This window comes from Streptomyces akebiae (genome assembly GCF_019599145.1).
In the GTDB taxonomy this organism is placed as follows: Bacteria; Actinomycetota; Actinomycetes; order Streptomycetales; family Streptomycetaceae; genus Streptomyces; species Streptomyces akebiae.
This window is the reverse complement of record NZ_CP080647.1, coordinates 1,315,866-1,373,536: the sequence shown is the minus strand read 5'-3', so window position 1 is coordinate 1,373,536 and position 57,671 is coordinate 1,315,866. Positions and strand designations below refer to the sequence as shown.

Annotated in this window: 48 protein-coding genes; 16 read left to right on the top strand and 32 right to left on the bottom strand. The window is 66.2% G+C overall.

Annotation, left to right across the window (positions count from 1 at the left end):
• The first annotated feature begins 262 nt into the window (after positions 1–262).
• Genes K1J60_RS06100 through K1J60_RS06090 form a run of 3 tightly spaced genes read left to right on the top strand, consistent with a single transcriptional unit; the run spans position 263 to position 3,206 of the window.
• Positions 263–703: a hypothetical protein gene (locus tag K1J60_RS06100; RefSeq protein WP_220645271.1), complete on the top strand. Its 441-nt coding sequence runs from the start codon at positions 263–265 to the stop codon at positions 701–703.
• Positions 700–1,908 carry a hypothetical protein gene (locus K1J60_RS06095; protein ID WP_220645270.1) on the top strand — a complete coding sequence of 403 codons (1,209 nt, stop codon included), beginning with the start codon at positions 700–702 and terminating at the stop codon, positions 1,906–1,908. The genes K1J60_RS06100 and K1J60_RS06095 overlap by 4 nt, the downstream gene beginning before the upstream one ends.
• Positions 1,905–3,206, top strand: a complete 1,302-nt coding sequence (locus tag K1J60_RS06090; RefSeq protein ID WP_220645269.1) for a DUF1173 family protein — start codon at positions 1,905–1,907, stop codon at positions 3,204–3,206. Before K1J60_RS06095 ends, K1J60_RS06090 begins: the two co-directional genes overlap by 4 nt.
• Before the next feature lie 78 nt (positions 3,207–3,284).
• On the opposite strand, the gene K1J60_RS06085 is transcribed toward K1J60_RS06090, so the two are convergent.
• From K1J60_RS06085 to K1J60_RS06075, 3 genes are all read right to left on the bottom strand, one after another.
• Entirely contained in the window at positions 3,285–4,943 is a 1,659-nt protein-coding gene (locus K1J60_RS06085) for a UvrD-helicase domain-containing protein (RefSeq protein WP_220645268.1), read from the bottom strand.
• On the bottom strand, positions 4,940–6,829 hold the full coding sequence (locus tag K1J60_RS06080; RefSeq protein ID WP_220645267.1) for a Rossmann-fold NAD(P)-binding domain-containing protein: 1,890 nt from the start codon (positions 6,827–6,829) through the stop codon (positions 4,940–4,942). Before K1J60_RS06080 ends, K1J60_RS06085 begins: the two co-directional genes overlap by 4 nt.
• A 112-nt stretch (positions 6,830–6,941) precedes the next feature.
• A complete protein-coding gene (locus tag K1J60_RS06075; RefSeq protein ID WP_259407572.1) occupies positions 6,942–8,111 on the bottom strand; it encodes a hypothetical protein in 1,170 nt (389 codons plus the stop codon).
• Between the two features lie 533 nt (positions 8,112–8,644).
• Here K1J60_RS06075 and K1J60_RS06070 point away from each other — a divergent pair.
• The 3 genes from K1J60_RS06070 to K1J60_RS06060 are packed head-to-tail and all read left to right on the top strand — an operon-like array spanning position 8,645 to position 14,997.
• Positions 8,645–10,624: a type I restriction-modification system subunit M gene (locus K1J60_RS06070; RefSeq protein ID WP_220645266.1), complete on the top strand. Its 1,980-nt coding sequence runs from the start codon at positions 8,645–8,647 to the stop codon at positions 10,622–10,624.
• Positions 10,621–11,892: a restriction endonuclease subunit S gene (locus K1J60_RS06065; RefSeq protein WP_220645265.1), complete on the top strand. Its 1,272-nt coding sequence runs from the start codon at positions 10,621–10,623 to the stop codon at positions 11,890–11,892. Before K1J60_RS06070 ends, K1J60_RS06065 begins: the two co-directional genes overlap by 4 nt.
• Before the next feature lie 3 nt (positions 11,893–11,895).
• Positions 11,896–14,997, top strand: coding sequence for a type I restriction endonuclease subunit R (locus K1J60_RS06060; protein WP_259407571.1), 3,102 nt, complete (start codon positions 11,896–11,898; stop codon positions 14,995–14,997).
• Between the two features lie 253 nt (positions 14,998–15,250).
• Here K1J60_RS06060 and K1J60_RS06055 read toward each other — a convergent pair whose 3' ends face one another.
• Positions 15,251–15,805 (bottom strand): hypothetical protein, encoded by a 555-nt coding sequence (locus K1J60_RS06055; protein WP_220645264.1) that lies wholly within the window; start codon positions 15,803–15,805, stop codon positions 15,251–15,253.
• Positions 15,806–16,346: 541 nt separating this feature from the next.
• Here K1J60_RS06055 and K1J60_RS06050 point away from each other — a divergent pair.
• Both K1J60_RS06050 and K1J60_RS06045 read left to right on the top strand, forming a co-directional pair.
• Entirely contained in the window at positions 16,347–18,329 is a 1,983-nt protein-coding gene (locus K1J60_RS06050; protein WP_220645263.1) for an ATP-dependent nuclease, read from the top strand.
• A 5-nt stretch (positions 18,330–18,334) separates the two neighbouring features.
• The gene (locus tag K1J60_RS06045; protein ID WP_220645262.1) at positions 18,335–20,095 is read left to right on the top strand and encodes an ATP-dependent helicase; all 1,761 of its coding nucleotides are present in this window, start codon (positions 18,335–18,337) and stop codon (positions 20,093–20,095) included.
• Between the two features lie 338 nt (positions 20,096–20,433).
• Here K1J60_RS06045 and K1J60_RS06040 read toward each other — a convergent pair whose 3' ends face one another.
• Entirely contained in the window at positions 20,434–21,915 is a 1,482-nt protein-coding gene (locus K1J60_RS06040) for a restriction endonuclease (RefSeq protein ID WP_220645261.1), read from the bottom strand.
• A 300-nt stretch (positions 21,916–22,215) separates the two neighbouring features.
• On the opposite strand from K1J60_RS06040, the gene K1J60_RS47080 reads away from it, so the two are divergent.
• The 5 genes from K1J60_RS47080 to K1J60_RS06020 all read left to right on the top strand — a co-directional run bounded on the left by K1J60_RS47080 (position 22,216) and on the right by K1J60_RS06020 (position 28,322).
• Positions 22,216–22,980, top strand: a complete 765-nt coding sequence (locus tag K1J60_RS47080; RefSeq protein ID WP_398683129.1) for a tyrosine-type recombinase/integrase — start codon at positions 22,216–22,218, stop codon at positions 22,978–22,980.
• A 12-nt stretch (positions 22,981–22,992) separates the two neighbouring features.
• A complete protein-coding gene (locus K1J60_RS47075) occupies positions 22,993–23,307 on the top strand; it encodes a tyrosine-type recombinase/integrase (protein WP_398684225.1) in 315 nt (104 codons plus the stop codon).
• Positions 23,304–23,783, top strand: coding sequence for a hypothetical protein (locus tag K1J60_RS06030; RefSeq protein WP_220645260.1), 480 nt, complete (start codon positions 23,304–23,306; stop codon positions 23,781–23,783). Before K1J60_RS47075 ends, K1J60_RS06030 begins: the two co-directional genes overlap by 4 nt.
• Positions 23,784–24,446: 663 nt before the next feature.
• Positions 24,447–27,629 carry a CHAT domain-containing protein gene (locus K1J60_RS06025; protein ID WP_220645259.1) on the top strand — a complete coding sequence of 1,061 codons (3,183 nt, stop codon included), beginning with the start codon at positions 24,447–24,449 and terminating at the stop codon, positions 27,627–27,629.
• Positions 27,630–27,635: 6 nt separating this feature from the next.
• Complete coding sequence (locus K1J60_RS06020) at positions 27,636–28,322, top strand: hypothetical protein (RefSeq protein ID WP_220645258.1); 687 nt, start codon at positions 27,636–27,638, stop codon at positions 28,320–28,322.
• Between the two features lie 329 nt (positions 28,323–28,651).
• On the opposite strand, the gene K1J60_RS06015 is transcribed toward K1J60_RS06020, so the two are convergent.
• The 5 genes from K1J60_RS06015 to mobF form a co-directional block, all read right to left on the bottom strand.
• Positions 28,652–29,230: a peptide deformylase gene (locus tag K1J60_RS06015; RefSeq protein ID WP_220645257.1), complete on the bottom strand. Its 579-nt coding sequence runs from the start codon at positions 29,228–29,230 to the stop codon at positions 28,652–28,654.
• The gene (locus tag K1J60_RS06010) at positions 29,227–29,877 is read right to left on the bottom strand and encodes a peptide deformylase (RefSeq protein WP_220645256.1); all 651 of its coding nucleotides are present in this window, start codon (positions 29,875–29,877) and stop codon (positions 29,227–29,229) included. The genes K1J60_RS06015 and K1J60_RS06010 overlap by 4 nt, the downstream gene beginning before the upstream one ends.
• 496 nt (positions 29,878–30,373) lie before the next feature.
• Positions 30,374–30,883 (bottom strand): hypothetical protein, encoded by a 510-nt coding sequence (locus K1J60_RS06005; RefSeq protein ID WP_220645255.1) that lies wholly within the window; start codon positions 30,881–30,883, stop codon positions 30,374–30,376.
• 138 nt (positions 30,884–31,021) lie between these two features.
• The gene (locus K1J60_RS06000; RefSeq protein WP_220645254.1) at positions 31,022–31,312 is read right to left on the bottom strand and encodes a hypothetical protein; all 291 of its coding nucleotides are present in this window, start codon (positions 31,310–31,312) and stop codon (positions 31,022–31,024) included.
• Between the two features lie 16 nt (positions 31,313–31,328).
• Positions 31,329–36,152, bottom strand: coding sequence for a MobF family relaxase (gene mobF / locus K1J60_RS05995; RefSeq protein WP_220645253.1), 4,824 nt, complete (start codon positions 36,150–36,152; stop codon positions 31,329–31,331).
• Positions 36,153–36,503: 351 nt separating this feature from the next.
• Here mobF and K1J60_RS05990 point away from each other — a divergent pair, with 351 nt between their 5' ends.
• Both K1J60_RS05990 and K1J60_RS05985 read left to right on the top strand, forming a co-directional pair.
• Positions 36,504–37,025 (top strand): hypothetical protein, encoded by a 522-nt coding sequence (locus tag K1J60_RS05990; RefSeq protein ID WP_220645252.1) that lies wholly within the window; start codon positions 36,504–36,506, stop codon positions 37,023–37,025.
• Between the two features lie 11 nt (positions 37,026–37,036).
• A complete protein-coding gene (locus K1J60_RS05985; protein ID WP_220645251.1) occupies positions 37,037–37,432 on the top strand; it encodes a hypothetical protein in 396 nt (131 codons plus the stop codon).
• A gap of 164 nt (positions 37,433–37,596) precedes the next feature.
• On the opposite strand, the gene K1J60_RS05980 is transcribed toward K1J60_RS05985, so the two are convergent.
• From K1J60_RS05980 to K1J60_RS05885, 20 genes are all read right to left on the bottom strand, one after another.
• Positions 37,597–38,094, bottom strand: a complete 498-nt coding sequence (locus K1J60_RS05980) for a hypothetical protein (RefSeq protein ID WP_220645250.1) — start codon at positions 38,092–38,094, stop codon at positions 37,597–37,599.
• 108 nt (positions 38,095–38,202) lie between these two features.
• Positions 38,203–38,793 (bottom strand): hypothetical protein, encoded by a 591-nt coding sequence (locus K1J60_RS05975; protein ID WP_220645249.1) that lies wholly within the window; start codon positions 38,791–38,793, stop codon positions 38,203–38,205.
• A 99-nt stretch (positions 38,794–38,892) separates the two neighbouring features.
• Complete coding sequence (locus tag K1J60_RS05970) at positions 38,893–39,543, bottom strand: hypothetical protein (protein ID WP_220645248.1); 651 nt, start codon at positions 39,541–39,543, stop codon at positions 38,893–38,895.
• A gap of 112 nt (positions 39,544–39,655) precedes the next feature.
• On the bottom strand, positions 39,656–40,405 hold the full coding sequence (locus K1J60_RS05965; protein ID WP_220645247.1) for a hypothetical protein: 750 nt from the start codon (positions 40,403–40,405) through the stop codon (positions 39,656–39,658).
• A 94-nt stretch (positions 40,406–40,499) separates the two neighbouring features.
• Complete coding sequence (locus K1J60_RS05960; RefSeq protein ID WP_220645246.1) at positions 40,500–40,928, bottom strand: hypothetical protein; 429 nt, start codon at positions 40,926–40,928, stop codon at positions 40,500–40,502.
• Between the two features lie 99 nt (positions 40,929–41,027).
• On the bottom strand, positions 41,028–41,645 hold the full coding sequence (locus K1J60_RS05955; RefSeq protein WP_220645245.1) for a hypothetical protein: 618 nt from the start codon (positions 41,643–41,645) through the stop codon (positions 41,028–41,030).
• 222 nt (positions 41,646–41,867) lie between these two features.
• Positions 41,868–42,128: a hypothetical protein gene (locus K1J60_RS05950; RefSeq protein ID WP_220645244.1), complete on the bottom strand. Its 261-nt coding sequence runs from the start codon at positions 42,126–42,128 to the stop codon at positions 41,868–41,870.
• A gap of 403 nt (positions 42,129–42,531) precedes the next feature.
• On the bottom strand, positions 42,532–43,422 hold the full coding sequence (locus tag K1J60_RS05945; protein ID WP_220645243.1) for a hypothetical protein: 891 nt from the start codon (positions 43,420–43,422) through the stop codon (positions 42,532–42,534).
• Positions 43,423–43,529: 107 nt separating this feature from the next.
• Entirely contained in the window at positions 43,530–44,036 is a 507-nt protein-coding gene (locus tag K1J60_RS05940) for a hypothetical protein (RefSeq protein ID WP_220645242.1), read from the bottom strand.
• 363 nt (positions 44,037–44,399) lie between these two features.
• Positions 44,400–45,155 (bottom strand): hypothetical protein, encoded by a 756-nt coding sequence (locus K1J60_RS05935; protein ID WP_220645241.1) that lies wholly within the window; start codon positions 45,153–45,155, stop codon positions 44,400–44,402.
• Between the two features lie 117 nt (positions 45,156–45,272).
• The gene (locus K1J60_RS05930; RefSeq protein WP_220645240.1) at positions 45,273–46,220 is read right to left on the bottom strand and encodes a hypothetical protein; all 948 of its coding nucleotides are present in this window, start codon (positions 46,218–46,220) and stop codon (positions 45,273–45,275) included.
• Between the two features lie 84 nt (positions 46,221–46,304).
• On the bottom strand, positions 46,305–46,688 hold the full coding sequence (locus tag K1J60_RS05925) for a hypothetical protein (protein WP_220645239.1): 384 nt from the start codon (positions 46,686–46,688) through the stop codon (positions 46,305–46,307).
• A 290-nt stretch (positions 46,689–46,978) separates the two neighbouring features.
• Entirely contained in the window at positions 46,979–47,839 is an 861-nt protein-coding gene (locus K1J60_RS05920; RefSeq protein WP_220645238.1) for an adenine nucleotide alpha hydrolase family protein, read from the bottom strand.
• A gap of 115 nt (positions 47,840–47,954) precedes the next feature.
• The gene (locus tag K1J60_RS05915; RefSeq protein ID WP_220645237.1) at positions 47,955–48,563 is read right to left on the bottom strand and encodes a hypothetical protein; all 609 of its coding nucleotides are present in this window, start codon (positions 48,561–48,563) and stop codon (positions 47,955–47,957) included.
• A gap of 100 nt (positions 48,564–48,663) precedes the next feature.
• A complete protein-coding gene (locus tag K1J60_RS05910) occupies positions 48,664–50,088 on the bottom strand; it encodes a DNA cytosine methyltransferase (RefSeq protein ID WP_220645236.1) in 1,425 nt (474 codons plus the stop codon).
• Between the two features lie 86 nt (positions 50,089–50,174).
• A complete protein-coding gene (locus K1J60_RS05905) occupies positions 50,175–50,516 on the bottom strand; it encodes a hypothetical protein (RefSeq protein ID WP_220645235.1) in 342 nt (113 codons plus the stop codon).
• Between the two features lie 81 nt (positions 50,517–50,597).
• Entirely contained in the window at positions 50,598–51,434 is an 837-nt protein-coding gene (locus tag K1J60_RS05900; RefSeq protein WP_220645234.1) for a hypothetical protein, read from the bottom strand.
• Between the two features lie 561 nt (positions 51,435–51,995).
• The gene (locus tag K1J60_RS05895; RefSeq protein WP_220645233.1) at positions 51,996–53,402 is read right to left on the bottom strand and encodes a hypothetical protein; all 1,407 of its coding nucleotides are present in this window, start codon (positions 53,400–53,402) and stop codon (positions 51,996–51,998) included.
• Positions 53,403–53,685: 283 nt separating this feature from the next.
• Complete coding sequence (locus K1J60_RS05890; protein ID WP_220645232.1) at positions 53,686–54,438, bottom strand: hypothetical protein; 753 nt, start codon at positions 54,436–54,438, stop codon at positions 53,686–53,688.
• Positions 54,439–54,586: 148 nt separating this feature from the next.
• Complete coding sequence (locus tag K1J60_RS05885; RefSeq protein WP_051851178.1) at positions 54,587–54,916, bottom strand: hypothetical protein; 330 nt, start codon at positions 54,914–54,916, stop codon at positions 54,587–54,589.
• A gap of 527 nt (positions 54,917–55,443) precedes the next feature.
• On the opposite strand from K1J60_RS05885, the gene K1J60_RS05880 reads away from it, so the two are divergent.
• Complete coding sequence (locus K1J60_RS05880; protein ID WP_220645231.1) at positions 55,444–56,499, top strand: hypothetical protein; 1,056 nt, start codon at positions 55,444–55,446, stop codon at positions 56,497–56,499.
• Between the two features lie 60 nt (positions 56,500–56,559).
• On the opposite strand, the gene K1J60_RS05875 is transcribed toward K1J60_RS05880, so the two are convergent.
• Positions 56,560–57,090, bottom strand: a complete 531-nt coding sequence (locus K1J60_RS05875) for a hypothetical protein (RefSeq protein WP_220645230.1) — start codon at positions 57,088–57,090, stop codon at positions 56,560–56,562.
• On the bottom strand, positions 57,071–57,418 hold the full coding sequence (locus tag K1J60_RS05870; protein WP_220645229.1) for a hypothetical protein: 348 nt from the start codon (positions 57,416–57,418) through the stop codon (positions 57,071–57,073). Before K1J60_RS05870 ends, K1J60_RS05875 begins: the two co-directional genes overlap by 20 nt.
• Positions 57,419–57,671: the final 253 nt, after the last annotated feature.

Sequence of the window (57,671 nt, the reverse complement as noted above, 5' to 3'; positions counted from 1 at the left end):
GGCACGGGTATGGAGCAGTCAGTCATCAAGTCCTCCGTTCTGGATGTGCATCGCAGCCGGTTGAAGCCACACTCTCACACCCTTTCATACCCCTAGGGGGTATTTTGTGATGGGGTTGGCGCGACAGTCGGATGACTTCTGCACAAGGGGAAGCCGCCGTTCGGCGACGTTAGAGGTGAATGGATACGGATGACGGGTGACTTCGCCGCAACTAGTCAATCAGTGCATGTACTTGACGCATCACCGAAGGAGAGCGGATCACATGGCCAGCACCCCCCGGCCCGATTTCGCGCGCGTGGCACGCCTGCGGGGCGCCGAGCAGGGAGTGATCGACGAAGCGGCCCGCCAGGGACTCATACCTGCAGACATCGCTCACGCGCTCACGTCGCCTGGCGCAGGTGACCAACTTCTGTTCCAGGGGTTTGAGGTGGTAGCGGACCTCGACTCCCTCTCGGGCCCCAGCTCGGGCTTCGTGGACGTTCCCCGTCACCTGGTCGACGGCGACCTGCCCGAGCTCGTGGACGTGGCGGACCCGGTGCAGCGCGCCGTGCTGTATCGCAGACTCCTCGCACGAGGGACCGCGACAGAGCAGGCAGAACTGATCAACCGCGACGTTCTGCTCCGCCTGTGGCCCCAACGGCTTGCCCCGCACGCCGTCGTGCAGGTGTGGGAGCGGCGGTTCCCGGAGCTGACCGCGCCATGAACACCGAGGGAATGCTCGCGGTCGCCCGTATCGTGCTGACCGCATGCGGCCCGAACGGCTACCACCTGTCCGGCTCGCTGGCACTCCATGCCCTCGGCGTCGCCGGGGCCAGGCCGGCACACGACATCGACGTGTTCACAGACGAGGTCCAGGACACCCCGGCGGTGCGGGCGGCCGTCGTCGGCGCGCTGGCCGCCCACGGGTACCGAGTTGAGGAGGTCCGGACCTGGGCCTTCCATCCGCTCGCGCAATGCGACCAGAACAGCGACCTGCTCGTCACGCACGCCGAGTACGGCTCGGTCACCGTTCAAATGGCCCGCATGCCACGCTACTTTTTCTCCCACACCATCGCGGGCGTGCCGGTCGCGGCCATAGGCGACCTCCTCTACGCCAAGCTGGAGGCTCCTGAACACCACCTGGCCCCCAAAGACTTCGTCGATCTGGCCGTGCTGAGTCGACATCTGGGACAAGGAGACGTCGACTCCTACCTCGCCGACTACGTGAGCGGTATCGCAGGGCTCCGCCAGCTCCCCGAGACGCAGGTGCGCGAAGACCTCTACGTCCGGCTGGCCCAGGTCGCCGACATCCCGGACACGGCATTCGCCGGCTACGCGCTGGACCCGCAGGCCGTGCCCCTCCTGCGCGCCGACCTGCTGGCATGGGCGGACCGGATCACACCAGCCGAGCTCAATCAGAGCCGCCTGGAACCAGGCGTGGGCGCCGGTCTGCAGGGCATGGGACAGGCAGACGTGCTGGCCGCCCTGGCCAGACTGGCGCGCGCGGACTCCCTCGCGTTGCTGACCCCGCCCGAGCTGAGCAGCCGACGCGGCCAGGTCATGGACCGGGCGCTGACCGCCTCTTACGGGCTCCGGCAGATGACCGAGCAACTCTCCGAAGGCGTACTTGGCCCCCCGGACGCAGCTGAGGCGATGCACCGTATCGAGGAACTCATCGAAGAGGTGCAGCGCATCACGTTGGAGATCCAACGTCGCTCCAGGCTCACTGCACGCCAGCGGGCGGAGGAGGCTGCTGTACGGCGTGCCCTGGCCGAGCAGCTGGATGCCGCCGAGACCCCAGACCCTCACCAAGCGGCGGCTCAACTCATGCTGCAGGTCAGCCGACGGCGTCGACACGCCGAGGCAGAGGAAGAACTTCAGCACCATCGGCCAACGACCGGTCCCGGTTACGGAGGAGTGGGGAGATGACCGCGTCGAAAGCCGCCATCCTGCAAGACCAACCCGGCCACCCCCGACCAGCCGACGCGGACAGGTCCCGAAGCGACGGCACCACCCGCGGTGACCGGTCCGACCGCGTACGGCTGGCAGACAAGTCGCTTCCGCTGTTCGTGCTGCGCGAGCACGCCACCGACTACGCGGCACTCTTCGCCCGGGCGCGAGCCGAGGTGGGCCACGGCCAATGTCTCTGCCGGACACCGGCCCTCCGGCTGGTTATCCGCTGTAGCCGGGCCGGCCGCTATCACTTGGCTGGATGGCCAGGGGAAGGCGAACTCCACGATCCCAGCTGCAGTTTCCACAAGCTCGCCTCGGAGCTGTCCGGCCGCGATGCCTACAGCACGGAAGCCATCCACGAGTCTGACGACGGCGTCGCGATCCGCTTCTCGACCGCACTTGCCCGCAAGCTCAGCGCCCCGGAGCCCGCCAGAGCCCCTACTGAACAGCGTGAGGGCCGCACCCGCCGTACTGTCGGTCTGCTCGGCCTTCTCCACTGGTTGTGGGAGGGCGCCCAGCTCACTGCGTGGCATCCGCGATGGCGGCGACGCACCTGGTGGGTCTGTCACGCGCGTCTGAGCGAGCAGATCGCCGGATGCTCCATCAACCACGAGGAGTTGACCGAGGCCCTGTATGTCGTGCCCCCATTCCGGGAGGAGTTTGCCCGCCGCAATGCCGCCGCTTTCGAGACCTTCCGCGTTGCCCGACTGAAACGTCGCGGAGACACCCAGCGCCGGGGTCTCATCCTCGGCGAGATCAGGGATGTCAGAGAGACCCGGTATGGAGTCCGGTATGCGCTGGCGCACCACCGCGGCGCCCTGTTCGCCACCGCTGCGCTCGACGAACGGCTACGCCGCTCCTACCGCCCCGCCTTTTCCGAAGCCGCCGCCGAACACGGAGCCCGACGGATCGGCCTGTTCCTGGTCGAACTCAGCCCCAAGGACAACGTCCGGGTAGTCGACATGGCGGCCATGCTGGTCAGCAAGCTCTACATACCCGCCGACTCCAGCCACGAAGTCGTCATGGCCAACGCCCTCGCCGACGCCGGCCGTGCCTATGTCAAGCCGGTCCGGTACGACGGCAGCGATCTCGTTTTCCCGGACTTCGTCCTCACCGACACCTGCCCTCACTCCTATGTGGAGGTCTACGGCATTCAGGGCAGAGAGGCCTACGACGAGCGCAAGCGTGTGAAGCAGGCTCACTACCAAAACCAGGGTTCCAGCTTGATCGAGTGGGACGTGACCGAACCGATTCCTGACTTGCGTAGACGCTAGAGATCCTTATCTGCTGGGTGGCGGAACCGTCGCCTGCCGCACGGTGCTGGGATCGAGCGCCGACGGCGCGGAAGGGCCCTACCGCAGGGCGGCGACGAGAGGTTCCCAGAGCCCGTGCACCAGATTGGGCACAACGAGGTGCGCGTTGTGTCGGGCGCGGGTCATTACCACGTACAACAGTTTGGAGCCGGTCGGGTAGGGCTCTCCTTCGGAGCCGTGGAACTCGTTGCTTCCGAGGAGCAAGATCGTGGTGTCGGCTTCCCTGCCCTTGGTCTGGTGGAGGTTCATGACCTGGATCGGGGCTCGGCGCGCTGTCCCTGCCCCGACCAGGGCTTCGTCGCGTGCCCGGAGCAACTCCTGCTCGACCGCGACAGCGTCGAAGCAGTCCTCGCCGAAGCGACGTAGCGCGATGCGCGCCTGACGGGCCGCCTGAAGCCAGGTCTCCTGGCCACGGGCGGCGCCGACCGTGTTGTAGGCGTTCGTGACCACCTCGGCGAGTCTGGCAACATCAGGCTGGCCACCCTCGCCGACCGAGGCTCGCAGGTCGCGTGCCAGTCGCTTCAGTGCGTTGCGGAGGGCCGGGTTAGTCGTCGGGTTGAGCATCTGTTGGGCGAGCGGCACCATCCTGTTCCCCTTGCGCTCCGTGGCCTGGACGTATACGGCCAGCGCACGGAGCACTCCGGAGTCGGGGATCTTCAGGGCGTACTTCACCAGTGCGAGTTGTGCGGTGAGGGCCTCACCGTATGCCTCGCTTAGGCCGACCTGCTCGTGCACGAGTCCGTCGGCGAGGAGGGCGTCGGAGAGGCTGGAGGTCGCCACGTTCGTGTGGGTGAAGATACTGACGGTGTGGCCGTCCTTTCGGGCACGGCGTGCGAGGTCGATGACCTCGGCGTGTCCGTGGCCGTCGTCATAGTCGGTGACCGAGATGCGCCCCGCGGCGGCGGCTGTGCGGATAGCGTCGTGGGTGAAGTCGCGTCGCATGGCGGCTTCGGCTGCGGCCGGAAGGGTTCCGCTCGGGTCGCGGTAGCTGAGCGGTGGCAACGTGATCTTGTCGGCACCCGGCAATCGCACTGCCGCGGCGATCCGAGTGTCGGCGTTGATGTGTTTGAAGCCCGCGTAGATGCACTGGTTGGTGTCGCCCAGCAGGATGCGGCGCGCGGTCGGGGCGATCTGCTGGAGAAACTGCCATTCCTGGTCGTCGGTGTCCTGGAACTCGTCGCAGATGACAAGGCCGTACCGGCTGCTGTAGTGGCTGCGCACCTTGTCCAGGCCGAGCAACCCCATGGCCGTCGGGACCAGTTGGCTGTAGGTGAGCCCGGGCCCGGCTCCGCCGACGAGGCGCTGCGCTTCACTCAGGACGGCGAGGGGCAGGGGGTATCCGTGGTGCGGGCCGAAGCTGTTGATGATGCGCCAGGCGAAGCCGTGGAAGGTGGCCACTTCGAGGCGGGGGGCTAGCGGACCGATCACGTCGGATGAGCGGTCGATGATCTGCGCCACTGCGGTGCGGGAGAAGGAGAGGAAAAGGACCCGCTCCGGGGCGGGCAGCCGCGTCCTTCGGCCAGCCTGGTGGGCCGCTCGGCGTCGGAGCGCCAGCCGTTCGTCGGCGTCTTCGAGGTGGCGGCGGGCGGCTGCGACGGCGGTGGTGGTCTTGCCCGTGCCAGCACCCCCGAGTACGACGAGAACCGGCGCGGTGCTCTCGACGACGTCCTGCTGCTCACCCTTGGCCTCGTACGTCACGCTGCGTCCTCGTCAGGGCGGCCGACACTTTCAAGGGCAACCATCGTGGGGCCGCTGTAGCTGGAGCTGGCTGCCGTGGCGATGGCGTCCAGAATGGCCGCCAAGAGTGGCGGGTGGACCACGGAAACGTCCTCCTCCAGCTCCTTCCCATGGTGCTCTTCAGCGTCCGCAGGTTCCGGCTGAAGCTCGCGGTAGAGAGCGTCGAGGAAGGGCTCGTGCAAGCCCTTCTTGTGGAGTGTCACGCAGAGGTTCGTGACGGTCTGCTCTGTGGCTTCGACGCCCAGGGGATCCGGTTGGCCGAAGACGGTAAGGACCGAGCTGGCCGCGGCGAGCTGAGCCAGCCGTACGCCGGCGGTTATCGCGCGTTCGATCGCGGTCTTCTCCGGCAGCTGGATGACGACGTCGCACGACTTCTTTACCTTGTCGAGCTGATCAGCCGACTGCTGCGAGGGCTTGTCGGCGTCCACGACGCCGATCACACGGAAGCCGAGTTGCTTGGCGAGATCGGCGATCTGAGGGACCTGGTCGATGCCGCCGTCGGACCCCGTCCCGGCAGCGACGAGCCGGACACCGTAGGCGGATAGGGGCAACCTGTGGGGAGGGTAGCGCCGGTTGGCCATGCCGAGGACCGCGACGTCGTGCGGCCCCTCGGTGACCGCAACGACGGGTGCGGTGAGCGCAGGCAGCAGCTGTGTATGGAGCTGGCGGTGGGCGACGAGCTGCTTACGGTCTCTGACCTGCGGAAGCTGGTGGTAGGTCCGTTGGCCGCCGTGCCGCACAAGGCGGACCACCTCGCCGGGTTCGAATGCGCGGGCCACTTCGGGCCGGCGGGTCGACAGCCAGGCCTGTCCGGACCGGTTGCGGATCAGCGAGGCCAGATACTCGGCGGTGGCGGCGTCGAGCTGGTCTCCGAAGTCATCGGCGAGTACGACCGCGCCGGGGACGTCCGCGAGCAGCATGGCCTCGGCCATGGAGAGGACGGCGGTCACGGTGCTGCCGTGGGTCGTCAGGGCCAGCGGTCCGGCGGTGTCGAGCCTTAGGGCGGCCCGCAGCGTACGCAGAAGTGCGCTGACGGATCCGTCCTCAGCGAGAAAACCGACGTCCCCGGCGGTGATCGGGCTGTCCCCGAGGCGTTTCCCGGTGCCGCCCACGGCGAGCACGGCGTCCACGGCCTCGGTGATGGCCGGGTCCTGGGACAGAGCGGTCACGGCCTCGCCGACGGCGTCGCGCAGGACTTCGAAGGCGGCGACGGCAGCCTTGGGGTCGCGCTCCTCGATGTACCGTCGCAGGCTGCCGCCCGCTCGAAGCTGCAGGGGGACTCCCGCGTTGAGGGTGATCACCGGAAGCGCGCGGCGCACGGCAGCTGGCACCCGTAGAAGATGGTTGGTTTCCGGATTGCTGCGCGCGGGATAGTAGACGACGGACTCCAGTGCCTCGGTCTCGTGGTCGTAGCTGAGGCGATAGGTGAGACGAACACACTGGGGAGCGGACGGGTCCGCCTCGTCGTCCTCGGAAGCCATCCCCGTTGCGTCGAGCGGCTGGAGGTAGCCATCGACCAGTTGCTCGATCTCCGGGTCGAGATCAGACAGCGTGACCTCCACCTCTGCCGTGGACGCCCGGACTGGCGCCGCCGACTCAGGCGATGCCGCCTCCGAGCCTGCTTCGAACTGGGAAGTCTGGTCCTCGCCATCTCCCTCCACAGGCGCCGTCTGGTGGAGATCCGACAGGGAGGGGCCGTGTGCAGCTTCCGGGTCGAGTACGCGCGCCAGTGCCTCGATGACATCGCTACGGCCGGCGCGGGGCACGCCGGCCACGACCGCGTGATCGCGGGGGCGCAGGTCGAGGGACTTCCAGCCCCGGAAGTCCGTGATCAGCAGTCGGGTCACTCGCACCCCACCATCATCGCGGACAACCCCCGCGGAAAGCGCGGCATTTGCCGCAAGACGACTAAAGGGGGTGTGTGACGTAGATCAGAGCCGCAGCCGATCTGTGACCCGTCTACTCCAGCAGCTCTGATCGGATGCGGTCCCAGCTCGGCCGCGGGCTGTCGACCGGGTGCACGAGGGTCAGGAGGCGGCCTTCGAGGAACACATCGAGCCGGTCGGTCTGCGAGGCCAGTCGGCGGCGCTTGGCCCGGTGGTCCACCGGCACTCGCTCGCCCAGGACGCCCAGCAGGACCTCGTGGTGTGCCTGTCCGACAGCGTCGCCGCGGATCCATCGGCCACGGACCTCTACGCCGGAGAGCGTGCCAAGCGTGTCCTCGCGTGCGAAGGACCGCTTCATCGCCTTCTCGACCACTACTGCGGCTCGGCTGATCGCCGTTCCGGCGGAGGCCCCGGTTGCATCGGCAGAGCCCTCGCCGCCGGACTCGGGCGCGGAGTCTGCCCCGGCCGCGAGAGGGTCCTGCTCCAGGTCCGTGCGCCGGCGGGGATCCCGGGGAACACGGAACCGCCAGGGTTGTGCGCTGCCTGGTGCATCGATCCACCCGGTCTTGAGTCCGGCCGTGGCCGGGGAGTCGTCGGGCAGGAAGATGTCGACATAGACGCCGCCCGAACCGAGCCAGACCCAGCTCATGAAGTAGGCATGCTCGTTGTGGTCGACGGACCACTGCGCGAGTTTCTCCAAGCGTGCCTTTTGCGGCTGGGTGCCTTGGCCAGCTGGGAGCATCTGCTTGTGGTCGCGGCGTCGGCCCCGTGCCTCTCCGGCGAGCGGACCGGCGGCCAAGTCGTACAGAAGGTCGGGCCGTACGCCCTTTTTCGCGTAGGTTCCGACGAGCTTTCCAGGTAAGACGTCGAAGCTGCTAAGGCCGTTGGCCCCGGGCTTCCAGTCGAAGAGTGCCTCACTGGCGGCGCTCATCACCCCGAGCCCGGTGCACTCGCTGACGAAGCGTCGGATGTGGCCGGAGCTGGAGTCGAGCGCGGAACAGTCGACCCCAAGCGCACCGCCCGAGCTGCTGGTGATGTAGCTGAGGAGGAGGCTGATCTCGTGGTCACGCACACGCTGGTCAACCGTCTTGCGCAGGTCGCACGCGAGGGCGTTGATGTTGACCAAGGCGGCCAAGGACACAGGCAGGGGGCCCTGCCCGATCTCGACGGCCTGGACGGCTTCCGCGCCCGCGCTTCCCTTCTCAACCGTGAAGCGCCACACCCGGGCGCGCACCGAACTCATAGGGGAAGCCTACGGCCCGTCCCCAACAGCACGACCGACCGGATCACTCCACCTCTGCGGGGCATGCCCACCGACGTCCACGGCCTGGTCGTATCGGCGCCTCGTGTGTCCTCGTCTACGGCCTGATCCCCGAGGTCAACCACGGAGCAACAGCCACGCCCCCGCTACCCACGGCGCCCCCCAGCCAGCCCCTTCGGGCGGGCGGTCCGGCGACCGGGCCGCCCACCCGAATACGGCAGGAGGATCGGCATACAGGGCATGGCGCCATAGGCACCGCCGACGGCTCGGCACTCCCTCGGCTTGCTACCCCTGGTTGCCATGCCGCTCTAAAGGCAGAGAGGCGCTGCCCGCTCGGTTATCCGGCGGACAACGGACGGCACGAATGGGACTTCTAACTCAAAACGGGCGTCGCTTCTGGAATGGCGTCGGTCCTGTCAGTGGCACCATCTACATTTTCGTGTGTGGACCAGTGCCGTCACTGGTCAACCTCTCAGCGGGTGCCCCCTGCGTCCGTGCTAGGAAGGACAACTCAAGTGGTCGACCTGAAGAAGGACGTCTGGGCCATCGCGGACACCCTGCGCGGTGTCTATGCCCGCAACAAGGCGGGCGACGTCATCCTGCCCATGACGATCCTGCGCCGCCTGGAGTGCGTCATGGCACCCCACCGCGCCCAGGTTGCCGCGATCATCGCCCAGCAGCCGAACGAGACGCTGCGCGTGAAGCTGATCAAGTCCTTCACTGGCGGTGTGAAGTTCTACAACACGACGAAGCACACCCTGGCCTCGGTGTACGACTCCGGCGACGACATGGCCGACAACCTGCTGGAGTATGTGCGCGGGTTCAGCAGCGACATCGACGTCTTCGCGAACTTCCACCTGCCCCAGCACATCGAACGGATGAGGAAGGGCGGCATCCTCGCCACGATCGTCCGCCAGTTCCGCGATCTCGACCTGTCGCCCAGGGCCGTGCCGAACTCCAAGATGGGTGAGCTGTTCGAGCACCTCATCTATATGGACTTTGAGTCGTCCAACGCTGAGTCCGGTGACCACTACACTCCGCGCGACGCGATCAACCTGCTTGTCGACTTGCTGTTCGCCGAGGACGACAACGCGCTGTCCGGCGACGCCATCCGCAGCATTTACGACCCCACCGTCGGCACCGGTGGCATGCTCAGCGTGGCAGAGGAGCACCTGCACCGCATGAACCCGGACGCCGAGCTCCTCCTGTACGGGCAGGAGCTGCGTTCCGAGTCCTACGCCATGTGCCGCTCCGACATGCTCGCCAAGGGCCAGAACCCCCAGAACATCGTGCTGGGCAATACCCTGACCAAGGACCTGTTCCCAGACGACAGGTTCAACTACATCCTCTCCAACCCGCCCTACGGCGTGGACTGGAAGAACATCGCCGAGGATGTGGAGAAGGAGCACAAGAGGGGCTTCAGTGGTCGCTTCGGGGCTGGCCTGCCCCCGACGTCCGACGGCGCCCTACTGTTCGTCCAACACGCCATCGCCAAGATGAACCCCGCTGACAGCCAGGACGGCGGCGCCCGCGCCGGCATCGTCCTGAACGGCTCCCCGCTGTTCTCCGGCGGTGCCGGGAGCGGCTCCAGCAACATCCGAGGGTGGCTGCTGGAGAACGACTTGATCGAAGCCATCGTCGCGCTGCCGAACGACATGTTCTACAACACCGGCATTCCCACGTACCTGTGGATCTTCGACAACAAAAAGCGCCCCGAGCGCAAGGGCAAGGTGCAGCTCATCGACGCCACCGCCCTGGGCGCCAAGATGGACAAATCCCTGGGCTCCAAGCGCGTCAAGATCAACGACGCCGCCCGTGAGCGCGTGCTCCAGCAGTACACGGACATGGAGTCCTCGGACACCTCTAAGATCTTCGACAACCTCGACTTCGCCTTCTGGCAGATCACCGTCGAGCGGCCTATGCGGCGGAACTTCGAGACCACACCTGAACGGGTCACCCTCGTCGCTGAGCACAAGACCCTCGGCAGCATCGACGGCCTCATCGACGCCCTGAACTGCTTCAACGGGGGCCAGTACCTCAACCGGGAGGACTTCCTCAACGACCTGGGCAAGCACCTCGGTTCCCGCAGCATCAGCCTGACGTCCGCGCAGCGCAAAGCCCTGTGGCAGACCCTCGGCGAGCGCGACGAGAACGCCGACATCTGCCGCTTCCAGTCCGGCAAGAACAAGGGGGAGCCGGAGCCCGACGTTCCACTCCGCGATACCGAGATCGTCCCCTTCGGCTGGAATGGGCACCCCAAGAGGCACGACGCCAAGGACGCCACCATCAAGGCGTACTTCAACGCAGAGGTTAAACCGCACATCGAGGACGCCTGGATCGACCACACCAAGACCAAGGTGGGCTACGAGATCCCCTTCACCCTCCACTTCTACAAGTACGTGCCCCCGCGCACCCTCGCTGAGATCGACGCCGACCTCGACGAGTCCCTGCAGGAGATCCTCGGCCTGCTGCACAAGGTGGAGGCAAGCAAGTGAGCACTCCACTTCCCTGGGGAGACACCCAGCTGCCGTGGACGATCGGTAAGGTCAAGCACCTGGGGAGCGTCACTCTCGGCAAGATGCTCCAGGCAAAAGACACAGGCCAAGACGTCCTTGCTCCGTACATGAGGGCGGCCAACGTCCAGCCTGACGGCGTCCTTGCTCTGGACGACGTGAAGGAAATGTGGTTCTCACCCTCTGAGCTGGACGACCTCACCCTTCGGCAGGGTGACGTGGTCGTGGTCGAGGGCGGGCAGGGGGGCTTCGGACGTGCCGCGTACGTCGGTGAAGACCTCGACGGCTGGGGGTTCCAGAACTCGATCAACCGTGTCCGGTCGAAAACTGGTAATGATGGGCGATTCCTTGCGTACTACCTGATCGCCCTGCGCGCCACCGGGTTCCTCCGAAGGTACTGCAACGTCGTTTCCATGCCGCACCTGACGGCCGAGAAGCTGGCCGCCATTCCCCTCCCGCTTCCCTCCGGTCCTGAGCAACGCGCCATCGCTGATTACCTGGATCGCGAGACCGCAGAGATCGACAGGCTCATTGCCGCGCTGGAGCGGTTCATTGGACAGCTGCAGGAACGACGTCAAGCTGTCGTGGAGCATGAGCTTGCGGAGGTCGTGCCGGCGGCGCCCGGTACACGGCTGAAGCACCTGGTGCGGTCCGTTCGACAGGGGTGGAGCCCGCAGTGCTTTCCTTGGCCTGCAGATGGAGTCCAGAGCTGGGCAGTCCTGAAAGCCGGGGCGGCCAACCGTGGGGTCTTCCGCCCGGAAGAGAACAAAGAGCTCCCCGAAGACCTGGAGCCGCGTCCGTCGACCGTGGTGCGGCGCGGCGATCTCTTGGTCTCCCGAGCTAACACCCGTGACCTTGTCGGTAGCGCGGCAGTGGTGTCCGGAGATTACCCGCGGCTCATGCTGAGCGACAAGCTCTACGCTCTCGCGCTCGACGAGTCCAAGGCTTTGCCCCGGTATGTCGCCCACCTGATGGCCAGCCGCCGAGTCAGGGATTTGATCGAGATGGCCGCGTCTGGCGCGAGCTCTTCGATGCTGAACATCAGCAGGGACGACATCGTGAACCTTCCGATGAATGTTCCTGAGCCTGCTGAACAGCGTCGCATCCTCAAGCACCTGGACGAGGAAACAGCGGAGATCGACACTCTGATCACGAAGACGCAGCGGCATATCGAGCTCGTCAGGGCGCGCCGTAGCGCGCTCATCACTGCGGCCGTGACCGGCCAGATCGACATCCCCGAGGAGGCCTGAGCCGTGGTGGACCTGACCTACGAGTCGGAGTTCGAGCAGCGCATCTGCGAATACCTGGCCGCCCACGGATGGGAGTACTCCTCGAACGGGGAGGGGTACGACGCCGAACGTGCCCTGTTCCCAGAGGACGTGTTCGATTGGTTCAAGGACCTGGACCCGCAGGCATGGAAGCGCAGCATCGGTTCCGGCCCGCGGGCAGACTCCGCTAAGGAGGCTCTGCTCGACCTGATCGTGCAGCTACGGTCCACCCCGCTGGACAACAGGGGTGGTGGCCCTGGCGGGACCCTGCAGTTGCTGCGCTCGAACGTCCCCGTGGGGCTGCGCGACGAGATGAAGATGGTCCAGTGGCGCCCGGCGGACCCGACGAACGCCACCCGCATGGCCGCCTACGGCAAGGTGCGCCTGCGGATCATGCGGCAGGTGTACTACTCGCGGCAAAAGCCTCACGACAGCATCGATCTGGTCGCCTTTATCAACGGCATCCCGGTGGCCACGTTCGAACTGAAGACGAACTTCAAGCAGTCCATCGACGCTGCGGTGAAGCAGTACGCCCAGGACCGCAACCCCAAGGGAGAGCCGCTGCTGGCGTTCGGTACCGGGGCGCTGGTGCACTTCGTGGTCACCGAGTCCGAGGTCGGCATGACCACTCATCTCGACGGTGAGAACACCTACTTCCTGCCGTTCAACCAGGGCAACAACGGCGGCGCGGGCAACCCGGTCAACGAGCACGGGCCGGCCACCGCGTACCTGTGGGAGCAGGTCATGGCCCGCGACACGTGGCTGGACATCTTCGGGTCCATGCTGTTCGTGGACGTCACGACCAGCGCGAACGTGATCACGCGTGAGCGCAAGACCTCGACCAACGTGATATTCCCGCGCTTCCACCAGTGGCAGGCCGTCTCGCGGATGGTCGAGCAGGTCAAGGCTGAGAGCGTAGGGGGACGGTTCTTGATCCAGCACTCAGCCGGGTCGGGCAAGACGAACACGATCGGATGGACTGCACACCGCCTGTCCAACCTGCATGACCCCACCGGTCGCAAGGTCTTCGACACGGTAATGGTGATCACTGACCGCACTGTGCTCGACGACCAGATGCAGCGGGCGGTCCTGCAGATCGAGGGCAAGCCGGATTACGTCTACAACGTGGACAGGAGGGCCCGCACTGACGAGGGCTCCAAGTCCCGTGCGCTGCTCAAGGCCCTGCAGGACCGTCGCCGCATCGTGGTGGTGACCATCCAGACCTTCCCGGCCGTGCTCAAGCTCCTGTCGCAGGACGACTCGCTTGCCGGGCACCGGTTCGCGGTCATCGCGGATGAGGCGCACTCCTCGCAGGCCGGCGCCACGGCTAAGAAGGTGCGCCAGGTACTGCGCGTCGGCGGGCAGGAAGTCGACGAGGGTGCGGAGGTCGACGCCGAGGACACGATCAACGCGTTTGCGGACGTCCCGACCCCGAACGTGTCGTTCTTCGCATTCACCGCCACCCCGAAGCCCAAGACGATCGAGTTGTTCGGGCGCCGCAAGACGCCCGATGCCAAGCCGTCCGCGTTCGACGTGTATTCCATGAAGCAGGCCATCCAGGAGGGGTTCATCCTGGACGTCCTGCCTCGCTACCAGAGCTACGGGACCGTTTACCAGATCGCGGAGGCGATCAAGAAGAACGGTGTCAACGTTTCCGCCGACGACGAGGACAACCTGGTCGAAAAGACCGCGGCGGCCAAGGCACTGAAGCGGTTCGTGCGCCTTCACCCGACGAACATCTCCCAGAAGGTCGAGATCATCGTCGAGCACTTCCGTGCCAATGTGGCCGGCCTACTGGGTGGCCACGCAAAGGCCATGATCGTGACATCGGAGCGCAAGCACGCGCTGCGTTACAAGCTGGCGGTCGACAAGTACATCAAGGCCAAGGGGTACGACCTGGGTACCTTGGTTGCGTTCTCCGGCACCCTGGACGACCCGGAGTCCGGCATTCATGACGAGGTCTCCGAGGCCAAGATGAACCCGGGTGCTGGACCGGACTTGGCTGAAGCGTTCGCCGAGCCGAACTATCGCGTGATGATAGCCGCGGACAAGTTCCAGACGGGGTTCGATCAGCCACTACTGTGCGCGATGTATGTCGACAAGCGCCTGGACGGCATCCAGGCAGTGCAGACGCTCTCGCGTCTGAACCGCACCTTCCGGTCAGGCAACCTGGTCAAGGACCGGGTATTCATCCTGGACTTCGTCAACGAGCCCACAGACATCCAGGCGGCCTTCGCGGAGTACTACGAAGAAGCCGAGATCGAGACCGAGACCAACCCCAACCAACTGCACGTGCTGGCGATGGGGTTGCGCACCTTCGGCATCTTCGACACCCAGGACGTAGCCCAATTCGTCCAAGGCGCCCAGGACGGTGACCGCAATGCGATCACCGCAGCGATGAGCCGGGCCCAGGACCGATTCGCCCAGGCATGGGACCACGCGCAAGCCGACGAAAACACTCAGGCCGTGGAGCGGCTGGAGCAGTTCCGGAAGAACGTCTCCTCGTTCGTGCGGCTGTACGACTTCCTGTCTCAGGTGTACGACTACTCCGGCTCCCCGCTGGAGGACCTGTGCGCGTTCTGCCGTGAACTCGCTCAGTGGATCAAGGCCGAGCGGACGCACGACGAAATCGACATCTCAAGCGCACGGCTGGTCGCCATCGAGCAGAAGGACAAGGGCGTCACGAACGCCTCGGTCACGGAGAAGGGCGACAAGCTGACCGGGCCGAGCGCGCTGGGCACGGCCAAGGTGAAGGACCCTGAGATGGTCCCGCTTCTGGAGGTCATCGACACCCTCAACACCTTGTTCGACGACCTGTCGGAGTCTGCCGTCGCCGGACTGATGGCGCTTGTTATCCAGGCGGCGAAGTCAGATGAGGTGCTGAGGTCGCGGGCGCTGGAGAACAGCCTGGAGAACTTCCTGAAGTCCGAGAAGGTCCGTGACCGGATCCTCGATACCCTGCTTGCCGCCCCCGGGGAGTTGGGGAAGGTGGTGGCCGAGGTCGTCGGCGATGGCAAGGGCCTGGACAGCATCATCGCCGGAGCCTTCCACGGGGTGCGTCTGGACGCAGGGCAGGAGGACAGCTGATGGAACGGCCGAGGTGCTCTGCGCCTGGACCGGCCGACGAGCGAGTCGATCTGCCACGCCCGCTACGGTCTTGAAGGGGGGCTGCCGGGCCCTAGCCTTTAGGGGCGCGGTGGCCCGTCATCCCTTCCGGGGCGGAGGAAACGTCGGAGCGGATTGTCGTCTCCGAGCCGCTTGATCACTTCAACAGCCGTCGTGACGATGAGATTCAGCATGCCCGCCGCTGCGATGATATACGTCAGCACCCATTCGGTTCTCACTGCTGCACCCCGACTTCCTTCACGCAGAGCCACGTGCTAACGCCGGAGGTGACCAGCACGGTAACAAACATCATCAGGGACTGCTGACCGACCACAGCCTCGATCTTCTTGTCGGAGTCGGCACCTGGTGCCAGGTAAGCGGCGATCAGCATGATGAGCATGTTGGTGATCGTTACCAAAATCAGCCGGAAGGACTGGTTCGACTTCCACAAATGCATCAGCGCCTCGCCAACAGCGGCCACTGCCAGGCCCATGGAGACCAGGTAGAGCTGTGCCCGACTGACCCACTCCCAGAAGCCCGGCTGGTGGAACCCCTCGGTCTGCCGGCCGTTCAGGTACTGCCCTCCTGTAGGCAGCAGCGCGAAGACGACGGAGAGAAAGAACCACAGGAACATACGAACCCAGACTTCCTTCTTCTTCCGCGCGACTACCTGAGCCTGGGCACTCGTCAGCGTGTGCGATTGAGACTGTGCGGGCACAGTCTCTCCCGAAGCCCCAGCTCCGGAGGAGGCATCTTCACCGCCAGGTGATGACACCGAGGTCGTTGCCATTCATTGCTCCCGCTCTACGGGCACGCTCGGTCAACTACCTATCTACCTCATCTCACTGACAGCCACCCCGACGATCTGGACTGCCAGCCGCGAACGGCCGCTTCCTCGCTCTGTCCTCCGCCCGGCTGGATGCGGGCGCGTTCGTGTCGTCCATGCCGACTGGCGAGTTGATGCTCCGGCCCACTGGGGCTCTGGTCGGACGAGGCCGGAGGGGAGAATTCCTCCCCACGAGGCCCGGGGCGTGGTCAAAGCCCGTAGCCCATACGGCCATTGACCAGGCGCGTGACCGCCTGGCCTACCGGCCATGCGAGTCACTGGGTGGCTAGGGAGGCAGTCCAACTCGTCCTGGTCCCAGGCGAGTCGAGCAGGCCAGCCAACTACCGCAACTCAAAGTGTCGAAGCTCACGCTCTGTTACCGGTCAGTTCGGCTGCACCTTCTGGGGGTCGCGTGCCAAAGTGCGCATGGGCTGCCCTATGTGATGCTTGGTGCAGTCGACTCTTTTGCGTAAATGGCAGGCCTGAAGTCGACGGGGACGAGTTGGTGAGCCAAAGCCAAGAAGAGCCGCAAGCAGGGATGTACTTGTCCAGGCTCGGCATCAAGAACTTCCGCTCCTGCTACGAAGTGGAAGTCGAGTTGCAGCCGAACATTACGCTCCTCGTCGGCGAGAACAACTCCGGTAAGTCAAACGTCATCGAAGCGCTCAGGCTGGCCACCACACCCTTGAATCGTCGATCCACGCGGTGGTTCGACGAATCCGACCTGTCGCATGGTCGAGAAGCGGAAGAGGCTCAGTTCCGCGCGTCGTACGACGGTCTGACGTCAGCCCAACGCGCCCACTACATCGCCTCGCTCGATGTGGAGACCAATCAGGCTGCCTACACGACGACGTACAAGCGGGATGAGTCCCGGCAACAGATGCGCCCGAGCGTGACAGCCGGACCTGTGGATGGACCCGACGCCGAGCCAGAGAAGCGGGACCAGATCGCGCACGTCTACCTGGCGCCTCTTCGGGATGCGCAGCGGGAGTTGGACTCGTCGGACGGCAACCGCCTGCTGCGGATCATCCGCTACCTCACCGATGAAGACGAACAGGAAGCGTTCCGCGCGCAGGCCAACGACTCGTTCACCAAGCTCAAGGAACACCCGGTCCTGACCTCTACGACCAAAGAGATCCAGGGTCACCTGGGAGAACTGACCGACTCGGTTCGGGGGCAGACCGTCGAGGTCGCTTTCGCCGAGTACGAGCTGCACCGACTGGCCCGGAGCCTGCGGGTCAAGATGGCCGAGGCTGGCATCCCGCCAGCGGACCTCACCGAGTCGGGCCTTGGCTACGCCAACCTCCTCTTCATCGCCACCGTCATCCTGGAGCTGCGCAACGCCCAGCACATGGAACTGACGCTCTTCCTTGTCGAGGAGCCGGAGGCCCATCTCCACCCACAGCTCCAAGCGGTGCTGCTGGACTACCTGTGGGAACAGGCCGAAGCCTCGCTCAAGGACGATTCGCACGGCCCCGCCGGCCGTATCCAGGTCATCGCGAGCACGCATTCGCCCAATCTGGCTAGCAGCGTCGGTATCGAGAACGTCGTGGCGCTGCGCACGCGAGTGGACAAGGAGAGGGTCCGGGACGACGACGGCCAGGAGAAGGAGGTGCTACGCCGGAAGACGCAAGCGCTCCCTCTGGCCAAGCTCGCCCTCACCGACGACGAACGGCGAAAGATCAATCAGTACCTCGATGCCACCCGCGCCGGCCTGCTCTTTGCCCGTCGCGTCATCCTGGTGGAAGGCATTGCTGAAGCGGTCCTGCTGCCGGTCATCGCCCGGCACTGCGTCTTCAAAGGCGAGGACCAGGCGAAACAGCGTCGGGACTTCCACGGCGTCACGATCATCAACGTCGGCAGCGTCGACTTTGCGCCGTACATCACGCTGCTGCTCTCGGCGGTCAACGGGTGTCGGCTGCTGGACAAGCTGACCGTCATCACCGACGGCGACCCGGACATCCCCAAGGAACAGAAGACCGACGATGGGGAGGCCGAAGGCGACCAGAGCGATGCTCAGACCTCAACGGCTGCCGCTCCAGTCGAGGGCGGCCCCGGCACGGACGCCGACGGTGATGAGGACGAACCGGAAGACGATGACGACGCCGCCGTGAACAACCGTAAGGACCGGCTGACCGCTCACGCCGAGTCGATCGGCGCCTCAGACCACCTGATCGTCGCGGAAGCGCCGCACACGCTTGAGGCCGACCTCCTCGACCCCGAGGTCAACGAGCCGGTACTCAGGACGGCCTTCTTGACACAGCGTCGACGCTCCAGGAAGAAGTGGCAGGAGATCCTCGACGACGAGCGAGGTCGTTCCTGGGGCTTTTACCTGAAACTTCGCAAGCACAAGAAGTTCATTGGCAAGGGCGAATTCGCGCACGACGTGGCGCTGGCCATCCAGAGTGGCGCCGACTTTGAAGCTCCTCGGTACCTGGCTGACGCCATCCGTGGCGTCCTGCTGGATGCACGGGGTGATGAAGGTTGAGCGACGTGAAGCTGACTGACGACCAGCAGGCTCTTGTCGACGCTCAAGACAGCTTGTTCGCGGCTGCCTGTCCCGGGGCTGGTAAGACCCGGGCCATGGTCGCCCGGTTCCTGAAGCGGACCGCCGAGGAAGGCCGGCGCGGGATCGCACTGATCTCCTTCACCAATGCTGCCGTGGACGAGGTCCGGCGCCGGTGTGGGAACCAGGTGGAAGCCCTGCGGGCTCCCCACTTCGTTGGCACGTTCGACACCTTCATCCATCGCTTCATCGTCACCCCGATGTACGTGAAGTGGCACAACCAGAAGCCGAATTACGTTCGCTCGTGGCGTGAAATCCCTAGCACTAGCTTTCGCCTCGACAATATGGGAAGGGTCAGGAATCTAGAGTTCGAGTGGTTTGACTTTGACCCCGATGGTCGAGCGCACCTGGACCTTAGCCGAGTGCCGCAGGAGTTCGGTAACGAAGATGCCCATCGCATGCTGAGGCGACGCAAAAGGGAAGCAGAAGGCGAAGCCTCGGACATCTTCTGGCGTCTCGTTAAGGCGGGCACCATCAGCTGTGAAGCGGCGCGCCTCGCAGCCGAGTTCTGGCTGAGCAGTAACAAGGCGCGGACCGTCCTAGCTGCACTGCTGCAGGCACGCTTCGCCGAGGTCATCGTGGACGAGGCGCAGGACTGTGGCAGGGAAGAGCTTCACATCCTGCAATTCCTGCATGACTGCGGGGTTCGCGTTGTCATGGTTGGCGACCTCGATCAGTCGATCTATGAGTTCCGGAACGCAACTCCCGCAGCCGTGGAGGCGTTCGCAGCCACGTTGCCTGGCCCCCCACTGGAGTTGAGGGACAACTGGCGTAGCTCGCCAGCAATCTGCGAGTTCAACCGCGCGCTGCGGTCTGGGCAACTGGTTGAGACAGCCCGTGGTGACAACTCCATCGTGCAGGCCCCGGTGCACTTGATCGAGTTCTCCTCCTTGGACCAGATCGTGCCCCCAGCGCTGGACGTCGCGGAGCAGTACAAGCTGACAGCTGATGACCTCGTAATCCTTTCGCACGCTCACACACACGGAATGAAGGCGGCTGGCGTGGTGAGCCTGGAAAGCACTGGCAATAACCGCGTGCTGTCCATCGCCAATGCCGGATTCAAGCTCAGAGCGCGGGAAACGGATCCCAAGACCCGTCGGAAAGCGGCGGAGCAGGTTAAGCGGTCCCTCCTGGCTGCCCTCGCGGTCGGCCAAGATACAAAAGATCACGGTTTCGCTGTCGCCTGCGACAAGCTGGGCATCGACAGTCGCTGGCTGGAGAGCTTCGCGGTATGGATGGCCTTGCAGCTCGATGCTGAGGGGAAGACGCGGCAAGTATTTGCCGCTGAGGTCCGGGACTACTTGAAGACGGCCGACTGGGGTGCGGTAACACCGCCCGCTGCTGGCGACGTCAGCAATCTGTTTAAGGCTCCGTCGGAGAAGGACTGGACAGGCATATCCGGCTTTGGCAATAGCCCATCGATTCGCTACTCCACCGTCCATGGCGTCAAGGGCATGGAGTTCCGTGGCGTGGTGCTCGTCCTGCCGGACAGGCTGAGGGAGGATCAGGTCACCAAGCGAAGTGTCCTGGACGACTGGGAAGGCGACCACAACACCGAGGCGCGGCGCGTCCTCTACGTGGCCGGCTCGCGAGCCCAAGAGCTCCTGATATGCGCGGTCCACCGGAAGCATTCGGCCCGCGTAGGGGATCTGCTGGGGGCCAAGGGCGTCCAGTACATCAAGTCGTAGTCAGCCGCTTGTCGTACAGCGTACGGTCGGGTGTGTCCTCACGAGCGTCCCACGTTCAGTGCAGGGCGATCGCAGAGGGGGGCCCGACCTTGGCCAGTCCGCCATGGCTCTGGGACGTTGCCCAGGCCAGCAGGTCGGGTTGCGCTTTCCCGTAATTGGGCCGTCCATGGCGACGATGCCGGGCCCCCACCCCCGGGGCCCGGCCGCTCGCACCCACTCTGTTCACGGCCAGGCCCATCACGTCCGGACACCGCCTATGCCGGTGAAGAATCCTGAGCCGAATCCTCCAGAACCTGGAGGCTGGCATCGCCAGCTCCGGCCCGCATATCAGTCGGCTCCTACTCGACGTTGTCCTCTGGCTCCCACCACTCGGCGACAACGCGCAGCGCGTGAGCGTCCGAGGTCCTAGCGCGCTCGTACGACCACAGTTCGTAGCGCTCCTTCGGCTTGCTCAGCGGATGGTGCGAGCGCAGGGCGCATACGATCACGCCTGAGCCTTCCAGGTCCCGAGCCAGCTCATCCGGCGGCTGAAGATCAGTGTCCTGGTAGGGATTGACTGCCAGGAGGCCGACGACCCAGTCTTCCAGGGGCCAGCGTTGGCCAGCAGGCTCAACGACATATCCCAGCACCTGAAGCGGAACTCGGTCATCGAAGCGCTGCCGGGTGACTGACCGTTCAACCAACGGACGGAAGTAGCCACGGCTGGGAACGTCGAGCCGCCGGTATAGTTGCTGCAGCGCGCCAGGGTCCAGCGGCATTCCAATGAGTTGGAAAGAGACATTGCAGCGCACGACGGCGCGCGTTCGTTCTGCAGAGACGCTGCCGGACACGGTGTAGAACCCGCCGTCACAGACTTCGAAGTAGACGAACTCCTCGCTGTGGTGAGGATCTTCAAGCTGCCTGGTTCGTTCCTTCCATTTCCTGAGAGCCTCCGCAAAGGTATCCGCGCCACAACCATGCCAGTTGCGGCCATGCTGGTGGATGCTCCACTGACTCCGGTTTCCCGTCCACCCGAGTTCACTCAGCGAGACCAGAAGGCGGAGGACGTCACGCTGGTCCCCAGTAGCAATCGGCATATCCAGACACACGCCGCTACCCGCTGCCGGCACCCAGTCGACATCGGGCAGGTCGAGGCAGAAAACCCCGAGGCTGAATCCTCCTGCGCCGTGGAACCACGGCAGTTCTTTCCCGTCGGCGCTGAGCAGCCTGTAGCAGCTCGTGGGCAACTGCTCTATCTTCGTGCGCGATCGGCGGGCGGCCCTCGCGGCCTCAAATGCGTTCTCACCACGATGGACACGCCCGTGGACGACAAGTTCATCCTGCTTCAGACGAAGATGGCGCTCCAATTCGTGCGGGGAGCTCAAAGCAAGGCGGATGTCGGACTCGTCGAACACCAGAACCAGCCCGTCCCTGCGATCCCTCACGATCTCCTCAGCAGCCTGATCGGTGATCCCGGACATGGTGAACAGCAGGCCCACAACAGTGCCTCCGGAACGTTTCAGGCGACTGCGGATCGCGTCGACATCGTCGGTTCCGGTGGGTCGGCTCTCCCACTTCGCTTCGCATAGGTACCGGTGGTTGTGGGAGATGACCGCGAAGTCCGTCTGTCGGGGTTCTGCCATCTTCGGATTGTGGGCGGCTTGGAAGTGAGCCCGCTGAAACGCCCGTTGCAGTAGTGCTTCCAGCTTGTAGCCCCGGCGCTGAGCGTTGGGCATCGCCCGCAGGGCGTGCAGTTCGCGCATCAGGTCCGACGGATACCAAGGCTCGATCTCGAAGTCGTCGCCCACCGTGTCAGGGCGTTCCTCTTCATGGAGGGTCATGCCTAGTCATCCTGGCGTACGCCTACGGCATGGCGCCCCCTTAGCTCGTGGTCGACGACCGGGGACGGGCCGTTGTGGTCACGCCGGGCAGCAAGCGGGTCAGGGCTCGTAGGCCCAAGACTGACCGGTTAACTACAGGAGCTTGTTCCCCTCTGGCACCTCTGGTTCTGGAGGGGATCTTCACGTTCCTGGAAGGTATCCGAGGGTTTGCAAGGCATATCAGTTACGTCTGGCACGTCGACGACGGTCTACCGCGCGGAGAGGGCCATCTCTCCTGCGGACGGGTCCTTCTCCTGGGTCGTGATCGACGACAGTATCTATGAGCTTCACCGTGAGGCTTCGGCCTACCTCGACTCGCTCCGCGCGCGACACCTGTCGTGGAACACCGAACGTGTCTACGCAGGCCGGTCGGCTCTGTACCTGACGTCCTGCGCGGCCCACGGTGTGGACTGGTCCCAACCCACGCTGGGGCAGCTCGCGCGGTTCATGCGCAGGCTGGTGCAGGAGCCGCTCCCGTCCCGACGGCGTGACGGCGGCGGTCAGCAGCGGTTCCGTTCAGAGGAGACCGCGAACGCGGTGATGACCACTGTCTGTGAGCTGCTGCGATTCGGTGCCCGCTACGGCTGGGTTCCGGCCGAGGTAGCCGCCCAGCTGACGCAGCAGAAGTACCTCACCTATCTCCCGCCCGGCTACAACGCCGGCGAGGACGGGCAGTTCCGCACGGTACGCGCCCGCGAGTTGAAGTTCGTCGTGGTGAACGATGGCATCGACTGGCTGACGTTCGAGGAAGTCGAGCAGTTGCTCGCCGTCACGGATCACGCCCGTGACCGGTTCCTGGTGGCTCTCCTGTGGTGCACGGCTCTTCGCATCGGAGAGGCACTCGGTCTGCGCAGGGAGGACATGCACCTGCTGTCGAACTCCCGCTCCTTGGGCTGCCGCGTCGAAGGTCCGCACGTCCATGTACGGCGCCGGCTGAACGAGAACGGGGCCTTGGCGAAGTCCCGCGAGCCGCGGTCGGTGCCGGTGATCGAGGAACTGGTCGCTCTGTACACGGAGTACGTCTAAGAACGCGAGCAGATCCCCGAGGCGGCAGCTGGCGACATGGTGTTCGTCAACCTCTTCCGGGGCGTGCTGGGCCGTGGCATGACCTATTCGACGGCCAAGGACCTGTTCGATCGCTTGGCGCGGAGGGCCGAGTTGACGGCGCGCCCCCACATGCTGCGGCATGGGGCGGCGACCGCGTGGATCCGGGCGGGACAACCGCGGGATGTAGTGCAGAAGCTCCTCGGTCATCTTTCTTCCTCGTCGATGGTGCCGTACATCCACGCCAGCGATGCGGACAAACGTGCCGCAGTCGAGAACGTCGCAGCGCGCCACGGGGGTGTCGCATGATGACGGCTGTACGCGCTGGTGAGAACGTCGTCGTTGCAGACTTCCCCGTCGGGCACGGTGCCTGGACCACCTGGCTGGAGAAGGAACTGCTCGATCCATGGCGGCCGGACGAGTGGGACGGTCCCAACTGGCTCTTCCGCGGTGATCTCTTCAATGAGGCTACGTGCGCGTGGCCGTGCCGCGTTGCCACCTGCGGTATCGGGATCACCACCCGCAACGGGTTCTGCATGACCTGCACGACTGCCTACAGACGCAGTGGGATGAACAAGGAGGAGTTCGCCGCGACGCACGTGGCCACCACAGCCCGCCGAGCGCCGACGCGGGCCAGCGGCTGCGCGGTCACGCATGACGCCCAAGGGTGTCAGCGGGCGGCCAGCTCTCGCGGCTTGTGCGCCGGGCATCGCGACGAGTGGCGGCGCTACTCGCGGCAGAATGCCACTGCGGTCCGTGAACAGTGGAGCCGGACTGCCGCGTGAGCGGCTGCACGGTCGCGAGCGACTCGCCCCCGGGTCTGTGCCCAAACCATCTCAAGCAATGGCGCAAGGCCAGGGAGGCCGGCGGCCGGCCGGAGACCATGGAGCAGTGGGTGGATCGGCAGATTCCCTGCTGAGCATGGCTGACTTCTCTCTGGCACTGCTGGCTCCCCTTGTACGGCGGGAAGTCCTCTACCGCCTGCAACTTCGCGACGCCGCGACTGTGCCGGTCTGCGGACAGGAGCCGAGCCGCCGCAGTGTCGAGGATGCGCTGGGGCATGGGCTGCGTCAGAGTGGAATCAGAGCCCCATCACAATTCTTAGCTCTTGATCGACTCACTGCAGACCTGGAGGCGATGTGCTGGATCTCGTGGTGAGCCTAGAGGACGTAGCCGCCGAGCTGGAATTCTTACTGGCGGTATCACATGCTTCAGGCATACACACCTCTCTATCTCCGCCCCAACCAGGCCGATTACTACCTGACGTCTGACCACCGGAGAACAATACCAATGTCATGATGTGCAGTACTGGAGACATGTTGTACTGCAGCAACAGGGTGGTGCTATGTCGCTGTATACCATGTTTGGAGTCGCAGACCTGCCTATGGCAGGTCTGGCCGAGATCTACAGGGCCACCGAGCGCAGCATCGCCGACCGGGGAATCAATCGTGCCTGACGGCGACAGCTCCGGGCTGGGGTCAGGGAAGGGCGCTCCGCAGTTCCTGCAACTGACTCGCCTGGTTTCGCAGGAAACGATTTCGCTCGCGGAGGCCCGCCGCCGCGCCGTTACCGATGGCGACCTTCTCTCGAACATGAGCCTGAAGAGCGCGATTACCCTGGCGTGGAAAATAAGCTGCACTCTCGACATTGAGATGGGTCATATCGCCGCTTCGCTTCTCTGTGACTGGGTGGCAGTCAGATTTCCGGATCGGCCTGACATGTTCTACGAAACCGGTCGCGTTTTCCTTGCCACGGCAACTCAGGTACTCATGGAGCGTGCCGACGCCGAACTGTACCGGCAGGCTTCACCTGTTGCAGAGAAGCTCGTCGCAGATGCTCGCACTTTGAGTGATGACACTAAGCTGGGTAATGCACTTATAGCGGCGTCGAGATTCCACCTGGAACCATATGCAGCCGATCCAGCGCTCGACGTCAGGAATTCTAACTTCGGCTGGCTGCGCTCACTTCCCAGGAATAGGCAGGAGCGCAGAGCCTGGAAGGTTCATGAGGAAATCGGTAATGAGATGCCTCCTCACGCCGAGGAGCTGGACCGGGTTGATCGGTACCTTTGCGAGGCGGCAGCGCTCCTGAACGGCGCGGACCGGGGTTATGTGCTCGTACATCGGGCATTTGCCCTGTACTCCGCGCTGTTTTTCGAAGGCTCGGCGGACAAGGATCGTATCCGCGACTACTGTTACGAGGCGGCTTCCCTCATGCCCTCTGAGGAGAGCGATACTCTGGCCTGTGCGCGGCTGCTCCAGTTGCTCGCCATCTACGGCGACGCTTCACACTTTGAGGCTCGTCTGCCGTTTACCTCTTGGTCATTCGGTGCCGCCGTGAACTACTACGGCTTTCATCTGGCGGTGACCGTTAATACGACGCTCTTCCGAGTGATGCTTAATGCAGGGAGTCCCCAACCTGTCGTACCACTGACGCATGAGCTGCTTAGCGAGCACAAGGAAGGAGGAAGAGGTGAAGACACGCCTACAGTCCTTTCGCGGCTACGGGACACTGACCGTAATTTCTTCGAGCTTATACGAGCACACGCACTCTCAGACGACCCCACCAAATGTTCAGATTATAAGACTGTAATCAGCCTCGCCGTCCTGCGCGAGCGTGCGGCAGAACAGGGATGGCGTCCAGGACAGCTCAGCGCGGCGATCTTGCACGCGGTCGCGCACCACCCGTCGATGGCGACCGAAGGGGCATTCGGCCTAATGAGCAGCGGGCCGGATGCTGGCTTCTATGACCTGTTCCAGGTTGTCGCTGCTGATGCGACTATGCGGCTTGCTGCGGACTCGCTGAGCGAGGGTGATGCCGCGGCCGCTATCCGATATCTGATCCTAACTCTCTCATACTATATCGAGACTGGCTATTTCGACCTGGCCAGCCTAACAGCGTGGCAGACACACTGGGCCTTCTTCAGGCGCCACCTGGACCTCGAATCCATCGGCGAAAACGTCGGGTGGAAAACCATTGAGAAGCTACTCGCGACCTCAGATGATGTTTACGGGCTGCTGGATGAGAACCCTCGTGAGTACTTGAGGCGGTCATGGGTGCAAATCTTGGCCGCGCTGAGCCACGCGGGCAGAGCGAGCCCCGATGCCCTGACCTGCATCATGCAGGCCCTCAAAGGTCGAAGCCTTGCAGCTGCCCTCACGAATCCTGGACCCGCCAGCGAGTCGGCGGGGGGGCGCATGCTGCTCTCGGACATCACCCAGCTTGAGCAGGAAAGCCATGGCACTGTCGCCGCTGACGCTGATGCTGCGGTGCGCGAATGGGAAGGAGTACCCCTGGCCGATGTTGAAGGTATGCTCGGCGCCTTCATGAGTGAACGTGAGTTGCAGCAGGGAAAGTCAGCAGTAGAGGTACTGAGAAACCAGTACCGCCAGTACCAACGTATGGATACGAGCCGGCTCATGTCCGGCACGCTGTCGTTCAGGGCAGCCGGGCGCGAGGTAGCAGCCCGTTACCGGTCTTCAGTAGCTATCTCGCGAGTCCTGCCTGAGACAACACTCCTGGCATCGATCTGCTTCGGCGTAATCGGGGCCCGCGGGCCAGGGGAAGGCGTGTACCGACTGGTTAAAGCAAAGGGATTCTTCGGGACTATATACGATCACCATAGCTCGTACGGGATGGCGGTATTCGATCCGGAAGATCCGGCCGTATTGGACACTCAGGCGCTGGTAGAGCGGGGTAGTACTGGCCGGGGGATCATCCAGTTCTCCGAGTTCGGAATGCGCGTGGCCGGGCTTCGTCGAGCCCTGCTAGAGGACCCTGTCCACCGGCCCGTAGGGCGAGACGCCGCAGAACATCTCCGGCAGATGGCGAGTTACTTTGAGCCGCTGCTGAAATTTCTGTGCAGGGCCGAATCTGCTTCGACATCACACCTTTGCATATGGCCGCATCAGTCACTCTATTTCTTGCCATTCCAGCTCCTGCCATGGCAAGACGGGATTGTCGCTGACCGCTTTGCTGTCACGGTGATCCCTTCGCTTGAGTCTCTTTTCTCCCCATCCTATAGATTCCGCGAGCGCCGTTTCCTGGTAGTAGGGTGCGCAGACGGCGGAGTTGAATATGGGCTATACAGTGAGCCAGCACTGCACTCGCAAGTGAAGAACATCGCCGAAGCGATGCAGGCCATGGTACTTGTCGGCAGCAGCGCGACGCCGTCAGCCGTACGGGATCTGGTCGAGCAAAGCGAATACGTCCATATCGCAGCGCACGGTGCCCATAATCTGGATGCGCCCGCATTCCACTGCCTGTTCTTGTCTAACGCAGATGGCTCGAATGGCCGCTTGTATGCGCATGACATCTTGAGGTGCGACCTTCGCGGGACTGAACTGGTGACACTGAGCGCCTGCGAGTCCGCCCTCTTTCGCTACGACCTAAACGACAACCTGTACGGGCTCGCCGCCGCGTTCCTCCGCGCTGGTGCCCGAACCGTGCTGGGGGCACTATGGCCCGTCAAGTCAGACACGGCCAGCTTGTTCTTCGTTACACTTTACTCAGAGATCGGGCGCGGGAGCAGCAAGCTCGCTGCCTTCCGGCACGCCCAGTCGGTTACCCGGGCCGCGTTTCCTGAATATCGCGACTGGGCGGCCTTCATCCTGATCGGTGACTGGAGGTAGATCCACATGCCCAGGGATCACCTGGTTCAAGAGATCCCACAACCGACTGCGGCTCTTGAGGACGTGGTCCTAACACCGCGCCTAGAACTCGGCGGGCAGGTAAGCAGTGAAAAGCTTACTGGTATCATCTCACTCGGGCGACCCGAATTCATCCCGATCCGGCCGCGGGAGATCAAGGATGAGGAACTGAGGAAGTTCATCGAGCATGAAGCTCGAACTAGCCGGTTCGTCCTGATACACATCGTCGTGAGCTTCCATCCCACGCCCCAGCTGATCGAAAAAGCGGTGGTTGGCCTGTCTCTGTCTAATGCCGACGGCAACTCTAAACCGCCGCCCATAGCCTGGTCCTTGTGGCCGACGAAGATGAACAGCACGTCCTCTTCCACAGGAAAGATAGGATTCAGAGCGGACTTGAAGATCCTCTCGTATGAGGCCACCCAGGAGTCACAGTCGTCCCTGGACCGGCCTTTTCTCGTGGCCGTGGGGGAACGAGAGAGCGACCCGGAGTGGCAGTTCACCGGATCGAAGCAACGTCCCCTTGTCGGCATCTACCCGATGTCAGCGGTGATCCAGGCACCTATTTCGGGGCGTGTTCGAGCCGGTCTGCTACTGGCTGCGACCTTGCGTGGACGTCTGGGATTCGTACGATACCGCGCGGATCTGGCGCATGATTACTCTCATCTGGAGTTCTGATCCTCTTGTTACCGCTTGGTGTACGGCGGCGAGCGGGTCGTCAGCATCGACGCGTGGGAGAGCGCGCGACGGCTGGTTCAGCGGGCCGGGTGCACCTGGTCGACGTGGTGACCGGCTCAGCCACCACCCTCACCCCGTGCGACGGCGGTTGGAAGGTGCGCGAGGCCGGCCCGCTGCGGCTGTGGGAGCGCATCGAGCGTGTCCTGGACGCCTATGACGAAGCCGACCGGCCGGGACCGGGGACATTCACCCTGCACGTCTACGACAGCGGACAGCACCTGTGGCACCCGCAGATGCCCGGCGTGCCACTGTGCCACGGCTGTTTTGACCTATCCCCCGGAGCGCGGGCTGTACCGCCAGTTCTGTCCCGTGCCCTTGTACTCGGCCACCGAGATCGTGCTGCTGCCGGGAGCCATCCGCGCGACATAGAGCACCCCGTCCAGGTGATCGACTTCGTGGGCGACCAGCCGGGCGAGCCCATCGGTGAAGATCGTCGTCTGACGCTGCCCGTCGAAGTCCTGATACCGCACCCACAGCGTGCGCGGGCGGGGAACCTTGCCGCGGACATCGAAGAACGACAGGCAACCCTCGAACTGCTCATCGGTGTCTGACGACTCCTCGACCACCACGGGGTTCAAAAGAGTGATGGCATCGCCCTCGGCCGGCCGGACGATGGCCACACGCCGACCGACCCCGATTTGTGGAGCGGCTACGCCCATCCCCTTGCTGAAGGTGTGCACTGTCGCCGCACGGTCGGCGGCCGCATGGAGCGCCGCCACGATCTCCCGGGCCTCCGCGGCTTCTCGTGGGAGTTCGAAGGGGCGGGCCGGGTCGGTGAGGACGGGGGTCCCTTCCTGCACGATGCCGATCGACTTCATGGTGTCGCTGGCGGTGGACGGTGTGGTCACTGGCGTGCTCCTCGCTCAGCTCCAGAAAGGCCACGTGCCTCATGTACCTGATGCCGCCACAACCTGTCTGCCTGCGCAGATGCTTGACAGCTGTAGATAAGGCCCGTCTGCCGGTACTGCTCCACTGAGATCGGATCGACTCCGGGGCGCATCCGGGCCGTGTACAGCTTGCCGTCAAGGTGGTCGATCTCGTGCTGGATGAGACGGGCCAGGCCGCGCTCGTAGACCTTGCTCGTCCTGGTGCCGTCGAGGTTCGTGGTCTCCACGGTGATCCGCAGGGGGCGAGGGACCATGCCGCGCACGTTGAAAAAGCTGAGGCAACCTTCGAATTGTTCGTCGGTCTCTACGGCGGCCTCGGTGACACGGGGGTTGAGCAGAACGATGGCGTCTGCTCCCTGCCCGGGGGGCTGGACGACGGCAGCCGCGCGGCTGATACCGATCTGGGGGGCTGCGATACCCATACCCTTGGCGAAGGTGTGGACCTGGGCGATGCGCTCTATGGAGGTGAAGAGTCTCTCGACGGCCTGTTCGGCTGCGTCGTGGTCGGCGGGGAGGCTGAAGGGCCGGGCCCGCTCGGCCAAGATGGGTGCGCCTTGCTGGACGACACCGAGGTTGCGCATCTGGTCGCTGGGGCGCACCTCGTCCATCTGAACTCCCTTTGATTCACGTTCCGTTCGGGCCCGGCCCGGAAGCGCCATTCAAGACGATAGCGGGCGTCAAGGATCGGCTCGCTCGTCGACCAGGTGACACCGTCGCCGCGTTCTCCTCCCGCTGGCTGGGGCGCAGCGGGGACGCCTCGGCGGTCATGGAGGTCTCCGTGCTCCACACCACGGGGTCCAGTCCGGTGGGGATTCGAGGCAGAGAGTCGTACAACCAGCGCAAGCGTGTTAAGCAGGCCCACCACCAGCTCGAAGGCGCCGAGTTGGTCGAGTGGGACGTGACCGATTCAATTCCCGACGTTGGTCGCTGCAGGGGCTAGGCGGTGTTCCGTCCGCCGTGCGGCGCGTACGAGGATAGCGGCCAACCGACGACCCGAGGTTCACAAGGCGATGGAACACAGCGTTGGGCTCCCGCCTCTCAGGAGAGACCGGCTCCATGTGTCCGTTGTCATCTGATCGAGGCCTTTGACAGCGAACCCAGCCGTTAGGGCTTCCTTGCCGAAACCGACCCCCAGCGGTACTCCTCGACGGCCTCGTTGTAGGGGCGCAACAGCGGCTCCAGCTCCGTACGCACCAGATCGGCGTCGCCCGGCGGGAGAGTCAGCGACGCCCGCCGCATGTGGACGCTCCACGTAGCCGGATCGGGGAAGACCGACAGCCGCGGCACCAGATCACGCAGAACCAGCCCCTCACGGAACCGGGCCAGTCCGGACACCTCCAGGTGACAGCCTTCCGTGAAGGAGCGATCGCCAAAGGTCACCGGCTCGCCGAGAGCTCGTACCGGACTTGCGACCGCTGCCCTGCCGATGACGCGTCCCAGGTCACGAGTCGGGTTCCGGAAGCAACTCCTGGTGGTGTAAAGGAAGATCTCGTCGCCCTCTTCCAGCGCACGGGCCGCCTTTGACCGCCCAGCCGGGAACGCCATCCGCTGCTCGGTCAGCACCCAGCTCAGGGCGGCTCGGTCTCCGATAATCAGCAGGTGCGTCGACGGCATGTGAATCACGATAGCCGCGGCCTGGCCAGTCGGTGCACCGACCGCTGACCTGCCGTGTGACGGCAAGGTCATAGGTCAGACCGGTCACGCGAACCAGGCGTGCCGATTGGCGACGGGGTCCCGCGCGCATACGAGGGCCTATTGCGTCGTGTCTGCGACCAATTCGCCGGCCATCAAGGCACGTATGGCTTCTTCGAGGATCGCTGTGTACCGCCTGAGTTCGTGATTCTCCTGCACCAGCGGGCTGTCGCGGTCTGGGTGTGCCGCGAAGGCCTCGTCCATCTCGCGCAGACGGGACTCAAGTTCCGACTGCTCTGGTGCTTGTCCGGAGGCCACGGCCATCCGGGCAGCTCGCCGGGCGGCGAACTGCGTGAGCAGTTCCCGCTGCTGTTTGGTGAGTCCTTCGTTGGTGGTCGCCTTCTCGTCCATTCCTTCTTCTCCTCACTCACATTCCCGGTCCCCTGCGTGGTCCCGAGCTGGGGCCGTGGCGCCGGTTCTGTTCGTCCTGTGCGGTGTCGGTCCGCCGCCGGCGGACGGCATCATCCGAAGGCACGCCTGGTGTGACGGGGGCCAGGCCGCGCCGGGCTCGCTCGGCGTCTCGGTGGGCGCGTACTTCTTCCAAGCGCTGCTGGATGCGGGCCCGCTGGAAGAGCGTCATGGCCTCGTGCAACTCGGCCCACCGCTCCCGCTCTTCGGCCTCATCAGGAGTCTCTCCCAAAGGCTCGTCGGAGTCGATCTCGTTCAGCATCCGATAGGTGGCGAGTGCGGCGACGACTTGCTTCCATTGCTCCTGCTGAGTGCTGTCCTCAGCGTCCGGCGCAGGTATCTGCTCGACCCACTCCTCTGCGGGCTCCCGTCCTTCCAGCGCCCGGCGCAGGGCGAGTTCGGCGAACGCAGCGGCGGCGGCCGATACCGCCTCGCGGTCCTCCGGCTCGGATACATGGGCGTCGAGCAGCCGGTACTGGAAGTTCTCAGCCGTGCGGGCGGCGATCCGCATCCCGCCGGACGGCTCGTCTGGCCGGTGCCGCGCGGCGGCAGACGCGCGGGCACGGCGGCCGACCTCGGCGATGCGCTGCTGGAAGATCGACCAGGCATGCGCGTCGCGGGGATCGGCCGGCTGCTCACCAATGCCGGGAACGTCGTCTGCCAGAGCGTGGCGGATGCGCCACACTTCTGCCACCGCTGCGGTGCGCTCCCACTGTTCACGTAGTTCGGTTCCCGCCACGGGGACCGGGCCGAGGACCCGGGCCCACGGTGGAGGGGACTCGGCCAGGGCGAGTCCCATCTGCTCCAGTCGCTCGGAGAGCACGAGGCGGCGCTCGACCAGGTGCTGACGCCAGCCCTCCGGGGTGTCCATGTCCCGTACGGCGGTCGAGGGAGCGATCCAGTCAGGCAGGTGACTGCTGTTGTCCAGGACGGGTGGCGGACCGTCCGGGAGTTCGTCGCGCAGCCGTTGTTCGACTCGGATCTTGGCGGCGATGAGTTGGGCACGCTTGAGTCGTTCCCGGGCCATGTCCTGGCGGTGGAGGTTGGCAGTGCGCTCGGCGCGGGTGGCTTCCACAGGCTGGCGGGCCGTGTGGCTGGCCCCGCGAACAGGTTCACGCTGCCAGTCCTCGCGCATCCGGTCGCGTGCGGGCATCGCCCGGCGCAGCCGCTGCTCGCGCCGCAACAGTGCGTGTTCCGCAGTAGCGGCGCGTTCGCTTTCGTGGTCCCCTTCGTGTTCCGCGCGGCGGATCCGGGCGCGCACCTGGGCGACGGCCGCGGCGAGTTGGGCCCGCGTGAGGTGCCCGTGTGTCCGGTCGGGCCAGGCGGGATGGGGAAGTCCGTCCACGACGACCGGCCCGGGCTGGCTGTCGACGGCGGCGTCCGCACGCAGCAGTTCCTCCAAGGCGGTCCGGCGGTGCTGCTCGGCCAGCGCCAGGAGGCGCTGCAGCTGTTCCGCGCTGAGCGTCTTCAGCGGGCGGCTGCCACCCGGCTCGGCCTCCTTGCGGGCGGCACGTTCGGCTGCCTGCCGTCCAGCCTCGACGCGGTAGTCGATGCGCCAGGCCAGCACCGCAGCCGGGTCTTCGGCGTCCGCGAAGTCCCTCTCGTCGAAGGCGACCCGGATGAGCCGGCCGAGGTCCCAGCCTTCGGCCTCGGCGGCGCGCAGCGACCGCTCGGCGACCCCCCAGGCCTCCGCGGCGATGAACATCTCCGCCTCAGGCCCGAGGACCCGACGGGTGAGGTTCTGCAGCCGCTGGCTGGTGGCCCGGGCGTAGACGTCGGTGTATTCGGCGACGAGTTGGCCGATGCTGTAGGCGCGTTCCTGTTCAGCCTGGATCATCTCGTGCGCGGAGATGGAGGCCAGGCTGCTGCGGGCCACGGCGTCCAGCACGTCGCGCACGCTCTGGGCGTCGTCGGTGACGACGTAGATGTGGTTGGACTGGCGCCCCCGGGTCGCCTCGACGTACGCGGCTTCCCGCGAGGTGCGGGCGGTGATGAGGCCGTGGGCTGCGTCCATGGTGATGCCCTGGGCGCGGTGCGTCGTGTACGCGTAGCCGAGTTCGGCGTGCCTGCGCAGGTAGCCGCGCGACAGGACGATCCGTCCGCCGTGGCCGGTGTGGCGGGCGCGGACGTTGCCGCGCCGGTCGATCCGCTCGATCACCCACTGGTCGCCGTTCTTCACATAGTCGCGGCCTCCGAGCAGGGCGAGTTTGCGCTGGTTCTTTCGGGTCACGATGACGTCGCCGACGGCGGCTTGGAGCTCGTCGCGCAACCGGGCGGTCCGGCTCAGGTCGAGCTGGCCGGAGGCGAGTTGGTATGCCTGGGCCCGTAGGTTGAGTTCGCGGACCATCTCGCCGTCGTCGGCCATCATCAGCGCTTTCAGACCGGCCTCGATGTCGTGTTGCCATCCGGCGAAGACGGCGTCGAGCATCTCCTCGCGGCTGCCGCCCACGACTCGCCCCTGGTCCAGGTACCAGCGCCACGCGTCGGCCGGGTCACCATCGCGCAGGACAAGGGTTGCCTCCCCTTCGCCCTCGGTCTGGAAGCGGTGAAGCTCTTCCAGTTCCACCACGCCAACATCGCGGGCGAGTTGGCGCAGCAGGCCTCCCGACTCAACTGAGCCGAGCTGCGCGGGGTCTCCGATGAGCCGAACCAGGGCGCCGGCGGACTCCGCCTCGGCGACGACGCGCGCGAGATTCCGTGAACCCGCCATGCCCGCCTCGTCCACCACGACGACGTCGCCCGGGCGCAGCGCGTACTCTTCCGCGGCGCCCTTCCGGCGTTTGCCTCTGCGCCGTCTCAAGACGCGGTGGACGATGCTGCCTTCGGTCAGCCGGTCGCGCTGGGCGAGCCAGCCATGAAGCGTGTACGCGGTGGTATCGAGATCGCCTTCGATGACCTTGGCCGCACGCGAGGAGGGGGCAAGAGGTATGAGTCGTCCGCCCCCGGCGGCCACCGCGTCGCGGACAAGCTGCAAGGCAGTGGTCTTGCCCGCGCCGGCGGGGCCGATACCGCCGACAACGAGCCGGTCTGAGCAGGCGAACGCCTTCGCGAGCCGACGCTGCCCGGCATCCAGCTCATGGCCCTGGAAGCGGTCGACGACCTCCGTGAACCGGTCCCCGGCGAGAGCGGGGACCACCACACTGCGCGCCGCGTTCAAGACCCGGTCCTCGGCGGCGAGGACCTCCCGGGAGGTGAACAGGACCGATTCGCGGCGCCGGTAGATGCTCGTGCCGCCGGCCCGCGTTAGAGGGGCGAACGGCCGGTGCAGGTCGGGCGGTGTGATGCTCAGCGAACCATGCGACAGCACCCGTTCGGTGATCCGCTCGGCGAGCCCGTCGGCCGCCGTGCTGCGACCCCGGGTGAGCCGTACGACGTGCCGTCGCGCCTCGGCCAGCACGTGCCGCTCGCCCCACACCGCTCGCTGTTCGGACACCACGGCAAGGACATCCTCGGCAGCCTGCACCACGTCTATCTCGGCAAGGTCGCTGCCGCCGTCACCGGATGCGGATGCGTGGGCCTGCGCCGTGCGCAGCAGCGCATCAACGCGTTCCTGGCCGACCGCGGCGACGGCCGCCCTGCGCCACGTCGCACGCAACTGGGCCAGAGACCGCCCCTTGGCCTTGGTCGGCCTGGTCTCCAGTGTCGCCTGCTGGATGAGCGCCATCCGGGCCGCAGTCCCCGGCTCCTTACCGTGCTCCTCGCGGTAAGCCCGCAGCAGTTCCTCCAGCCGCCTGCCGATGTCCCGCGTGCGCTTCGAATGGGGCTGCAGCACCCCGCGGTCGAAGCCCTTGATCCCTATGACCGGACGCTTGCCCGGGGTGACCTCACGCTCCTCGGCCTCCAGCCCGAGCCGCGCGCACACCTTCTCGACTACGACCTGGTTGTAGAACTCGGAGGCGGCAACGCCCATCGCGTACAGCAGCTTTCCGTCGATCGAGCGCCACTTGCCGTCGATCCCGAGGACCTTGTTCGCCACGACCAGGTGATGGTGGAGAAGGGGCTCGCCGAGCCGGTTGTCGTGGTGTCGAAAGAGGGTGGCGACCAGCCCGCCCTTCACGTCTTCCTGGGCGACGCCGTTGATGCCCGTCCGGGTGGCGAGAGCGTGCTCCTCGATCCAGGTGACGGTCTCCAGGACCGCCTCCTCGTCGCACTCCATCACGATCCGGCAGACGTCCTCGTCGCCCTCGCCGAACAGCCCCTTGCTGAGGTCCTCCGGCGCCCGAAGGACCAAGTCATAGGCGGCGACCGCCTGTTGCTTCGAACCGGTATTGGCACTGATGTACCGGGCGAGTTCCTCGGCGTCCGTGGGAGAACGACCGAAGTCCGCCCGGAAGGCGATGGCGCCGGCCTTGGCGCGCAACTGCCGCCGCTCATCGGCGGTGGCCTCCCGCCCGGTGCGGCCTTCGAAGGCCTCGATCTCGTCCTGGATCTTCGCCGCGAGGGGGCCGGCGTTCTGGTCGTACCGGTAATAGCGGCGCCCCAGGCGCGCCCGGCGCGTGGCTTCGGCGAGCGACAGTCCCTCGTCCAGGGCTGCCTTGATGATCTCATCCGCGTTCGGGTGCAGCCCCTCGCCATAAAGAGCCTCCATCTGCGCCTCGGACACCGTCCCGGAGACACCCAATTCCGCGATCCCACCGCCGACCCACACGCCCGGCGGATTTCCTTCCGCCGTGTAGTAATCACCCAGGTCGCGGTCCGGAGAACGGCGCACATCTCCGGTGGCGGTCTCGCTCATGTAATAGCGATAGCCATCCCCAGCGGAGAGCTTGTGGATGGTCATCATGCACTCAGATTACCTTGTGTCATTGTGAATGCAAGAGCTTTGACCGCGAAGAAGGGGGGTGCAGGGAAGGGGAGTTGGCGAGCGAGGAACGAGTCGAGCCAACGAGCCGACCTGCGCCTTCCTTCTTCGCGGACCGCGAAGCGCCACGGTTTTCCGCAGGTCCGCTCTCCTGAGCGGACCTGCGGAAAACCGCGCAGTTCGCGTTATCCACAAGCAAGATCAATTCATTCTGATTGCCTCTGATTGCCTCTGAGCGCGTCATTTGAAGAAGGCCACCAATTCCCCATGTGGCGGGGATGGATTCATCGGCCACAATGGCCCAGAACCCATCGCTCAGGGGAGGCAAGTTCGATGGCTCAACGCAGGCCGAGGAAATCGGCGCGCGAGGTCGAGGCCCGCGAGAGAGTACGCGCGCGCCGGGCCGAGCACTGGGCACGTGAGCGTCAGCTGGAGGACCTTGCGACCGACTACGAAGTAGCGGCGCAGGAGATCACGGACGTCACCACGGAAGCTGAGGAGAAGATCGCCGCGTACGCCGCCCGGCTCCGTGGCGAAGCCGAGACCGCGAAGCAGGAACTGCGGGACCGACAGACCGAGAGCGTCGGCCAGATGCTCAAGCTCGACGGCGTTCGTTCAGTGGCCGATCGGCTCGGCGAGTCCGTGGATACCGTCCGCAAGGTCGCCGCCAGACCGGACAGAGCACCGGAACGCGGGAAGCTGGATCACGGCCTCGCAGCGGCGCGGTCGACCGGACAGGAGGCGGCAGCAGGCCAGCCTGTTACCCGTCCGATCCCGCCAGCGAATGCGGCGGCCACGGCGTCTCCCGGACCGGCGACCGCCGGGCCGGCTGAGCAGAGCGCGGCCTCGGCATGAGAGGGGAAGGGATGACGCGTAACGGGCTGACTGAACGGCCGATCGAGGACCTGGATCCCGAGTGGATCGGCCTCAAGATGGAGGTGGAGGACGAGCAGGGGGTGACGATCGGCTTCCGGCTTGGCCGGTACGAGAAGACGACCATGGACGGCAAGCCCATGTGGCGCCTCTTCAGCGACCAACCCGCGTGGAGCGTCACCGTGCACGCGGGAACCAAGCTGCGCTGCGTATCCCAGCCTCCCACCGTGAGGGGCCAGGGCGGTCACTACGCACAACAGCCCGCACCGGCCGCCCACCCCGCGCCACAGGTGCCCCAGTACCCGGTCGCAGGGCCCCCGGGGCCGACTCCTCGAAACCCGCAGTCCTGGGTGACTCCTCCAGCACACCAACACGGACGGCAGCACTAGGCAGAGAACGCACCAAGCCGCGGCGCCCGGTACCGACGAAGAGGAAGTCGGTACCGGGCGCCGCGGCTTGGTGTGGACGATCTGCCGCTTCGCGCCGCGGGCCTGCGTCTGATCAGGGGTGTCTTTCTCGGAGTGATCGGTGGGGCGGAGAACGCCGACCGTTTTCAGCGGCGGCTCATCACGCCCCTGGACGCGCGCGGCACGCGAGCGATAGGGGTGGCGGCGGGGCGTGTTGTCGGTGCGGTCGGGGTGGCGGGGGCGCCCTCTTGCTCGGGGTCATGCCGCGTGTCGCGACGTACGGGTTGGGTGTAGCGCTGGAGGATGCGGGCGACAGCGGCGGCGGCGTTCGCGTCGTCGGAGAACAGGTCGCGCTCCCAGAACTCCCATGGCCTGCCGCGGCGTCGTTCGAACGCGCCCATGTACCCGAGGTCTCCCCACTCGGCGCCGCCCGGGTCGCTCGACCGGCACGTCCAGCCATAGCCGTTCAGGTTTTCGGGGTTGATCTCGGTGACGACCAGGTGGCCCCACGGGGAGTGGTAGACGATGCACGGCGATGCTTCCGGCTTGCGGCGCGGGTCGCGGGGTGCAAGGGAGCGCAGCACGGGCGCGCCCGGGTAGAAGTTGTGGCCGCGCAGCGTCCGCTGTGTCTCGAACAGGGGCATGTCGGAGAGTGGATGGAATCGGGGAATGCGCAGTCCCATGGGGGCTTCTCCGTTCGGTGGCGGGTGGCCCGGGGCGGTGGCGCCCCGGGCCGGCTGGTTGCTCTGCGTTCAGGCCTCGGCGGTGGCCTTGTCGTCCGGGATCGGGTATTCCGAGGCAGGGTTGGTCAGCAGCGCCTTGACGGCGCCCCGGAAGATGTCCAGGGCGGCGGCGTCGTCGGTGTGCGCGTGCGCCCGGTCGTGCGCCGTGCTGAGTGCCTTCTCGATCTCGGCCATGGTGAACAGGGGCGGACGCGGTGCGCCGTCCGCACGGCCGGACGCATATGCGGGCAGCAGCGTGTAGTGGTCGACGCGCGCCAGATCGGCGGCGGGGCCCTCCGCGTGCCGGTCGCCGGTCGAGATCCGCCGGGCGTGGGTGTCGGTGACGCGGTACCACTCGATGCCCCAAGGCCGGTCGAGAGCGACGATCAGGGCGCCGTCGTCGTCCCGGGCGAATGCGGGCTCAACGGCAATCGTCTCCGCCATCAACGCGATCTGCTCGGCCAGATGCCTCTTCGCGGCAGCCTGGGTGGAACCGCGTCCGACGAGCGCGGCCAGCCTCAGGCGCCATCCGTCGCCGCGCCGGGCGGGGCGTTGCGTTGCGACGCCGGGCAGCGGGACGGCAACCGTCTTGGCGTCGGTGGCGGAAGCATCAGCGGGCATGAGAAATCCTCTCGGTTCTCGGGAGTTGGGGCCGGTCCGTGAGCCGGACACCGGCCCATACGCGGCCCCGGGGACTGCACCACCCCGGGCCACACCGCGTCACACGCGAGCGTGGCTCGGGTGGCGGAGCACGAACAGCGCCTTCGCCTGGTCGGTGGTGGAGCGAACAAGCCGGGTGAAGTTCTCCCCGCCCCACACCGTCCACCGGTCGCCGCCGACCAGCGGCTCCCACGTGAGCGCGTACCGTTCACCGTCGGACGTGGTGACGTCCCACCATCCGCGCTGCGTGCGCGCCGTGACGGTGGCGCCGTCGATAGCCGGAATCCCCGGACGCGGACCGGAGCGGCGCTCTACGTACGACAGGTAGTCGGCCGTCGGCTCGATCGCGATACGCCACCGGCGCCGGGAGGCCTCCGCCCCTACCTCCGTCCACGTCCAGCCGAGCACGGGACGGAACCCTGCCTTCACTAGCGCACGGGATGCCGCTGCCTCCGCGTCGTCCTGGCGGACGTCGTGGCGGATGTCCAGCCGGATCACGTGCGCCGTGGCGCACAAAGTGCCGGAGTCGTCGAGCAGCCACACCACCGTTTCCCGGGTGCCCCGGTTTCGTACCAGCTCCGCTGTCACCGGCCGCGTGCGCTCCTCCGTCCGCCGGTCGCGCTCCAGTGCCTCAGCGTCCGGCCACTCCTGCCGGTCGGCGCCGTCCGTGGCGAGTCGGTGAGCCGCGGGGTGTTCGTCCTGCGTGGTCATGTCGTGGTGTTCCTCTCCGTGGGGTTGGGGGCGTGCCCCGGATGGGGTGGCCCGGTGCTCCCCGGCCCGACTCGATCGGGCCGCACACCGTCTGTGGCGGGGGCTGCGGTGCTTAGAAGGGGGGTTCGTCATGGCGGCGGGCACGGGCGGTGTGAAGCCGGTTGTTCGCCTCGGCCAACCTCTCGCCGTCCGCGACCTCGAACGCGCTCCGGTCGACCGTGTGACCGCACTCCCACGCCGTGCACAGGTAGACCGGGCCTGTGCTCGCGTACAGGCCGGGCACGGGCGTGTAACCGCCGTAGTGGCACTCGGAGCAGATGTGCGGCGTGAACACCTCATGCCCGATGAACAGCTCACCCGTGTGGCGCTGTTCAGCGATCCGGGCCCGCGCCCGGCCGCGCTGGATGCATGCCTTGTCCTCACACGCCCGGCTGCCGATAACCCCGTCGGTGGAACCGTCGTACAGGGTCACGGTGCCGGTGTCCTCGCACGAGCCGCAGAACGGGGTGCCCTCGGTGGCGTGTCCGAGCATCGCGAGCGCCACCCGCTCAGCCGGTGAGAATTCGAGGTAGCGCACCAGGGCGCCCAGGGTGCCCGGCTCGACACCTTCGGGCCGCCCGTGGCAGGTGTGGCGGCCGGTCTTGTGATCGGTGACGACGTACCAGCGGATCCGGTCGCGCACCGGAAGGCCGTTGCCCTCCAGCCGGTGACCGGTCTCGATGAACAGGGACTGTCCGGCGGTCTGGCCGTCCACGCCCTCACGCGCCTTTCCGGCCGACTGGGGGCCGTCGAGTCCAAGGACGTCACCGGCCGCGTTGAATGCGTGCACCGTGTAGCCGTTGGGCTCGGTCTTGCTGGTCATCGTGCGGATTCCTCTCTCTCGGGGGGACTGCCCGTTCTCCGGGCGGGTGGTGGAGCCGGGGCGCGGCAGCCGCGCCCCGGCTGGAAGGCAGCGGTCAGAGCCAGGAACGGACAACGCTCGGGCGCTCGCCGTAGCACTCCGCGACGACCTGGTAGAAGTCGGCGTCCGGGTCGTCGAGCAGAGTGAGCGATGCGTTCACCATGAAGTTGTCCAAGTCATCGGGGCAGGAGCGGCCGTTGTGCTCGGCAGCGAGGTCGACGCCGTTGGTCACGGCCTGGGAGACCTGGTCACGGGTGAACAGCGGTGTGTCGTCGTCGGAAGGCGGGGTGGCCGGGGTGCCCTTGTAGTGCTCGTTCTTCACTTCGGCCCACGGTGCGCCCGGCTTTTCCAGGAGCGTCATGGCGGCGGCGCGGGCCCACGTGAACCGGTCGGCAGAGCTGGGGACGCGGGCTTCGGCGGCGGCCATGGTCAGGCCCTTGGTGATGGCGTTGCGTACCTGGGCGCGGGAGTACAGCACGGTCATGTCGGGTGGTGCCCTTCACTTCGGATTGGTGGCCCGTGGCTCTCCGGGCGGCGGGCGCCCCGACCGGATCGTGACCGGGGCGCGGTCGCGCGAGCTGGGTCAGTCGCCCTTGCGGAGTTCGCGGATGGTGTCGGCGACGCGGGCGGCGATGTCGCCGAGCTTGTCGCTGGACCACACGTCGACGACGTCGGTGCGGCGTCCCTCGGGGAAGGTCACGACGTGCAGGACTCCGCTGTCGGAGACGGCGAGGGTGTAACCGTGGCCCTCGTCGTCCGCTTGGAGGTAAGCGCGCACGCCCCACGAGCCGGAGTCTGCGGACCACTCGTCGCCGAGGAGATCGGCGGCGGCGCGCCCGATGTCGGAGACGGCGAACGGGAACTCAGTGCCGGGCTCGGGGTGGTAGTGGCCCGCTGCGTCGCGCAAGAGGGAGGTGGCGTAGGCCTTCTCGTACGACACGATGGCGTCCAGCGCGACACGGCTGGCGATCCGGCGGTACTTGCGGCGACGGCCGACCTGGGCGAAGCACACGGCGGCGATGGCCTCGTGAACCTGCTTGGCGGCGTCGGCCCAGACCGCGAGGTGGTTACGGGATGCGGCGTACTCCCGCATCACGGTGAGGCGCATGGCGAGCAGAGGGGCCACGCGGACGGGGAAGGCGGAGTATCCGCCGAGCGCGGCGCGCGCCTCGGGGGCGTGCGGGGCGATGGTGATACGCATGATTGAGTCCTTTCGAGCAGGCCGGTTGCTCCCCGGCCGGAAGCTGCGGGGCGCGCGGCGGGCGCCCTGGAGAGCGGAAGGGATGGGTGCCGGGCGCGGCGGTCCGGCCGGCTCGTGTGTCCGACGACGTTCACGAGCGAGCTCGCGCGTGGGCGCATCCGCGCATCCCGGCGATTCGGTGGATCCCGGCTCGCTGCTGGCAGCCGGAGTCGGGCGGCGCCCTCAGGCCACGCTCAGCGGCTTGTCGGGCTCGTTCCATCCCCAGTCGTCCGTGGCGTCCCGGCCGCCCTGCATGACCTTGATCGAGTAGCCGTACGGGTGCCACAGACCCGACTTCCGGGCCGTCTCCTCGCCGTGCTTCTCAACGTCACGCTTCACGGCGGCCGTCATCGCTTCGTGGGCGGCGTCGTAGTTGTCGAACGACTCGATGTCGCCTGTCTCGCACACCATCCAGAACTCGGTGACCTCGGTGTCCTCGGCCAAGGTGATCTCCTCGGTAGATCGTGGGTTCCGGGGGCCTTGCCCTGCCCCCTTTTGACATAGGTAAATCTATCTTCCTTAGGTGGGGTGGTCAACGTGAAATCCGAGCCCAACAGGGGTCAATCTCTGCGGATTTCGCCCCGGTCGCAGGGCTGTGGAGGCTTGCGAAAGGCTCGTGTTGCCGCACACGGCCACGGCGCCGAGCCGCCCCCGGTCCGGTGCCGGTGGATGCCCCCCTCCCCATCCCGGCAAAGAAGAAAGCGGGGCCCGAACGGACGGAGTGCAAGGCCGCGGCGTAGCCCGGCCTTGCACTCCGTCCGCCGAGGGCCCCACACTCGATCGCCGGGATGCGAAGGTGAGAGTGTCGACCGCGGCCTGTCCGTTCTGGGCGCCGTCGTCGGCGGTGTCACGTAGGGGGCGCGAGAAGCTCGGCGATGGCCGTCTCGCTGTAGTACGGCGTGTCCGCCACCGTGATAACTGGCGTGGGGGCGTTCTTGCGCCTGAGGAGGGTCTTCACCCGCTCTCGGCGTTGCTCGGGCGTGAGTGCGGCGGCCGTCTTGGGTAGTCGCTCGGCGATCTGGCTGCGGGAGATCAGACCGCGCTCAGGGAGAACAGCCTCGGCTGCCTGCCGCAGGTAGCGGGCCGCGACGTCGGCGCTCACATCGAGTTCCCGGGCAAGCACCTGGGTGGTCAGGTCTTCGCCCTTGTCGATCGCCGTGTTCAGGCGCCTGATCACCTCTGTGCGGCGGGTGTCCTTCGTACCGGACTCCGCTGCGATCTCGGCGGGCCGGGGGCCGGTGTATCCCGGACGGGTGGTGTCGTACCACCGGAACCAGGCGGCGACCTCGCTGGCGTCGAACATGCGGTCGTACTCGTCGCGCGGTGGAAACGGGCGCTCGGGGTGGTCTTGGTACTCCTTGGCGAGCAGCCGTACGGCGGTCGGCGTCACACCGCGAAGACGCGCCATGTCAACCCAGCGCCACCGCTCGCCGGGCGTGTAGGGCATGCGATGGGGTTCCGCAGCGAGCCGGGGCCCTGGGCTCACTTCCGGCGCCCTCTCGTCGGGGCCGAAGAGGTTCTTGCGCACCCACTGAGCGCCTTCGTCAAAGGGGAAGAGCTGGACTCGCCGGGGACCGGTCCGGGCTGTGGAAGCGAAGTCCGGGTCGGCATCCAGCCAGTTCCGGACCGTCTTCTCGGCGACGCCGGCGAGGTGGGCGAAGTCCTTGCGGGTGAGCTCCTGGGCGTCGCGCCGTAGCTCGGCGAGCCGCTGTTCGAACTGCGTTCTGGTCGTGGTCATCGTGCTCATCCTGTCTTATGCAAGGCCCTACACTGTCGGGTACTGCGAATGGGCTCTCCATGGAGATTTCCGTTTGTGGGTTCCAGGGGCCGGCGGCTTTGCCCAAGTCAGCACACTCCGGTGGTGCTGGTACGGACTTCGTCCGTGTCGTCGGCCCCGCTTTTGTCTCCGGACGACTCGGGGCTTGTCCGGCGCGAGGCAAACCACTTGGCGACGGCCTCCGCGCACGCGGCGGCGTGGGCCATGAGATCCGATCCGGGCTGTGCCTCATAGACCATCTCGATCTCGCAGTAGTCCGAGCCGTCGTAGCCCTCGTCTGCCCTGGCGTACAAGCCGCCCGTGTACTCGGCCACGGACCCGCTGACATAGCCGGGGGCGCAGAGAATGATGTGCTCGCTGGCCAGAGCCTTGTCCTGGGGAAGGTGCGGCGGGTGGGCGATGACGAAGTCCTCATCGAGTTCCAGGAAGCCGGGAACTTCACGGACGGCCAGGGCGTGCAGCAGCACGGCGGCGACGGGAATGGCGGCAAGGTCGTTCATGGGAGGAATGCCTTTCAACGTGGTCGGGATGGCGTTGCCGGAGGCGTGGGCGAGGGGGGAGAAGACGGTGGCCAAGCCGCCCGCTGACCAGCCAGGACTGGTCAGCGGGGCCCTGCGTCAACGGGGCTGAGGACGCCGACGCTGATCGCGAGAGCCTCCACGTCGGCATCTGTCGAAGGGACTGATTTGGCTGTGGGCCGAGGCCGGGTGGAGACCAGGTGCAACCTGGGCGGGGCGATCAGGCGCAGGGCCTGGCGTGCCGCCCTCTCGAAGTCCGCGTCGGGGTCGGCTGGGGTGCTCGCGGTGGTGGTCATAGGAAGACTCCGCTCGGGGGCCGTTCCTGGCGGGCGGGAGTGTTCGCCCGCCCGCCAGGAACGGCGTGGGTTCCGGGTCCGCCGCTCGGCTTGCCCTGCCGGACGGTGGACGAGAGGGGTGCGGTCAGCGCGGGGGGGAATCGCTCCGGGTGCTTCCGGGCTGCTCCGGGCGCGGCCGAAGGAGCGTGCGGCGGCGCTCGGCGTAGACGGCGACCTCCTCGGTGGGCAGGACCGTACGGTCGAGCGGGTTCTCCTGGACGTGCCACATGCCGCTGCCTTCGTCGCCGTGCGGCCGGAAGTCGACGATGAGCTTGAGGTCCGCCAGGGTGGCCAGGGCGATGTGCGCCTGCTGCTCGGCGCGCGGGAGCTGTTCGAACTTCACCTGGTTCAGATCGGCCACGAAGAACCGCAGTCCGTTCTTGAAGAGGTCCTCGGAGCTGAGGTTCAGCCGCTCGGCGCACAGCAGCAGATCGGCCAGAAAGCGGGCGATGACCTCGGAAAGGTCGGAGGGGGCCAGGGCCGCGAGTTCCTCTGCGTCGGCGAACCTGCCGAAGTCGAAGATCTCGAATTCCCCACGCAGTTCCCAGATGCGGCGCTGAAGCAGGTCGAAGGCGTTGAGGTTCCGGCGGGCCCAGTAGTGCAGGACATCGCCGAACAGGGTGGTGATGGCGTTCTCCGCCTCGCTGCGGAAGTGGGGGCTGGTGCGGAGTGCCTCCCATCCGGCCGTCCACCGGTCTCGGCCGTAGGTCAGGACGGCGCGCATGCCGCGGACGGCGGGGTCCTGGTTGAAGACGGCGCCGACACAAGAGGTGTCGAGGTATTCCCACACGGCGGCTTCGCCGCGTTCGGTACGGGGCTGGATGCGGGACGGGGTGTCCATGCTCGATTGCCTTTCGAGTAGGGCCGGACGCAAGTTCGCCGGCTGGAGAAAGAGATGAGCCGAGTCCGGGACGCGGGCGGCCATGCGCATGTCCGCGTCCCGGACGCAGGGGATCGGTCAGAACCCGGAGAGGTGAGCGTCCGCGTTGTCGCGGATCCACGACGCGGCGAACTTCGCGCAGTCGGCGGACTCCTCGGCGATGCCCCCGGGCCCGTGGGAGCCGCTGTACAGCGTGTCGATCAGGTCGCCGTCGGCGTCGTGCAAGGTGATCGTCCACGGCTCGTCGTGAGCGGCGATCGGCCGATCGGCGCTTTCGTCGGACTTGACGAACAGGCGCGGCCCAGTGTGGACGTCTTCCCCGGTGGCGGCGATGTCGAGCGGGATCACGCGATACGTGATGCCGCACTCCCACATGGGATACGACGGCACGCCGTACGCGCCGAGGGCCGCGTGCAGCACGTCGCCCTCGGTCGGAGCGGGCTCGTCGACGGGGCGCAGCTCGATGTAACTGCCGGGCAGGGCCACGGTGTACGTGCACGACGCATCGAGGAGGATCCGTGCGTACGGAACCTTCTGCCACTGGCCGAGGATGAACTCGACCCGGTCGGCCGACAGGGAAGCAGGATGATCGACCTCGTCACCGTCGTGGGAACTGGCGTAAGCAGCCGTGTAGTTGACGGCGTGTGCTACCGGATTCGCCGGAGCGATCACGGTGCCCTGCTCGGGCACGGGGTGCACCTCGCGGTGAGCCGCGCCGAGAGCCAGCCGATGAGCGGCGGCAACAACCTCATAGGCGGCCGTCAGGGCCGCCGCCTCCCGGAGGGACCGTTCACGGAGGATCCGCTGCTCATCCGTGGCTTCGATCCACTCACTGCTGAAGTCACCGGGAAGGAGCCGCTGTTCGGAGCGCCACTGGGCGAGACGGCCGTCAGTCCTGTCGATCAGTTGCTGGCGCCTCGCCGCCGCCCTCCGGTGGAGCGTCAACACGGCCTGGGTCATCATCAGCTGATGCCGCGCGGCCGTGAGCCGCTCGCGGGCGGCGGTGCGCCTGGCGTATTTCTGCATGGGGTGCTCTTTCCGTTGTGGTGGGTTCCGCTCCGGTGCGCGGCTTTGCCCTGCCGCGCACCGGAGGGGTCTGAGGGCGGGACGTCAGTCGAGGGCTGCAGCCAGGGATCCGAGGAGAGCCAGCAGCGAGTGCCGTAGGTCCTCGTCCGCCAGGGAGTCGACGAGGGCCTGCAGTGAGAGCTGCAGGCCCTCGCTCCCGGCTGCCTCCCACACGTAGGCGAGGAGGTCGGCGCAGATCGCCCCGGCCAGTTCGGGGGCGTACGTGGCGTTGAACGTCTCCCAGCCGTCGGGCGCCGTGGCCCAGCCCTCCGCGACGACGTTGCCCTCGCCGTCGATCTTCGTGCCGTCCTCGCCGACCCAGCGGAGGGCGTAGGCCAGGTGAGCGTGCCCGAGCTCCGCCGGCGTCGACTTGACCAGCGCGGAGTAATCGGTGGGCGCCTCGATGTCGAGAGGTCCCTTGAAGTCCATGGGTGGCTGCCTTTCACGGTTGCGGGTTCGATGCCGGAGCGCGACTTGCCCTGCCGCGCTCCGACCGGGAATCGAGACAGTCGGCCCGGGCGACCTGAGGAAGACGAGAGGCCGCTTTGGAGCCATGACCCCGTCTCGACATAGGTAAATCTATCTTTCCCGGCGATTGGGGTCAACGGTGTTTCGGCTCTCCGGCTCCCCGAACTGGTGCGGTTTTGGGTTCTCAGGTATCTGCTCCGGCCGGACGGAACCAGGGTGTGCGCCGTAGACGGGTGGATCCCTTGGCCCAGTCAGCTTCGGGCGAGTTCGATGATCTGCTTCAGGGTGAGGTTCTTCTTGAACGGCATGCCCATACGCTCCTCGGCTCCGGCCCACTCCGCGAAGATCTCGGGGTTGAGCCGTGCGGACGCGACTAGGTCCGCCCGCTTGGCCAGCGGGCAGGCACGGCAGCTGAGCCGCCCCACGTGCTCGTAGGCGGGATGCCACGGGATGCCGTGCTCGGCGTGGGCCTTCCAGACCTCATCCGTCTTGAGGTGGTGGACCGGAAGCCACGTCGTGACGTCACGCAGCGTCTTCGCCGTCATACGGTGCTGCTCGATGACCGGTTTCCTGGCGCGGGCCCGGGACTCCTCGGCGCGCATGCCCAGCGCGTACCCGGCGCGGATGGGGCGGCCGAGCCGCAGTTCGGCGGCGACCTCGTCGACATAGTCGCGGCCGACGGCGGTCTTCGTATCCGAGGTGCAGAACCTGGCAAAGAAACCAGGCCAGTTGCCGTGATCCATGATCCGGTCCCAGAGGGACGGCCATCGCTGACTGCGGCGGACGACGAACGGCACTCCGTACAGGTCGGCATGGCTGCGGGCCACTTCGAGCGCGCCGGGCCACTCGATCAGATGCCCGTTCGGCGTACGGCCGAGATCACAGTGCAACACCCTGACCTTGTGCAACTGGCCTGCCTGATCGGCCTGCGTGCACACCTCGTGCACGAGGACACCGCTGTCCTTTCCGCCACTGTCGCCGACGATTACGACGTCGTTGCGATCCCAGTCGAACCCGGCGGCCGGCGCGGGCAGGGGCGGCGGGGTGAAGAGTTCGAGCTGGGCACCGCACGCGCTACCGCACGGCGGAGGGGTGCTGAGGTTTTTGGGCATGGGGCTCTCCTAGGTTGAGGTGTTCGGTGGGGGCTGCCCGGACCCTGGGCAGCAAGGGGGTCGATCCCGGCTGAATGGCAGTGCCGAGGCGGCGCCAGCCAGGCAGCCGGCTGGATCAGCGCCGCGGGATCTGGCCCGCGTACGCGGTGATGGCTGCGTGCGCCGCCGCCTCGCTGAGGCGCAGGACCTCCAGGTTGCACACGGCGGTCATGTCCGGGCCGGACAGTTCCAGGAGGGCGATCCCCTCCACCTGCCAGCGCCCGGACAGCTCCGAGGTGTAGATCGGCGTGTCGGACGCCTCCTCGTCGTAGCCGGGCATCGGGCGGCTGTCGGCCGCGCCCAGCAGCCCTGCGGTCTGTTCGTCCAGCCACCGGGCGGCGTCGCCCTTGAAATCGGTCGGGTCGTGGAAGGTGGCCAACTCGCTGTCCGGGGCGCTGCCGACGGCAGCGAGGACGATGGGCGCCAGGGTGAGCGGCAGGAGCTTGAACCGGAGGCTGTGGCCGTTGCGGTAGTAGGTGTTGGACCACCTGACGGAGGTGGCTCCGTGGGAGAACGTGACGTCCACCCACGGCGGCTCAGTGGGGCGGGAACGGGTCACCTGGGGGCGGATGCCCCGGGTGAGCAGGAGCCGGATCGCCATCTGGGCGGTGCGGGTGTGCTGGACGGTGCGGGCGGTATGGGCGATGCGTTCGCGGGCGTCGTGCTGGGGGTCTGAGAAGGCCATGCGGCTTCCTTCGGCTTGTGGGCGCCGGGCCCGGTTTGCCCTCCGGGCCCGGCTGAAAGGGGAAGAATGCGGTGGGGCCGCCGGGGCGGCCCCACGGGGTTTACAGAACGGCGGCCACGCACTCGCCGAGCCACTGGGCGACGTTGCAGCTCACCGCGTTTCCGGCCTGGACTGTCCTAGCGGCGTCACTGGTGCCCGTGACGATGTAGTCGGGCGGGAACCTTTGGGCGTTCATCTGCTCGCGCCACTTGAGCATCCGGAAGTGGCAGTCTTCGATCCGTGCCGCCTGCCGCAGGAGTCCGGCCGAGTCGTGCGTGGAGAGAGTGTGCAGCGGCTCGGACGTCGGCTTGGCTTTCGCGCCCTTCCGGTACGGGATGACCAGCCCGTGGTGATTGCCGCCCGCCATGACCGCGGACAGCGGCCGGTTGATCTTCCGCGCCTTGCCGTGGTTGCGCAGCTCGATAACGAACGGCGGAGCCGCGAGATCAGGGGAAGACGTGGCGTACGGGTGGACCCCGGGCGGGAGGAGCAGCCCTTCCCCGATCTTCGCGCACCGGGACGGAAGCGGGGCCGTGTCCGGCCGGAATGCCCTGCCCTCGTGTCCGCTGTGGTTCAGGGTCACCACCGAGGGGGCCTCGGGGAACATCTCCAGCCCCGCCTCAATGCGAGCAATGGTGCTCTCGGCCAGCGGGTCAAGCCCGTGCTTGTGACGGTCGGCGATGCGAATGCCTTCGTCCTCCCAGTTGATGATGGAGGACGCGGGCTGGACGTACGGCTCAACGACCCCGTGGCCGCAGGGGCACGTGTAGTCGTACTGCACGCCGTACTTGCCGACTCCGCTCCTCCGGGGCTTCTGGCCCTTGCGGGGCTTACGGGGCTTGCGCCAGGTCTGCACCGCGTGAACGTCCTCGTCGCAGACTTCACAGAAAGCGAGCGGCGTCGGCTTCACGTCGGGACGACGGATTCCGACCTGGGTGAAAACGATGTACAAGCGATCACGCCACTGCGGAGCGGGGAGATTGAATGCGTCCCCGATGTGTGCGGACGAGACACAGACGATCTGATACTCGTAGCCCAGCTGCGCCATTCCGGCCAGCCACCAGTCGAACAACTCCCAATCGGTCGCGAACTCGATGACGTTCTCGACCAATACGGCCTTGTAGCGGTGGATTGTCACGGCGCGGATGACTTCGAAGGCAGTGGCCCGTGTCCGCTGGAACGCCTTGTCCGGGAGGGCCTTCCATTCCTCGTCGTCCACTTGCCCCTTGAGGCGTGGACGGCCTCCTGCGGGACTTATCTCCGTACAGATGGGGCTCGCCCAAAGGATGTCCGTCTTCGGGAGGCGCCTCATGTCGTAGTACTCCATCTCGGCACAGAGATGCTCTGCGTCGGGATGATTGGCAGTGTGCGTATCCACCGCGACCTGCCAATGGTTGGCGGCGAGTTTGAGTTCGAGTCCTGCATTGACCAGGCCCGTGCTGGAGCCGCCAGCGCCCGCGTACATGTCGGTGAAAGTGAGACTCAAATTCTCTTCCTGCGATTGTGGGTTCCGGGGCGCGTCAGGACCGGTTTGCCCTCCGGGCCTGACGCGGTGAAGGAGTTCGGAATCAGTTACTTGCCGACGGTCCGGGACGTGAGCCAGACCGCGGTCTCGATGACGTTCTCGACCGTGACCACCTGGAAATCGCGGGCCTCCGCCGCGCGGATCAGGTCGTGGGTGGAACGGGTGCCGAGTTCGGCTGCCAGGAGGCGGGCGATGCGCACGCGTGGGTCATCGGCTCTGAAGGCGGGCCGTCGGCCTGCTGGGCTCCAGCTCGTCAACCAGGGCGGCGACGCCCACACCAGCGGGACCGTCTGAAGGGTGTCAGGAGGCGTGGCCGGTTCCGGGTCGCTGGTGGTGCCGGTCAGCGCCAGGGGCCAGTGGTTGGGGGCCTGGGGAATACGGGGGGTCATGTGTCCATCCGTGGTTGTGGGTTCGTGCGTGCCGGGCCCGGTTTGCCCTCCGGGCCCGGCACGTTGTGTGTGCGTCGGCTGCTAGCCGCCGTAGATCTTGATGACCTGCAGCTCGACGGAAAGGAGGCGGTTGATGCGGGTCACGATCTCGGCCGGGACGGCGATGGTGGCGCTGTTGTAGCCGTCGGCGTCGAAGATCGTCATCAGGGCACCGCCGGGGGCCGTGCGGTCGACGCGTCGCAGGCCGGACAGCTCGGAGATGAGGCTGTAGAGCTTGTCCGGCCCGTCCTCCTGCTCTTCGGGAGCCGGGGCCCCGAGCGGGTGACGGCCGCCGTAGCGGATGGCCGTTGCCTGGAGGTAGCGCTTGGTGTCGTTGATCATCTGGTGGAGGTCGGGGCTGTGGTGGACGACGGCGATGTGGTCGTCTGCGCCCTCGTGCTGCACGTGCCACTGCTTCACCTGGTCGGCACGGCTGGGAAGGCCTTCGGGGCCTCCGATGATCAGGTGGGTGGAGTCCGGGAGGTCGGCTCGGATGAGGAAGCCGACGCCCTGAACGGGGACGACGCTGGCCCTGATGCCGTGCTCGTGCAGCGTTGTGAGGACGGGCGCGTACTGGGGGGCGATCTCGTCGGCCGAGTAGGCCATGCTGATCGCCCAGTCCACGACCGGCTTGGCGTCGCTGGTCCAGGGCAGTTCACCGCGTGCGACGACGTTGTCCTGCGGCGTGCGGCGCATCCAGAGCAGCTTCAAGATCGGACGGGACGCGGGCTTGGGCGGCGCGGGCCACAGTGTGATCTGGTCCCCGGAGCTGGGGAGGGTGAATACGACCTGCTTGCCATAGAGGCCGTGCGCCTCAAGCTGTGCCCCCTCCCGGAGGGCGGTCGCGAGGTCGGTCATGGAAATGGGGTTGTCGGTCACGTAGGTGACTCCGTTCCGAAGCGTGGGTTCCTGGGGCTTTGCCCTGCCCCTTTGGAATTGCGGTTCTTGAAATCACGTCAATGTGCTGCGGATTTAAATTGAGGCGCTCTGTGGAGTTTTCAAGGATCAGTAACCGGGGCGGATTTGTTTGCGTTTGAGTCAGGCGGGCGGGTTCTTGTTCCTCATTCCCGCCCCCTTTCGATATAGGTAAATCTACGTTCCTTCGGGTGGTGGGTCAACCCGAGAACGGGGGTATGCGGAAAGGGATTGGGGGCGATTTATGCCTGCCCGTCGAGTCGCGCCCGAGCGTGTCTGTGCATGCGACCTGCATTCGGCCGCGGCGTGGTACCGAATGCCGTGTGGTGCCGTTGAGTACCCCCCTCCCCTTACCGGCGAAAAAGAAAGAGGGGCCCGAACGGGAGGGGTGCAAGGATGCGGCGAAGCCCGTCCTTGCACCCCTCCCGCCGAGGGCCCCACACTCGGAATGCCGGGAAGAGGGAATGCCTCGGCCGGCTCGTTGTGACGCTGAGCGAAGCCGGGCAGCGGTGCCGTTCTGCGGGATCAGACGGGGATTCTGAGCTGTCGGCAGGTCTCCCGCCACAGCTTCTCGAAGTTCTCCTTCTGTTTCTCGATCACGCCGCTGGGGGCGATTGCGTGGAATTCCTCAACAGTGGGGAAGCGCGAGCTGCGCGAAAGGGCCTGACTGCGGACGTGGCCAAGAGGGTGCCCGAAGGCTTCCTCGACGTGCTCGTCGTTGTCCTGTGCGCGACTGCGTATGAGGCGGGCGACCTGAGCGCGGGTTCCCTTGAAGACGATCTTGACTGACCGGCTCGCCTTCCCCTTCCGGGACGCGTCGCGGCATGCTGGCTGAGGCTCACGGCAAGTGGGTCCGTGCCACTGCATGCACGGCGGTGTTCGTTCACCCGTCTCGGGGTCGACGCAACCGGGCCACGGGGAGCGGCAGGAGTCGCCATGTCGCTCACGGCAGCTGTCGGTGCGGGCCGCCGGGAACACGCGGCGTATTCGGTACAGGGCCCACTCCGTGGAGGACAGGTGGTCCTCCAGCGCCCGGAGCGCCGCGGTGTTGCCGTCCTCGGCGACCCGGTCGTACAGGGTCTCCTTCGGGTAGAACGAGCCGTTCTCGTTCAGCGCCATCGACGTGTACTCCAGGGCCAGCACCTCGACGGCTTGAGACAGGTGGTCGCGCAACCGTGCCATATGGGCCGGTTTGGCAGCGCAGGAGCCTGAATAGACACAGAAGGTGCAGTACGACTTGGGCCACACGAAGCCGAATTCGGTGAACAGTCGGGCCTCCACGACATCGCGATCCCAGCCCCGCTCGATGAGCGGGTACTCGACGGTGCAGATGGTTCTGCGGGCCTTGGCGTTGTCCTTCTGCTGGCACGCGTCGTAGGTTGTGGCCCGCTTCCCCTCGCGGGCGTGGTAGCCGACGATCTTCCGGAACGGCCTGTCGGGGAACTCGGTCAGCCCCCACTGGTCCAACGGCCATCCTTTGTACTTCAGCGAGCACGTGTTCCCGCCGGCGGCCTGGACCACGGTGCCGTTGAGCGAGAGCTCGTCCATGAGGGTCCAGCGACCACGTGGGACGAACTTCTGCGGGGCGCGCGAGTCGGCGAGGACTTCCCAGCCGTCCGCCTCGTACGGGCCGCACCGCGCGACCTGGATATACCGCACTCGATGCCGCCGCAGGAGGGGAAAGATGTGCTCCTCGACGAGCCTGACGGTGTCCTCCCATTCCGAGCCGACCGTGGCAGTGATCACGATCAGGTCGGAGAGGTCGGGCTCCAGGCCGTAGCTGAGCGGGTCGCGCAGCATGTCAATCAAGATCAGCGTCGAATCTGCCCCCAGTCCATAGGAGAGGACGGTCGTCGGCTTGACGCCGACCGTAGTGGGGAGGTGCTCGTCCCAGAGGTCGAGCTGGAGTAGTTCGGGGCTGTGGGCACCCATGTGTTGTCTACCTCTTGCCGAAGGTGGGTTCCGGGGGCTTGCCCTGCCCCCGTTACGACGTAGGTGAATCTGCGTTTTGCCCCGCAGCGGATCCTGTGCGTCCTGGCGCTGCCGCTGCACGCCGACAACAGGCTTCGGGCGCGAACGCCTTGTCTCTGAATAGGGGTTGGGCAGGGATGCCGCCCGCGAGGGAGGCGGGCGGCATCCGGCAGCGATATCGGTCGGTGTCAGATAGTCGGCCGCCTGGCTGCTTCAGGCTGGCGAGCAGCCACTTCCGACGGCCTCACGCCATGGGCTGGTCGTTGATGAACCGCACGCTGCGGATCGTGGTGCCGTCCCAGGCGCTTGTGTTGCCATGGGCCTTGATGTCGGCTGCGAACCGGGCTTGCGCGACGGCGCGGGCCGCCGCCTCGTTCGGAGCCTCGTCCGCTGGGATCGAGTACTCCCATACCCCGTCGTCACCACCGTCGTCGGGGTGCTGGAACTGGATCACCCACCGTCCGGTGGAGGCGAACACGACTCCACCGTCGAGCGTGATCAGCATGGGTACGGAGTCCTCGCCCCAGAGGCGGATGCCGATCTCGGTGAGCGAGTCCAGGTGGGCGGAGAGCCGCAGGACTCCAGCTTCGTCGATGTAGAAGAAGCCGGTTGCCCCTGCGATGGTGACGTTCGGGTGGCAGGGCGTCTCCGGGTCGCTGTAGTCCGCGGCGGAGAAGTGTGCATCCAGGTTCAGTTCCTGGTACACGGCTGACTCGCCTTCATCCTTGGCCAAGTGCTGGCGGATGGCCTTGGCGACGTCCTGGGCAACGACGTCGGCGCCGTCCTCGGTGGTCGGCTCGGGGAACCGGGCGATCTCGCCGAAGCGGCCGTAGACGGCTTCCAGGCACAGGTGACCGTGGTCGTCGACATGGAGGGTGAAGGTGTCGGTCTCGGGCGCTGTCAGGCTGCCGTGGACGCCCCAGGGGTGGCGCTCGGCCGCCCAGTTGCCGCCGAGGATCCCGGCGGCGCGCTGCGCGATGGCTGCGGGAGTACGCAAGGTGTAGCTGATCCCTTCGTTTTCCGGTGGGAGCTCGTGAGGGCGCACGGTCGGCATTGGCGTCTCGCTGAGGGAGGCGCCGCCGACGGGCGGGGTCCGCCGCCGGGGGCCGGGCAGGGTGACGGCCCTGGCCCCCGGCGGGGCGTGATCAGTCGAGGATGATGACGCTCTCGGGGCGCTCGATGGCCAGCCGGAGCATTTCGGCGTCAGGGCCGCCCTTCGCCATGATCAGCATGCCGCCGAAGCGAGCCATCTGCTCCTCTGTCAGCTCGCTCTCGTCGTGCTCGGTGAGGAAGTCATCGACCTCGTCGAGCACGTCGTCGGGGTGCGTGAACTCGCCAGCCAATCCGAGCAGCCCGGCCGGCGAGCCGTCCCTCCACAGCTGGACCGAGAATGAGCGGAAGACCGGGTCGAAAACCGCCTTGAGTTCGGTGGTCTCGTTCAGCCGGAGCGGTGACTTCAAGTCCTTCAATTCCACGAAGACTCCTGGTCGAGAGTGGGTTCCCGGGGCTTTGCCCTGCCCCGTCCTTACATAGGTAAATCTATCTTTCTTTCGCGGGGTGGTCAATCCGAAAATGGGCCCTGTGCTGGGGGAATGCGACCGCTGATGGTGATCTGGGAGTTTGCCTTCGCCCTGTGTCCCGCTGTCGGGTGACGGGCTTAGTCCGGCGTGGCGGTTGCCGAGGAGATCGGCCCCCGGCCCCTCCCGGCGAAGAGAGATTTTGGGGGGCCGCCGGACGGAGTGCAGGAGAGGACGGTCGCTTTTTCTCCGTGACGAAGGAGCGGAGAAAAAGCAGGCGGCCGACCTTGCGCGCAGTCCGCTGCGGTCTCCCACAATCGACAGCCGGGATGGACACCACCCGTACTTGGCCATGTGCGCCAACCATTGGGGACGGTCGATGATCAGCTGGGTAATGGGCAGACCGCTCCGGAGCGATATCACATGCTGCACGGTCGGCCAACTCAGATGCGTGCGGCGGTCAAGAGGGCTCATACTCCCTTCTCATGACGACCGCACAGCCGACTCGCTGGTTTGGCCCTGACTTCGTGGCTGAACAAAGGAGTCGATACGGCCACCGTCGCCCGGAGGGCCGGCCTCTGTCCTACGACCTCGCTGTCGAGGACGAATACGAGCCCTGGCGGGCGTGGCTGGATGCGCAGTTGGCGCTGCTGCCAGAGAAGGATGCCGAGACGTACGCTCGGAACCTCTGGCGGGATCAGAACTTCTGGAGTGATCACATTGAACTCGCCGCCGGCGAGGCCCTCAGAGCGTCGGGCCTCAGGGTGGAGTACGAACGGCTCTGGGGTACGCAGACTCCGGACTGGACCGTACTTGACGAAGCTGGCCAGCCGCTCGCCCTGGTCGAGGTCCTGACGCACAGCCCGTCGAAGGAGATGTACGGGAGAATGCGGGCCTGGCACAACCTCGTCGAGCGAGTCAAAGAGATCCCCGTTCCGGTAGTGCTGACCGTGGCTGGTCCTCAGGACCGTCCTCTGGATCCGCCGGACGCGCGGACGGCGAAGAGGATCGCCCAGGACCTGCGCCGTTACCTGCTGTCTCCACTGCATCGGACGGAGTTCCCGAGCCAGGGCTACACCTTCCTCCTGCAGGCCGACCGGCAGACGGGGACGGCCATGCGTGCGCCGGCGATGCGCACGATCCTGGTGCCGCCCAGCAGCATGGCCGGCGTCGTCTCGGCCCAGCCGCTGGTCGCGGGCATCGACGAGAAGGTGCGGAAGTACCGTGCCCTGGCTGAGGAGACCGGCCTGCCCCTCATCGTTGCCGCAGGAGCCGACAAGTTCACGGGTCTCGGCATCGAGCAGCTCGACTGTCTCCTCAACGGCGAGCACACGGTGACTGTGCAGTTCAACTACGGTGACACCTTCATCCATGCCCCCATGGAGCTCCAGCCGGGCAACCCGCCTCGGTGGGCGATGCCCCCCGAGCTGGCCGGCGTGCTCTGGGTGGACAACGAGTTCCCGTTCACGGCCATATGGCGGCCGAACGCGACAGCCCTGAGGCCTGCACCAGACCGTCTGACAGGAAGCTGGACGCGCTGAAGGCCGCGGCATGAAGAGCCCCGACTGCTGTAGGGATCCCGTACGTCCGCCGCCGTGGCCTTATCGCCTGACGGACACCGGCCATTGCCTCTCGGTGGGTACGGGCACCCCGGAGCTGTGTGACGCAGCGACGTCCTCGGCGGGCCTATGCGCGGACAGGGCGTGCTGCCCGACCTTGACCACCTGGTCAGGCTCCAGGCCCAGCTCTCCCTGGAACGAGTATCCGAAGCAGGGTCTTCCGTCGTGGGGGTGCCGGGCGATCACGCGCCCCTTCGGGACACCATCAAGCCGAACCTCGTAGATTGCCCGGTTGTTCGTGGACACGGCTTCCCAGCCCTCGTCGCGCGGCTCACCCTGGTCCCACACGGAATGCCAACCCGAGCGGGACCCGGTGTCCTGGAAGATCCTGATGAAGCCCATCGCCTGCCCTCCGCCGACCGTGTCGTCATCGTAGTTCGGCAGGCTGGCCGACGAGTCCTGTTCAGCGAGGGATGCCTGGAGGTGGTAAGTCTCGGAATTCATCGTGAGGCTGCGGCCCGGGACGGATTGGCGGGAAAGTGCAAAGTCGGCATCAAGTATCGTCAGATCCAATGGCTAGATCGGCTAGGTGAGTCTCAAGTTCATGAAGTAGCACGACTGCGTCGTCCACGGTCACATATGACATGCAGATCGAGGCTGTGGCGTCGGGCTCAACCTTTATTTCGAACTCGGCATATGTCGCGTCGTCGTCCCAGGTGTAGGTGCCGGGTAGGGCGGCGCCGATTCCATCTGGCCCCTCGTCGAACCAGTCACAACCAAAGATGACTTCGAGAGTCCTGCCGAGGACGCTTTGTGGAATCCCTTTGAAGTCCACGGTGGCGCGGCCGTGGTCGTCGAAGCACACGAAGCCGGTTGCCTCTCCGGGCCGTTCCACTTTCATGCGCGGATCACAGCAGCCCGTTGGGGGCTCCATTCGGCCAAGGCCAGGGAACGCGGCCGTGAAGGCGATCAGGGCAGCGTCCTGTTGAGCGGTCCAGGCTGTGTGCCAGTCAGCGAGGGCGCTACGGACGTGCGGCTTCATAGGCTCTCCGATCCACAGCGATCGAGAAGGCCAAGGGGGTGGCGGCGAACACTTCTGTTGAAGGCCGGGCCCGCTGTCCGCCTCACCATGGGCCGCGTGAGCGCTCAGGGCC

Coding starts and splice junctions, on each gene's coding strand:
- K1J60_RS06100 (WP_220645271.1), top strand. CDS start 263: ATGGCCAGCACCCCCCGGCCCGATTTCGCGCGCGTGGCACGCCTGCGG.
- K1J60_RS06095 (WP_220645270.1), top strand. CDS start 700: ATGAACACCGAGGGAATGCTCGCGGTCGCCCGTATCGTGCTGACCGCA.
- K1J60_RS06090 (WP_220645269.1), top strand. CDS start 1,905: ATGACCGCGTCGAAAGCCGCCATCCTGCAAGACCAACCCGGCCACCCC.
- K1J60_RS06075 (WP_259407572.1), bottom strand. CDS start 8,111: ATGAGTTCGGTGCGCGCCCGGGTGTGGCGCTTCACGGTTGAGAAGGGA.
- K1J60_RS06055 (WP_220645264.1), bottom strand. CDS start 15,805: ATGGCAACGACCTCGGTGTCATCACCTGGCGGTGAAGATGCCTCCTCC.
- K1J60_RS06040 (WP_220645261.1), bottom strand. CDS start 21,915: ATGACCCTCCATGAAGAGGAACGCCCTGACACGGTGGGCGACGACTTC.
- K1J60_RS06030 (WP_220645260.1), top strand. CDS start 23,304: ATGATGACGGCTGTACGCGCTGGTGAGAACGTCGTCGTTGCAGACTTC.
- K1J60_RS06020 (WP_220645258.1), top strand. CDS start 27,636: ATGCCCAGGGATCACCTGGTTCAAGAGATCCCACAACCGACTGCGGCT.
- K1J60_RS06010 (WP_220645256.1), bottom strand. CDS start 29,877: ATGGACGAGGTGCGCCCCAGCGACCAGATGCGCAACCTCGGTGTCGTC.
- K1J60_RS06005 (WP_220645255.1), bottom strand. CDS start 30,883: ATGCCGTCGACGCACCTGCTGATTATCGGAGACCGAGCCGCCCTGAGC.
- K1J60_RS06000 (WP_220645254.1), bottom strand. CDS start 31,312: ATGGACGAGAAGGCGACCACCAACGAAGGACTCACCAAACAGCAGCGG.
- mobF (WP_220645253.1), bottom strand. CDS start 36,152: ATGATGACCATCCACAAGCTCTCCGCTGGGGATGGCTATCGCTATTAC.
- K1J60_RS05990 (WP_220645252.1), top strand. CDS start 36,504: ATGGCTCAACGCAGGCCGAGGAAATCGGCGCGCGAGGTCGAGGCCCGC.
- K1J60_RS05985 (WP_220645251.1), top strand. CDS start 37,037: ATGACGCGTAACGGGCTGACTGAACGGCCGATCGAGGACCTGGATCCC.
- K1J60_RS05980 (WP_220645250.1), bottom strand. CDS start 38,094: ATGCCCCTGTTCGAGACACAGCGGACGCTGCGCGGCCACAACTTCTAC.
- K1J60_RS05975 (WP_220645249.1), bottom strand. CDS start 38,793: ATGCCCGCTGATGCTTCCGCCACCGACGCCAAGACGGTTGCCGTCCCG.
- K1J60_RS05970 (WP_220645248.1), bottom strand. CDS start 39,543: ATGACCACGCAGGACGAACACCCCGCGGCTCACCGACTCGCCACGGAC.
- K1J60_RS05965 (WP_220645247.1), bottom strand. CDS start 40,405: ATGACCAGCAAGACCGAGCCCAACGGCTACACGGTGCACGCATTCAAC.
- K1J60_RS05960 (WP_220645246.1), bottom strand. CDS start 40,928: ATGACCGTGCTGTACTCCCGCGCCCAGGTACGCAACGCCATCACCAAG.
- K1J60_RS05955 (WP_220645245.1), bottom strand. CDS start 41,645: ATGCGTATCACCATCGCCCCGCACGCCCCCGAGGCGCGCGCCGCGCTC.
- K1J60_RS05945 (WP_220645243.1), bottom strand. CDS start 43,422: ATGACCACGACCAGAACGCAGTTCGAACAGCGGCTCGCCGAGCTACGG.
- K1J60_RS05935 (WP_220645241.1), bottom strand. CDS start 45,155: ATGGACACCCCGTCCCGCATCCAGCCCCGTACCGAACGCGGCGAAGCC.
- K1J60_RS05930 (WP_220645240.1), bottom strand. CDS start 46,220: ATGCAGAAATACGCCAGGCGCACCGCCGCCCGCGAGCGGCTCACGGCC.
- K1J60_RS05925 (WP_220645239.1), bottom strand. CDS start 46,688: ATGGACTTCAAGGGACCTCTCGACATCGAGGCGCCCACCGATTACTCC.
- K1J60_RS05920 (WP_220645238.1), bottom strand. CDS start 47,839: ATGCCCAAAAACCTCAGCACCCCTCCGCCGTGCGGTAGCGCGTGCGGT.
- K1J60_RS05915 (WP_220645237.1), bottom strand. CDS start 48,563: ATGGCCTTCTCAGACCCCCAGCACGACGCCCGCGAACGCATCGCCCAT.
- K1J60_RS05905 (WP_220645235.1), bottom strand. CDS start 50,516: ATGACCCCCCGTATTCCCCAGGCCCCCAACCACTGGCCCCTGGCGCTG.
- K1J60_RS05895 (WP_220645233.1), bottom strand. CDS start 53,402: ATGGGTGCCCACAGCCCCGAACTACTCCAGCTCGACCTCTGGGACGAG.
- K1J60_RS05880 (WP_220645231.1), top strand. CDS start 55,444: ATGACGACCGCACAGCCGACTCGCTGGTTTGGCCCTGACTTCGTGGCT.
- K1J60_RS05870 (WP_220645229.1), bottom strand. CDS start 57,418: ATGAAAGTGGAACGGCCCGGAGAGGCAACCGGCTTCGTGTGCTTCGAC.